Origin of the sequence: Flavobacterium sp., assembly GCF_036515215.1 — a bacterium.
Lineage (GTDB): Bacteria > Bacteroidota > Bacteroidia > Flavobacteriales > Flavobacteriaceae > Flavobacterium.
In genome coordinates, this window is sequence record NZ_DATBVQ010000027.1 from 1 (window position 1) to 43,083 (window position 43,083).

The following is a 43,083-nucleotide window of genomic DNA, read 5'->3' on the forward strand; positions in this document are numbered from 1 at the left end:
GTCGTTAACAAAAACTTTATACATTTGTATTATGATTTTTAATAAAGATACAGCCGAAAAAACAGCCGAATTGCTTTTGCAAATAAATGCAATTAAATTGAATCCAGGAAATCCTTTTACATGGGCTTCCGGATGGAAATCACCTATTTACTGTGATAACCGTTTAATCCTCTCATTTCCAACCATAAGAAATTATGTTCGGGATGAGTTTTCTAAAAACATTGAAAAGCAATTTGGAAAGCCAGATGTTATTGCCGGTGTTGCCACAGGAGCGATAGGAATTGGAATGTTAGTTGCCGAGAGTTTGGGGTTGCCATTTGTATATGTGCGTCCGGAAGCTAAAAAACACGGCCGACTAAACCAAGTGGAAGGTTTTTTGCAAAAAGGACAAAATGTGATTGTTGTAGAAGATTTGATAAGCACAGGAAACAGTAGTTTGCTTGCCGTGGAGGCTTTGCGCGAAGCCGGTGCAAACGTAAAAGGGATGGCTGCTATATTTACCTATGGCTTTGATGTCGCCGAACAAAACTTTAAAGAGGCGAAAATCGATTTATTTACATTGAGTAATTACCAAAACTTACTGAATTTGGCTGTAGCCAAAAGTTATATCTCTGAAAAAGAGGAAAAAACTTTAAGGGAATGGAGCGTTAGCCCTTCCACTTGGGATATGGTGTAGCGCATTTCGTTTTTTTATATAACACAGATTGAGATAAAAAAAATAAATTTATATGAACTTAGAAAGTCCAAGAGTTACAGTTGGTAAACCAGCGCAAGAATTATTCAATCTATTGACCGATGTAAAAAGTTTTGAAAGGCTGATGCCCGAAAACATTGCCAAATTTGAAGTTATCGGTGACGATGCTTTTATTTTTGGTTTGAAAGGGATGCCAGAAATAAAACTGAAAATGAAGGAAAAAGTAGCGCCAAACAAAGTGGTTTTGGGTGCTGCCAGCGATAAGCTTCCTTTTACTCTGACGGCAAACATTGATTCTATTTCTGACAATTCAAGCACAGTAAAACTAGATTTTGAAGGCGATTTTAATCCGATGATGGCAATGATGATAAAAGGGCCTATTGGTAAATTTATCGAAACATTAGCTACCAATATGGGAAAATTATAAATCCCGAATTGCTATAATATAAGTGTTTAAGACTTGAATCCATTTCAGTCTTAAACACTTTTTTATATTTAATAAAGCATCTGAATTTCCTTGATGTTGAATTCGGGAATACTATCATCTTCCAACAGAATTTGTAGCTTTCCATAGGAAGAAACACCCTGAATAATTCCCATGAAATTTTGGTTTGAACTGTCTTTAAAAGGCATTGGAATCCCTTTTTTGAAAAGTCTATCGGTATATTCCAGCCATAAAGAAACGGGATCCTCATTCATAATGGCAATATTCTGTTTCATCTTGCCGATAATCTCAAAAAGTATTTTTTCCTTATCAAATTGCCTATCGCAAATAACGGCCAATGAAGACGCTTTAGGCAAATTTTCAAAATTTACTTGATTGACATTTATACCAAGACCCACAATAGAATGGACCGTTCCGTCACTTTTGATGCTGTTTTCGATTAAAATGCCTCCAATTTTAAAATTATATGACATAATGTCGTTTGGCCATTTTACCATTAAATTGGGGATATTAAAAGTTTCCAACGCCTGAACAACTGCAAGTACAACGCCGACATTAAGCTTAAAAATCTGGTTTACATCGGACAATGAATCCTTAATAAAAACACTCATTGTTAGATTCTTACCCACCTCAGAGTCCCATACGGACCCCATTTGCCCCTTCCCCTTGGTTTGATTCTCCGCAGTGACAACCGTGAAATTTTCCAATAGCTGTCCGTTTGATAACCCTTTGAGAAATTCATTTGTCGAATCTATGGCATCGAGTTTGATTACTTTCATGCGTAATTATTTATGTAACGGAATTTAATATTATGTTAAGGTTCAAAAATAATGACAAAAAATGGTAACTTTACAAACTTATATAAAATAATTCATGGCAAAAAAGACTATAAATAATGATGCATTATTGGCAAACATTATTAAAGGAATCGAAGAAGTAAAAGGAAATGACATAGATATTCTCGACCTAAGAGAAATTGATACCGCAGTTTGCGACTATTTTATTATCTGCAATGGAAATTCAAATACACAGGTTAACGCAATTGTTAACTCCATTCAAAAAACAGTTTCAAAAGAATTAAAAGACAAGCCTTGGCATGTTGAGGGTTCCGACAATGCGGAATGGGTTCTTATGGATTATGTTAATATCGTAGTTCATGTTTTCCAGAAACAAATCAGAGAATATTACAATATTGAGAGTTTGTGGGGAGATGCAAAAATCACTACAATAGAAAACAAATACTAAAGAAAAAAACCAGAATGGCTAAAGATAATAATCCAACTCCTAATAAATTTAAGGTTAGTCCATGGTTAGTTTACACTGCCATACTGCTTATATTTTTATTTATCAGTTTCATAACTGGAAGTTCCAGTTTACAAGAACCAGCACAATTAACTTCTTCTAAATTCAATGTCTTTTTGGAGAAAGGCCAAATTGAAAGAGTCGTTGTATATAACAAAACCGAAGCGGAGGTTTTTCTGAAACCGGAAGCTTTAAAAGAGAAAGAACATCAAAAGGTCGCAAAAGATATTTTTGACAGACCCAACAAAGGACCTCAATATACTTTTGAGATCGGGAATGATGAGCTATTTCAAAGCAAATTGGAAAAAGCGGTTGCTGAAGGGAAATTAAAAGATTTTAATTTTTCCCAAAAAAGCAACTGGACCGATATCCTAATCAGTTTACTTCCTATCATCATTATTATTGGTGTTTGGATTTTCATAATGAGAAAAATGTCAGGTGGCGCCGGTGGTGGTGGTGGCGGACAAATTTTCAACATCGGAAAATCTAAAGCAAAACTTTTTGATGAAAAGACTGATGTCAAAACAACTTTTAAAGATGTTGCAGGCTTAGAAGGCGCTAAAGAAGAGATACAAGAGATTGTAGAATTTTTAAAGAATCCAGAAAAATACACCAACCTTGGCGGTAAAATTCCAAAAGGCGCATTACTTGTGGGGCCTCCTGGAACAGGAAAAACCCTTTTGGCAAAAGCGGTGGCAGGAGAAGCGCAAGTACCCTTTTTCTCATTGTCAGGATCTGATTTCGTTGAAATGTTCGTAGGCGTTGGTGCCTCTCGTGTCCGCGACTTGTTTAAGCAAGCCAAAGAAAAATCACCTGCAATCATCTTCATTGATGAAATTGATGCTGTGGGTAGAGCCAGAGGAAAAAGCAATATATCAGGCGGTAATGATGAAAGAGAAAATACTTTGAATCAGCTGCTTACAGAAATGGATGGTTTTGGTACCAACTCTAATGTAATCGTATTGGCCGCAACAAACAGAGCTGACGTTCTGGATAAAGCCTTGATGCGTGCAGGTCGTTTTGACAGACAGATATTTGTGGACTTACCCGATATTCGCGAGCGTTCCGAAATATTCAAGGTGCATCTGGCTCCATTGAAAAAAGTGGAAGGTCTAGACACTGAATTCTTGGCAAAGCAAACTCCAGGTTTTTCTGGGGCAGACATTGCCAATGTTTGTAATGAAGCCGCTTTAATTGCCGCCAGATACAACAAGACCGCAGTTGACAAACAAGATTTCTTGGATGCTGTTGATAGAATTGTGGGCGGACTGGAAAAGAAAAATAAAATTGTAACTCCTGAGGAAAAGAAAGCAATTGCTATCCATGAAGCGGGACACGCAACAGTAAGTTGGATGCTCGAACATGCAGCGCCATTAATCAAAGTGACTATTGTTCCTAGAGGTCAAAGTCTTGGGGCGGCATGGTATTTACCGGAGGAGCGCTTAATTGTCCGTACTGACCAAATGCTCGATGAAATGTGTGCCACTATGGGAGGTAGAGCTGCTGAAAAAGTTACTTTTAACAGAATTTCCACTGGAGCCTTAAGCGATTTGGAAAAAGTAACTAAACAAGCACGTGCAATGGTAACTGTTTATGGTTTGAACGACAAAATAGGAAATGTTACCTATTATGATTCAACGGGGCAAAGCGAATACAATTTTTCTAAACCCTATTCAGAGGAGACCGCTAAAGTTATCGATAAAGAAATTTCCTTACTTATTGAAAGTCAATACGAAAGAGCAGTCAAAATTTTAGAAGAAAACAAAGACAAACTGAATCAGCTTGCTGATATACTAATTGAAAAAGAAGTTATTTTTAAAGACGACCTCGAGGCGATTTTCGGAAAAAGAACTTTTGACAAAAATCTTGAAGAAGTGGTGTCTTAATAATACATCAAATTTAAATATTTTTAAAATCTTAATTCAAAACCACCTTTTGAATTAAGATTTTTTTATCTTTGACCGTTTCCTATTTAACATATAAAGCACCTTAACAAAATATGAGTCTTTTCAGAAAAATTTTTGGTTCTAGTATTTCGGCTTCAGATGTTGATAAAGAGAAAGAAAATAGTAAATTTTTCCCTGACGCTAATATGATGTCTATAGATGAACAGTTCATCTATAATTTCAAAAAAAATGGCGGCAAATTTTTATATTGCGAAAACCTTGATGAAGTAAAAGAACAGTTCGAAAATATTCTGGAAGAGAACGACTGGTATGAAAGCGAAGTATTATGTCATGAACCTAAACTTTTCAACATATTAGACGAAAACAAACTCAGCTACGAAAAGTCAGCAAATCCAAAATTCCTTTTTTCATATTGTGAAAATCTAATTGCAGATGAAGGTTCCATTTTATTTTCGTCAAACCAAATAAAGCAACTCAAACCAAGCGAATTACCCACTGACATAGTCGTTGTCGCAACCACGAGCCAGATTCTGGCTATAAAAAGCGATGGTCTGACTTCGATAAGAAAGAAATACGAAAGGGATTATCCAACAAACATTACCGCAATAAAATATTTCGAAAAAGCAAAGGAAGAGGACTTTACCCAATATGGTAGTTCGGCCAAAAACCTTTATTTGCTGCTGTTAGAAGATCTTTAACATGAATGAAACCCTAAAGAGATCTATATCTGGTGCCGTTTATATTATTTTATTAATATTTTCTATCCTATTTTCTACCGAAAGTTTTTTTATACTATTTGGTGTATTTCTCCTCATTGCCACAATTGAGTTTTGTAATTTAATCCAAATTCATAAAATCATTCCTTTCATTATGGCAAGCGCCACTTACGCGCTTTTCTACCGGATATCTATTGCGACGGAAGGATACTTATTCATCTTGCGGTTTAATAAAACGTTTGACCTGATTGTTCTTTTTTCGACACTTATTGTCTTTGCAAAGTGCATCCATTTTCTTTTTGACAATAAAATAGTCAAAATTGATTCCTTCTCCAAGTACATATACCTGGTCGGTTATATCATACTTCCCTTTGCCATAATGACAAAGATTCCTTTTGGAAAGGACGGATACAACCCAAAAATCCTCATCAGTATCTTTATCCTGATATGGACAAATGACACCTTTGCCTACATCGTGGGGAAATCTATAGGAAAAACAAAATTATTTGAGCGAATATCTCCCAAGAAAACCGTCGAGGGTTTTGTGGGCGGAGTTCTGTTCGCTGTTATGGCCAGCTATCTGGTTTCAAAATATTATATTGAAATTGCCGAAGGAAAAATCTTCATTTGGATCATAATCGCCGTTATTGTTGGTGTTTTTGGAACTATCGGGGATTTAATCGAATCCAAATTCAAACGTATTGCTGGGGTAAAAGACAGCGGAAAAATAATGCCCGGTCACGGAGGCATTCTAGATCGACTAGATAGTGTTATATTTGTAGCACCAATTGTATTTTTATTTTATCAAATTTTAAATTATGTTTCATAAAGAAGGAGCCAAAACTATTTTACTGGGCGTAGCTTTTACAGCCATTGTACTTTTACTGTCTGACAATTTTGTTGATACTATTTGGCTTAGAAAGGCTATCCAAATTAGTGCATTTTTAATATTGATTATTATTTTGCAGTTTTTCAGAAACCCAAAAAGAACAGTTCTAGTCAATGACAATCACATATTGGCTCCGGTTGACGGTAAGGTCGTGGTTATTGAAGAGGTATTCGAGGGTGAATATTTTAAAGAAAAAAGGCTGCAAATATCTATTTTCATGTCACCTGTAAACGTACATGTTACCCGTTATCCGCTTAGCGGTCTCGTTAAATTCAGTAAATACCACCCTGGGAAATTTTTGGTGGCATGGCATCCAAAAGCAAGTGAAGAAAATGAAAGAACGACCATAGTGGTTGAAAACGAAGTTTTCGGAGCGGTTTTATACCGACAAATTGCCGGTGCCTTGGCAAGAAGAATCGTAAATTACGCTGAGGAAGGTATGCAAGTAGTTCAAGGGACGGATGCCGGTTTCATTAAATTCGGATCTAGAGTGGACCTGTTTTTGCCATTAGGAACTGCAATTAATGTAGTTCTGAATCAAAAAGCAGTTGGAGGAAAAACAATAATTGCAAGCAAAGAATAATGGATGAAAAAGATTTGGACATTAGGTTTGAGGAAGCGGTGAAAATAGCCTCCGATATGACCCAAGCATCTTTACCACAAGATGTTCAATTACGTCTTTATGCCTACTTCAAACAAGCAACATTTGGGACTTTAGAACCAAGACAAACTTTAACTTATCACTTAAGGGATGCATTTAAAACCAATGCTTGGATGCAAATCAGCCACCTTTCCGCTGCAGAAGCAAAGGAACAGTATATAGAAATCATCAATTCCCTGAAGAAAAAATAATACCAATAATGAAAAGAACTAATTTGCTACTATCGAGCATTCTAATGATTGCTATTTTAGTTTCTTGTAACAACAAAAAACTCACAGAAGTCGTAGAAGTACCTTTACCGACCGCACAAGAAAAAGTATCGATTGGGTTTCCTGACGATGTAAAGGCAAGTCAAGGTTCGTTTCAATTGGAAAAATTGCCTTACCCCTACGATGCATTGGCACCAACGGTTTCGCCATTGACCTTGCAAATGCATTATTCAAAGCATTATCTCACATATACCAACAACTTAAATAGCGCTATTGCCGGAACAGAATATGAGAATCAATCTATAGAAGATATTTTATCCCATTTAGACCCCAATAACGCTGATTTGAGAAACAATGCGGGTGGTTACTATAATCATTCTTTATATTGGAAATCAATGGCTCCAAATGCCGGTGGTGTTCCCACAGATACGCTGGCTACGGCCATAAAAAGGGATTTTGGATCTTATGAAAATTTTATGGCCGCTTTTAAAGGCGAAGCCACGAAACAATTTGGTTCTGCTTGGGTATTTTTAGTCGTAGATAAATCCAAAAAATTACAAGTGACCAGTAGCCAAAATCAAGACAATCCCTTGATGAAAAACGCACCTATTCTGGGAACCCCAATATTGGCTTTGGACATTTGGGAGCATGCCTATTACCTCGGATACCAGTACAGACGTAGAACCTATATTGATTCTTTCTTTAATGTAATTAATTGGGAAAAGGTAGGCGAAAATTACGAAGCTGCCTTGAGGCGAAAATATTAATTCGGTTTTAAAACATAAAAATGCTGATGCAGCCTATCATGGCTTTACATCAGCATTTCCGTTTGAAAATTATTTTTAAATTAAACTCTCGTCAAGAGACCTCATCAATTCATTTCCTATTCTTTAGTGAATAGCGTTACTCAGCACGGCAATACCCATCGGTTTTATCGTTAAGCTCTTGATTACTTTTTTGGTAAAAACATCTTTGTATTTCCCCTTCTCAAGGATTGGGGTGGTAAAATTGATATTTTTATCACCTCGGTTAATAATCACGATCACTTCTTCGCTGCCAAGTTTGCGGCTAAAGGCATATGTCCTTTCAGCATCATTTATTTCAATCGTTTTATAATCACCCAATTTAATAGCTTTGTACTGATTGCGCAATCCAATGATTTTTTTATACCAATTAAATAAATCAGCATCGAAATTTACCTCATCTGCCTCGTGTTTACTTTGGTCAGGATTGGACAACTCCGAATCATATTTTTTGTCTGCCCACACCATCGGTTTACGACAATCAGGGTCATTCCCTCCCCACATACCACATTCATCACCATAATAAATCATTGGTGAGCCCAAATATAAAATTTGAAAAGCCGCAATAAGCTTTTGCTTTTTCAATTGGTTGACAGTTGGTTTCCGAGCGTTATAATTGGCATTGTTACTTTTCTGGCTCCAATTAAAGTAGTCACCCCAATCGCCAAATTTTTTGCCGTCAGGATTTGCTACCGCACTAGCTATTCGGGTGGCATCATGGCTTCCAACAAGGTTTTGCATATTCATTGCGACGCCTTCACCAAAGCCTTCTCGCAATTCCTTTAATTGGGCATCAAACTGACTAACGGAAACCCCTTTTGTATCCTGCACAAAAAAATCATGCACTAGGAAAGAAAAATTGTAATTCATCGTCGCGTCAAATTCGTCTCCGCTTAAATAAGGTCTAGTTTTTTCAATAGGGTCGACCAGTTCAGCAGTTAAATAGGCTTCGCTATTAATTGATTTTACCAATTTTCGCCAATCTTTCCAAAAAGGGTGAGCTATGCAATACGCCACATCCAATCGCCAACCGTCAATTCCATATTCAATTCCCTTATTCATTGGATTCATCCAACGCTTGGTCGCATCAAAAATATATTCTTTTGGACCAGATACGATTCCGTTCTCGTCCTCTTTGAACTCGGGTAAAGTTTTCACTCCAAACCAGCCTTGGTATTCAAACTGTGTACCTTTGGCAGTATTTCTCCAACTATCAACCATAAACCAATCCTTGTACGCCGATTTTTCCTGTTTTTCCTCTAGATCGCGAAAGGCAAAACTGTTTACTCCCAAATGGTTGAAAACGCCATCAAAGATGATAAACATTTTTCGCTTATGTACTTCGTCGATAAGTTTTAGAGCGAGTAAATCCGCTTTTGTCCATACCCATTTTTCAGGATTTAAAGGGTCTTCGCCTGCAATTAATTTTTTGTCCCCCTCAGGATCCGGGCCAAATGTCGGATCAATATGGTGATAGCACAAGGCATCATATTTATGAGATGAAGGTGCCCAAAAAACAGGATTCATATAAATGGCATTAATGCCTAATGATTGCAAATAATCCAGCTTGTCGATAACTCCTTGCAAATCACCGCCATAGCGTCGGCGTTGAATATTATGCCAAATGTCTTTACCATTCTTCTGTTCGTATGGCTGTAATTCGTACCAGTCGCTGGTCCATGGATGAATTTGAAAATCTGAAGCAATATCAAAAGGATAAGCGCCATCTTGATCATTCACTTTTGGGTCGTTTGATGGGTCCCCATTATTAAACCGATCCGGAAATATTTGATACCAAACTACTCCTTTACTCCAATTAGGTGTGAAATCATTTTGCGCAAAGGATGGCAGGGATACTAATAATAATAAACATATCGTGATTGTTTTTTTCATTAAAGGAAGTTTAAAAGTTAGAAAGTTAGTTCTTGAAAAAATCTTATAATTGATAAATAAACGATTCTGATGGTGCAATGGTGATTTGCAGCTTTCCTTCCCCGTTTACAACCTCTAATTGCGCTTCAGATGTCTTATACAATTGGTCCGTAATCGTATAGTTCCCGTCTTTCAAATTCCATTTCTTAATAATATCCGAAGGAATTTTAAGTTCGAAAGAACTGCTGTTAAACCATGAAAAATTGGTTACGATAATTAGTTTTTGAGTGGCTGACCAGCGCGTGTACGCATAAATTCCCGGGTCAAAACCTGCGGTCGATTGACGGTTAAGCGTTTGAATTTCTTCAAATTCCCCCATTAATGCAGAACTGTTGATGGAGAAATTAAGCAGTCTTTTATAGAAGTCACGCAGTTCCTTTTCCTTTTGTGTCAGTAACCCTCCGTCAAACTTACCGTTATTCATCCAGCGTTGATGATTTGGAACACCCACGTAGTCAAAAATTGACGTTCTGGAACGCGTACCGAATCCCGCATTTTCATTACCGCTCTCCCCTACTTCCTGACCAAAATAGACCATGGTGGGAGCTGAACTGATTGTCGCGGAAACCACCATCAATGGTTTCCCTTGCTCTGGAGTTCCTGCAAATTCGGGACTGGCCAATCGTTGCTCATCGTGATTATCCAAGAAATGCAACATATGGTGCTCAATATCCTCCATTCCATTTTGAATGTCCGAAAGGCCGTCAGGCAAAGACTTCCCTTGGATTATCGCTTTCAACTTATCATAGGTTTCCACCTTGTCATACAAATAATCCATTTTTCCCAATCGAATGTAGTTGCGGTATTCAGCAGGATTATATACCTCGGCCAATAAAAAGGCATCGGGGTTCTTCATTTTTATGGCTGAATTCATGTAACTCCAGAACTCATAAGGAACCATCTCGGCCATGTCATATCGGAATCCGTCTACGCCTTTGGCCGTCCAATACAAAGCGATATCTCTGAATTTTATCCAAGAATTAGGAACGCTTTTGCCTTTCCAAAATTCAAAATGTTCCTTGTACGATTTTGCTTCAAAACCTGCCGGAAGTTCTGCGAAATCCTTGTAACCGTCTGGACGAATTCCATAATTCACTTTTACGGTTTCATACCAATCATTTTTGTCCGGTTTTGCCATTTTGGAACCATTTCCTGTCCATTTTGCTGGAATTTCCACAAATTTACCGTCACTAAGCGGATTCGGTTCTCCGTTTAACGGCTTTACCGCATCGGGAACCTCAAATTGGGAATTGGGAATGTAGTAGAAATTATTGTCTCTTTTGTATTCAACAGTAACATCATCATCCGCGCCAAAATCTCTCACTCCCTCAGGATTGCTTCTCCCCTCATATTTGCGCGCAATGTGATTGGGAACAATATCAATGAGCAGCTTCAATCCAGCCTTATGCGTTCTGGCAACCAAGGCATCAAATTCTTGCAGGCGATTTGCCGGATTGACTGCCAAATCCGGGTTTACGTTATAATAATCTTTTACGGCATAAGGTGAACCAGCTCTTCCTTTAACGATATCAGGATCATCATTTGACACTCCGATAGCCGTATAATCCCGAATCAAAGCATGATGCGGAACCCCAGTATACCATATATAACTAACTCCCAAATCCTTAATTTCCTGCAACGCCTTATCCGTAAAGTCATTGAACTTCCCTACTCCATTTTCTTCAATGGTTCCCCAGGGTTTATTATTTGCATTTTTATTCCCAAACAAACGGGTAAACACCTGATAAACCACTATTTTCTTTTCGGTGGCAATTTCCTTCTTTTCTGCATTCATTTTTAAATCTTTCGTTTTACAAGCTGTAGACAGAAGTACTACGCTTATCCCCAGCACAAGAGTTTTCTTTTTTATCATTCCATTAAATATTAACAACTATTTGAATTCATTTCAGTCAAATTGAGTCACTTGAATAACCAGTTTTTAAATTTACTGTAATTTTTAAAACTACACCAAATTCATTTTTCCTTTACCCAAAAATTGAAATTAAAATCGTCACTACAACGAAAGAGTGGCTCTATTTGTTGATAACTTAAGGATTGAAAAAACAGCTTATTTCTACATTTTACATGAACTTATAAATAAATGCTAATATGGATTAGGATTGTTTCCTTTTTCCTAAATTTGACAAAAAATAAATCCATTGAAGAAATTCCTGTTTTTCATCTGTTGTTATCTGGCAATATTAAGTTCAAATTCCGTTTTGGCCCAAACAGCAAAAAAGATTATTATCGAGAATTCAGATTATTTTGATGTTAATCAAGTCGAAATTCCCGATGCAGTATTGTTAACAGGAAATGTACGTGCCAACCATGATGGGATAGTTCTTACCTGCAATAAGGCCTATTATTTCCAAAAGGAAAACTATATCAAAGCTTTTGGAAACGTTCAAATGGTGCAGGGGGACACTTTATTCCTAAATAGCAAATATGCCGAATATAACGGAAATGTAAAAAAAGCATTTGCCTCTGGCGAGGCTTTCATGAGTTCACCAGACGCAACGCTGGCGACGGATACGATCAACTTTGACCGAAACACACAAGAGGTATATTACAACTCTCAAGGAACCATAAACAATAAAGACAATACTTTGCGATCTAAATCGGGAAGATATTATGTAGCTCAAAAAAAGTTTCAATTCCTCACGGCGGTTACCATTACAAATCCAACTTATGTAATAAAATCCAACCACTTGGATTACTATAGCAATTCTGGGCATAGCTATCTTTTCGGCCCTTCGACAATCACAAGCAAGGCGAATTATATCTATACTGAAAAAGGGTTTTATGACACTAAAAAGAACCTGGCGCACTTTCTTAGGAAATCGTACATAAAGTACGAAGACCGCTTGATTGAAGGGGACAGCTTATATTATGATCGGAATCGAGAATTCGCTTCAGCCACACGAAACGTGAAAATAACAGATTCCGTCAATCGTGCAATCGTTAAGGGGCATTATGCCGAAGTTTACAAAAAACAAGACTCCATGTTTGTCACAAAAAGAGCCGTGGCGGTCAACTTTGTCGAAAACGATTCGGTTTACATTCATGGTAAAAGACTGATGGTTACCGGCAAAGAAAATAATAGGATTATACGCGCCTACAACAATGTGCGATTCTACAAAACGGACATGAGTGGCAAATGTGATTCCTTACATTCAAGCGCAAAAACAGCAATAACAAAACTCATCGGCAATCCAATAATATGGAATGGAGAAAGTCAGATTACAGGTGATGTGATGCATCTTATAGGGAATAACAGTACCCAAAAACTCGATTCGCTAAAGGTCCTGAACAACACCTTTCTGGTCTCAAGAGACACCTTGGGCACCGGATACAATCAGGTGAAAGGACAAAATCTATACGGCAAATTTGAGGAGGGAAAACTCCATGAGGTGGATATCGTCAAAAATGCGGAAGTCGTTTATTTTATGCGAAATGAAGCGAATGAACTTATCGGAATCAACAAAAACGTAAGCAGTAAAATCAACCTTATTTTAGAAAACAGCGCCGTAGAAACCATAACCTTTTACAAGCAAGTAGACGGGGATATCTATCCTGATAAAGATTTGCCCGAAAATGCTAGGAAACTCAGAGGACTTGTGTGGCGAGGGGACGAGAGGATAAAATCGAAAGACGATATCTTTTCGGATGAGGAAAACGAACTCAATGACAAAATGATTGAAGCGGGTAAAAAAGAGGATGAAAAAGAAAATGTCCCGATGAAAATCAGGAAAGAAACATTGGATTACGATAAGAAAAAGTGATCCGTGGTCAGTCTTCGGCCTTCAATATTTATTAGTGATCAGTCTCGGTTTACAGATAGTTAGAAGTATTGTTTATTCCTCATAACAATTTTAAATGCGGGGGAATTAAGAAGCAATAAAAATGAGCCTCGGAAAACAATACAATTAAAAACTTAGCGCACTTTGCGAAAGACATAGCGCACTTTGCGGTTAAATACATAAAAAAGTGAATTCAGATTTCCTAAAATACCAAGCGCAAACCTCGCCCCATCCATTGGGAATGGAAGTTTCCCATGCTGTGGGTTCTTACGTATACGACACCAATAATAAAAAATATTTAGATTTTGTTGCGGGCGTTTCCGCTTGTACACTGGGGCATCAGCCTGCACGAGTGAACCAAGCCATAAAGGACCAGCTGGACAAATATTCTCATGTCATGGTTTACGGAGAATATTCCCAAAGCCCTGCCGTGGAATATTGTAAACTCTTGGCCACTCTCCTTCCTGAGCCTTTAGACAAAACCTATCTGGTAAACTCGGGAACTGAAGCGATTGAAGGCGCCTTAAAGTTGGCGCGCCGTGTTACGGGCCGCAGCCAATTGATTTCTTGTCACAATGCCTATCACGGAAACACTATGGGCTCCATGAGTGTAATGGGATTCGAGGAACGCAAACAAGCTTTCCGTCCACTTATCCCTGACGTGGAATTTATCACTTTCAATAATGAGGCCGACTTGGATAAAATAACAACCAAAACGGCGGGTATCGTATTGGAAACTATTCAAGGAGGGGCCGGATTTATACAGCCGCAAAACGATTTCCTCCAAAAAGTTCGCGCACGCTGCACTGAAGTTGGCGCCTTAATGATTCTGGATGAAATTCAACCTGGTTTTGGACGCACGGGAAAACTCTTTGGTTTCCAAAATTATGATGTAGTGCCTGACGTGTTGGTGATGGGAAAAGGAATGGGAAGCGGCATGCCAGTTGGCGCTTTTACGGCTTCATCAGCCATGATGGATTTGTTGAGCGACAACCCCAAATTGGGGCATATCACTACTTTCGGCGGCCATCCTGTCATTGCGGCAGCATGTTTGGCTACTTTGCAGGAAATTACCGAAACAGACCTGATGTCCAGCGCTTTGAAAAAAGAAATACTAATTAAATCGCTTTTGGTACACCCTTTGATACAAGAAATTCGTGGAAAAGGGTTAATGCTGGCAGCGATGACAAAAAGCGCAGCAATAACGAATGAAGTGATATTGAAATGTCAAGACAAAGGGCTCATTTTATTTTGGTTACTTTTTGAAGGATGTGCGATAAGAATTACGCCACCGCTTACGATTTCTGAAGAGGAAATACGCGAAGGTTGCGCGATAATGTTGGAAGTAATGGATGAAATCCTAATGTCGATTGAAAACTGATTGGCTTTAAATAACTGCTATAAAACAATACTCCCTTTTTGTTAATTAAATTGTTCACAACAATTCTAATTTTTCTCCACAACAACAGTAAGGTTGCCTAATTTTAAATAGGCCAAATTCAAAACAAAAAAGTATGCAATTAAGCAACGAAGAAGAAGACTATAACTTATCTCTTTCAAAATTTGAGTCTATGTTGAAAACCAACAAAGTTCTCTTTTTTGATTCCGAAGAATTTGAAGAAATTATTCTTCATTATCTCGACATGGGTAAGGCCGCTTTGGCAAAAAAAGCACTCAAACTAGCTTTGGATCAGCACCCTAAATCAACAGGTTTGAAGCTGGTTCAGGTTGAAATGCTTGTTTATGACGACAAATTGGATATAGCTGAGAAATTACTCAACGAGCTGTATGCGATAGAACCAACGAATGAGGAAATTTTCATTCAAAAAGCAAATATCTATTCTAAAAGAGACCAGCACGAGAAGTCAGTTGAGCTTCTGAAAACCGCTTTGGAATATACCGATGACTATGCCGATGTGTATAATTTAATTGGTATGGAATATCTCTTTATGGATAATCTGGAAATGGCAAAAGAGAGTTTTATCAAATGCTTGGAAGAAGATTATGACGACCAGTCCGCACTATACAATGTGGTGTATTGTTTCGAATTTTTAGATCAAAATTTGGATGCAATCGCCTATTTGAACAAATACATCGACAAAAACCCGTACAGCGAAATCGCTTGGCACCAAATGGGTCGCTTGTACTATGGGGTAAAAGATTATGAGAATGCCATCCGTGCCTTTGATTACGCCACCCTGATCGACGATGAATTCCTTGGTGCTTTTATGGAAAGAGCCAAAGCGTTTGAAAGATTGAATAAGTACGAGGAAGCGATTGAAAGCTACAAGAGAACCATCGAACTAGACGATGCAACAAGCTACGCTTTACTTCGAATAGGTAAATGCTACGAAAAGCTTGGAAATAAAGTTCTGGCGCTAAAATATTATAACGATACCGTGCATGAAGACCCACTTTTAGATAAAGGTTGGATTGCCATTACCGATTTTTATGTGCGTCAAAAAAACTTCCAGAAAGCATTGTTTTATGTGAACAAGGCGTTGGCGATAGACAATCAAAACCGTTTGTACTGGAAACGTTATGCCAGCATAAACAAACAAATGAACTTCTTTGAAGAAGCCGAATTCGGTTACAGAAAAGCGGTGGAATTTGGCGACCACGGATTGGACACCTGGTTATTCTGGGTAGACATCCTACAGTTTTTAGGAGAGTTCGAAAGCGCCATACAAACTTTGTTGCAGGCCTCAGAGTATTTCCCAGAAGAAAACGAGGTAGAGTACCGTTTGGCAGGATTGTATTTTATGATTCAGGACAACACCAAAGCAAAATTTCATTTGAGCAATGCCATGCGTTTAAACTTTGACAATTATATTCTTATCGAGGATTTGTTTCCAGTGGTTTGGGCAAAAAAAATGGTGCAAAACTACATAGCAAAACACAAGAAATTGTAATGACTGAAATCGTAAAAAAACGCTACGGTTTATTGGGCAAGAATATCGGCTATTCATTCTCGAAAGGGTATTTTACAGATAAATTCAGTAATGAAAACCTAGATGACTGTAGCTATGACAATTTCGACATCCAAGAAATAACGGAATTCAACCAAATCATAAAAAAAAGCCCTGACCTCAAAGGGCTTAACGTTACGATTCCTTATAAAGAAGCGGTAATTCCATTTTTGGACAGGCTGTCGAAAAAAGCGGCAAAAATTGGCGCGGTTAACACCATTAAAGTTACCAAAAAAGGAAAACTGAAAGGCTACAACACGGATTACTACGGATTTAAAAAAGCATTAGAACCCATGTTACAAGTTCAGCACAAAAAAGCGTTGGTTCTGGGAACGGGAGGTGCTTCTAAAGGAGTCGCTTTTGCACTAGAGGAACTTGGTATATTGTACACTTTCGTTTCGAGAGAAGCCAAGGAAAACGCGATAGATTACAGTCAAATTAACGCGACGACTTTTGCCAATTACCAAATAATAATCAACTCCTCTCCTGTAGGGACAAGCCCAAACGTTGATGCATTTCCATTGCTGCCCTACGAATATTTTACGGACCAGCATATTGCTTTTGACTTGATTTACAATCCCGCAGAAACGCAGTTTTTGAAGAAAGCCAAAGAAAAAGGAGCCCAAATCAAAAATGGTTTGGATATGCTTATTTTCCAAGCGGAGAAAGCATGGGAAATATGGAATAAATAGAAAAAATAAAAGTTATAATAAATCAAAGCTTCCAGCCTTTTTAAAGTTGGAAGCTTTGTCCTTTTGTTTCAGGAAATTGGGCAATCACACTTTATAAAAAAAGATAATTCCGCGATAAATTTTAACAAAATCTAACTTACATCAAATTTCAACTTCCTTATTTACAGCAATATAAACGATAAATCTTACTTAAAATTCTTATAATTGAAAGCCACTTGTTTTAGCCCTGATAGTAGCGGCATCCTTTTATGTCTAGACTTTATAGACATAAAAGATATAGCGAATAGCAGGAAATTGCTTCAAAAAAAACATATTTTTAACATAAATCGGCCATAAACAATCGTTTTATTTTGTAATTTCATACTGCTTCACTATCTTTCGGATTCGATCAAAGTAGAAACCTTAAACATTTAAATAATGTTAGAAGAAAAGAATGATAACCTGCAACAAGCAGATGGAAATTTAACGACTGATTCAATCGAATCAATTCAAGACGATTCAACAATTGTAGAAACGACGCCAGTTACTGAGACTTCAGAGCCAGAAATAACTGATTCCGAAGCAGATATTGCCGCCGTTACGACAGAAGAGAAAGTCGCTGACACAACTCCGCTAATTGAAAATCAAAATCAAAAAGCATTAAACTCAATTAATGATTCCAATGCCGAAGAAAGTGAAGACGAAACCTTGAAAGAGCGTCATCAAATTCCGATGCAAGATTACGACACCTTATCAATGGAAGCACTTGTGGACGAGCTGGACACTTTAGTTTCCACAGAAAAAGTAATGTCTATCAAAGAACATGTCGAGGAAATCAAAAAAGCGTTTTTAGCAAAATACAATCACTTTATCGAAGAAAAAAAAGAGGAATACCATACTGAAAATCCCGACACAACGGAAGATTTTCAATATCACTCCCCTTTGAAAACAAAATTTGACCAAATTTACTCTCACTTTAGAGATAATAGAAATACCCATTTCAAGAGTTTACAAACTAACTTGAAAACGAATTTAGAAAACCGATTAGCAATTGTTGAGGAATTGAAAGAGCTGATCAATCCGCAGGAAAACATTAAGGACACCTTAAAACATTTTAATGAGTTAAGAGAAAGATGGAAAAATGCGGGACCAATCCCAAAAGACAAATACAATCATGTTTGGAACAATTATCATTTCCATGTAGAGAACTTCTACGATTATTTGCACCTTGACAGGGAAGCGAGAGACTTGGACTTCAAACACAATCTGGAGCAAAAGCAAAAAATTGTCGCCCGTGTTCAAGAATTGATTAACGAGGCTGACGTAAATAAGGCTTTCCGTGAACTCCAAGACTTGCATAGAATCTGGAAAGAAGACATCGGACCTGTTTCTAGAGAAAATCGTGACCTGATCTGGAATCAATTCAGTGAATTAACAAAACAAATGCACGACAAACGCGAAGTTTTGTTTGAGAAACTAAGAGGTACCGAACTTGAAAACTTAGAAACTAAAAAGGGGATTATTGCCGATATCGAAGTTTTGGCAACTGTAAAAGTAAATGCCCATTCCCAATGGCTTCAACAAATCGAAAAAGTGGAAACACTCCGAACCGCGTTCTTCTCTGCGGGTAAAGTACCTTCAGAAGTAAACGAGCAAACTTGGGCGGCTTTTAAATTGGCGGTTAGGAATTTTAATTCATTTAAAAATTCTTTCTATAAAGACATCAAAAAGGAGCAAAACGAAAATCTAAGCAAGAAAAATGCCCTTGTTGCGAAAGCTCAAGAACTACAGGAAAGCACTGATTTTGCCGTGACCACTCCTATCATGAAGCGAATCCAGGACGAATGGAAACAGATAGGTCACGTTCCAAGAAAATACTCGGACAAAATCTGGAAAGAATTCAAAGATGCTTGTAATCATTATTTCGACAAACTAAAAGAGCATAAAGACGAGGACAGTGCAGAGGAAATTGCAGCCTTTGACAACAAGAAATTATACCTTGAAACCTTGCGTGCATACGAATTGACAGGGGACCACAAAACAGACTTGGATGCCATAAAACTGCATATCGAAACTTGGAAAAACTTTGGAAAAGTTCCTTTTCCAAGAAGACATATCGAAGGGAAGTTCAATAAAATTCTTGATGCCCTTTTTGACAAATTGAGTTTGAGCAAAAAAGATACCGATATGATCCGATTTGCCAATAGAATGGATAGTCTGTCCGAAAACAATGACTCCAGAAAATTGGAAAATGAAAAGATTTTTATCATGCGCAAAATTGAAGAGGTTCGAAACGAAATTATTCAATTGGAAAACAATATTCAGTTTTTCACCAATACCCGTAATGCAAAAAAAGAAAATTCAATTGTTTTAGAGGTTAGAAAAAACATTGCTATTCATAAAGAAAGCCTTGAAACTTGGCAAGAAAAACTAAAACAGCTAAGGAACCTGAAATAAGAATAAAAAAATTAACTGACAAATCACAAGCCTCATTCCATTTCTGGAATGAGGCTTTTTTATGCAGAAAAACATAAGAGTATGATAATTATCATTTTAAGTTTTCATCAATACAACTACTTTTGAGTAATGAAAATCATATGTCATGAAAAATTCGTTGATTCAAAAATACAATGTTCCTGGGCCTAGATATACCAGCTATCCAACTGTTCCTTACTGGAATGAAGCTGATTTTTTATATCAAAATTGGATAGACACCTTAAAAAAAACCTTTGCGGAAAGCAATTCAAAGGAAGGAATCAGCCTATACATACACCTGCCTTTTTGTGAAAGCATGTGCACTTTTTGCGGTTGCAACAAACGCATCACGAAAAACCACGGCGTAGAAAACCCTTATATTGAAGCCGTCTTAAAAGAATGGATTCTATATTGTAAAATTCTAGGCGAAAAACCACAAATAAAAGAAATTCATCTGGGTGGAGGAACCCCCACTTTTTTTTCTCCAAAAAATTTGGAGGATTTAATCAACGGGATCTTTTGTCATGCCACCAAAGCCAAAGATTATGAATTCAGCTTCGAAGGTCATCCCAATAATACGACACACGAGCATTTAAGAAAATTGTATGATTTAGGTTTCAGAAGGGTCAGTTTTGGCGTACAGGATTATTCAGAAAAAGTGCAAAAAGCAATCCATCGGGAACAACCTTTTCATAATGTGGCAAAGGTGACATTTTGGGCCAGAGAAATTGGCTACACATCTATTGGGCACGATATTATTTTTGGTCTACCATTTCAACAATTAGCGGACGTTATTGATACCGTAGAAAAAACGAAATCATTGCAACCCGATCGATTGGCGTTTTACAGTTATGCTCATGTTCCATGGATTAAAGGAAATGGTCAACGTGGTTTCAAGGACGAAGACCTGCCAAAAGACCAGGAAAAAAGGATGTTATACCAAACAGGAAAGGAACTATTACTTGAAAATGGCTATCATGAAGTGGGAATGGATCATTTTGCATTAGAAACCGACAGTCTTTTTGAGGCCTTCAAAAATGGCCAATTGCACCGTAATTTTATGGGGTATAGTTCATCAAAAACCCAATTGATGATCGGCTTGGGGGTTTCCTCCATTAGCGACAGCTGGTACAGTTTTGCGCAAAACGAAAAAAAATTAGAAGACTATTATCAAATACTGCAATGGGATAAATTACCCATTTTTAGGGGGCACTTGCTAAATAATGAAGATCTGATCATTAGAAAACACATCCTGAATTTAATGTGCCGGTTTGAGACTTCATGGGAAAATGAATGCGATTATTTTGACGAAATTCCCGAAGTATTAATTCAGTTGCAAGAAATGCAAAAAGACGGTCTGCTTCTGATTGGCGAAAGTTTCATTCAGGTCACAGGAAATGGAAAACCATACATTCGCAACATTTGTATGGCATTTGACTTGCATTTAAGACGTAAAGCGCCAGAAACTGAATTGTTTTCGATGACCATATAGCTTAATAATTTATGATTAGAAATCAATAGATTCACAAAAAACACTAAACCGCAAATTCACAAATTATCGACACTTGCATTGTGTAATCATTTGTGAATTTGCGGTAATTTTTTTTAAAACTAAAAATATAAAGTTCAATTAGTACTGCTGCTGTTTATTGATTCTTCGATAAGATACTGTATAATTCATCTTTCATAAACAGCAATTTTGCTTTCAATTCGTGGGCATGTTCATCGGTTACTACCTCAATACCGCTATTTATGCGATGAATTTCGTGTTCCAGTTCGTGATATTCGTCAAAGAGTTTTCTAAAATAGGGATACTCAACTTTCAATTTATGAATTTTTTCCTCGTATTCAGGAAACTCGTGTATTAAATCGTGTCTTTCCATGTTGATTGATTTTATATTAAAAATAATGACAATTAATGGCAATTTGGATTCTCCTGTACAAACAAACTCATATTGGATGGTGAAACATATGGAATTCCCAAGCCCAACCCTCTTAATATAAATAGTATTCCGATCAAAATGGCTACATAAGGAATAATCTTTTGAATCCTATTTCGAATGGGAACAGTCAAAAAAGAATTGATATAAATCACGCTGCTCATCATTGGAACGGTTCCCAATCCGAATAAAACCATATACAATACTCCCAGACTTTCGCTTTGCATGGCAATCGCTCCAAACAAAGCTACATAAACCATCCCACATGGCAAAATCCCATTGAGTAAACCTATGGTAAACAATGATTTATAACTTTTATTCCTAAACTGACTTCCTAATGTCGATTTGATTTTGGAAATCAATTTAAATATCGGTTTTGAAAAATTGTATTTTGAAAATATTTTCTCGGGAATCAAGATAACGGCAATAATTGCCACGCCAATAAATATGGATAGATTTTGCTGTATTCCGGCCATAAAAAAACCTTTACCAACTAACCCAAAAATGAGACCGATGGTTCCATATGCAGTTAACCTTCCTAGGTGGTACGTTAAAATTTGGCTTGCTTTTTTCGCGGGGTTATGTCTGTCCACGGGTAACATCATGGCGATTGGACCACACATTCCTATGCAATGAAAACTGCTTATTAAACCGAAAATAAACGCTGTATATAACATTTTTTAAAATCTGAAAGTCGAAGTTCATAAAGTGTTCTTTACCACTATTGACACTATCGTTTGAGTATTATTTAATATAAAAAGTGTCCTTGGTCAAATATTGCTTACCATCGTATTGCCACTCCATATTAATGTCCCAGCGACCGCCTACCAAATCTGATTTAGGTATGAGCAAAGATGGATTAGATATCGAAATAGGAATTTCGAAGTCCAATTTTTTGTTAGACGGTCTGTAAAGGGACACCATTCCTTTTATTTTATTTGGCGTAAACACAGCAGGAAAAACAATTGTAATTCCGGCAGCAGTCTGTATTATAATTGGTTTTTGATCTAAATCCGCAGCGTTTTGAACCCTTTGCATTTCCTCGCCAAAACGAGCGTCATGCTTGTAATATTCCTCCACCACTAATTCGTTGTCATATTTTGAATTCATTTGCACTTTGACAACGAAATACAAAATGAAACTCATAAATAATGCAATTGCTATGACGATTCCGGTTCCCCAACTAATTTTCATATCTATATTTTAAATTTTGAAGTTACACCTTCAATGGATTATTATGCTAATCAAAACTACGCGGACTTAAAAAACTCGTCGTACTGGTCTCAATTTTTTTGTCCCCGTCGTACACTTCGATTTTTAATTTTGTTTTATCACTTTCCAACAAAAATTGATTGATTTCAACAAATAGTGTCCCTTCATTCATTCCTTGTTTTTTTACTTTAAAACGCTGTTTTCCAACTACATTCAAAGTCCCTTTTATTCCCTCGAGTTTGAAATGAATATCATTAAAATCATTGTTGGTCTTATTTATAATCTTGTAGGTAAACACATTACTTATGTTATCCCCTTTATGCTGGAACAACTGTCCGGGCAATCTTAAAATTGTAGCTTCGACTTCCGTTCTCAAAAACAGCAATCCAATCAAAATTCCGACTAAAATTACCAATATCGAAGTATAGCCTTTCATTCTCGGAGTGAATTTGAAAGGAAGTTTTTGCTCTATCTCATCTTCAGATGCATAGCGGATTAAACCTTTCGGCAAACCTACGTTCTCCATTATAACATCGCATTCATCAATACATGCGGTGCAATTGACGCACTCCATTTGAGTACCGTTACGGATATCAATTCCTGTTGGACAGACATTCACACATTGTTTACAGTCGATGCAGTCTCCCTTTCCGGTGGTTTCCCTATCCTCCTGCTTATTAAACTTAGCTCTGCCCGTTTCCTTTTCGCCACGAACAAAATCATAAGCGACATTGATTGATTTGTTGTCCAAAAGAACACCTTGCAGTCTTCCGTAAGGGCAGGCGATAATACAAACCTGCTCTCTAAACCAAACAAATACAAAATAGAAAACTCCCGTGAAAATAGACAAGGCAATCAACGTGCTCAGGTGGTTTGCAGGTCCCTCTTCAATCATCTGTATCAACTTATCGCTACCGATGAGATAAGCAAGAAAGACGTTCGCTATACCGAAAGAAATGATTAGAAAAATAAACCATTTAATCCCTTTCTTTCTTATTTTCTCGGCATTCCATTCTTGTTTTGACAACCTGATTTGTGCGCCTCTGTCTCCTTCTATCCAATACTCTATTCTGCGAAAAACCATTTCTAAAAAAATGGTTTGCGGACAAATCCAGCCGCAAAATATCCTCCCAAAAATCACCGTAAACAATATGACAAAGACAACTCCAACTAGCATAAACAATACAAACAGGTAAAAGTCTTGCGGCCAAAAAGGAAATCCAAAAATATTAAATCGGCGTTCCAGGATATTGAACATCATGAACTGATTGCCGTTAATCTTTATGAATGGATTTGCAATCAAAATGATCAACAAAAAGTAACTGACCCACTTTCTATAATCGTAGAATTTACCTGAAGGTTTCTTAGGAAAGATAAATTTTCTATTTCCTTCCCCGTCGATTGTACCAATGGTGTCTCTAAATGCTTCGTCCGGTAATTTTGACATTATGTTTTGTATTAATTTAAAACTTATAAGTCATATAAGAGTTTGTTTTCTAAACCAAATAAGACCAATAAGAACATATAATATTGGCAAAGCAATAAAACAATACTTAACCGTGTTACTAATTTACTGACAGGCAGACCTGGGCATAAAAACGTATGTGGCTTATATGTTAAATTCATTCCATGATTATTTTGCTGTAACCGCTACGGCTGCATCATCAACCCAAACCTCACCATCGGGTGCTTTTGGATCGGCTGGGTTACTGCCTTTCAGAGACAAAATATAACTTGCCACTGCCTGTATTTCTTTAGGCTTAAGTGTTCCTTTCCAGGCAATCATTCCTTTTCCGTCACGGCCACCATTAGTAATCGTATGAAATATATCTTTTATTCCACCACCTAGAATCCAATTCTCATCCGTTAAGTTTGGTCCAATTTGCCCTCCGGCGTCTGCTCTATGGCATGCCGCACAATTAGTTGTGTAAATTGCTTTTCCGGTCTCTAAGTCTACTGGTTCCGTAAGTAAGGTTACCGTTTTTTCGTCCATTAAATCCGGAGCCGTTTTCATATACTCGGCAACATCAATTTTGGCTTGAGCCAATTCTTTTTTCAGCTCCATTTCCTGGTCATCGCCTCCCATAATCTCAAAACGAACCATATATACTAGAGCGAAAACGATACAGCCGTAGAATAAATAGACCCACCATGGCGGCAAATTGTTGTCCAGTTCCCTGATACCGTCATAGTCATGATTTAGCAAAAGGTTCCCTTCGTTTTCAATAGGCTCCGTCTTGGTCAACTTTTGCATTAGCGTTTGATACCATTCGCTATCCTTGAAACTCACATTACTTTCTTCTTCTAATTTTAGCTTTTGCTCCTTGGTCAGCATTTGAAAGGTGATGCTGTCAATCGCTTTTATTGTGATTTCTATCGCTATCAAAAGAAAAAGAAAAAAGAACAAAAACAACAAAACCATAGGGTATTTTATAAATGCGGCACGATCACCCGAATCAATAAAATATTCCATTGCACCAAAAATGATGAAGAAAATTGCCGGTACTCTAACGTAGGCTGGAATTAATTTTTTCATTTTAAATATTTTGAAATTATATATTATTATCGTTAAAAGGAATTTGACTCAATTCCTTGATCTTCTCTTTTTTATAAAATGCAACCCATATTCCAAGGCCTACGAAGAAGAAAAAGAAAATCAATAACGATAGTATTGGATAAATCGCAACTCCCGCGATAGTTTCCATGTTGTGTTTTATTTGTTCGAACATGACTATAATTTTTTACTTAGTTTCTTTTACCTTAATATCGGTTCCTAACCTTTGTATATAAGCGATTAGAGCTACAATCTCTCTCTGATGCATTGGTACGAATTTCTCCCCTTTGGCCTGAGCCTTTTTCTTGCTGTTTTCATAACTTTTCACGAAGTCAGGATCAGCATGCAGATTATCTTCAATTTTTTGAGATTGTTCTTTAATTGCATTTTTAGCATTTGCAACCTCTGCGTCAGTATAAGGAACGCCCAATGTTTGCATCACTTTCATTTTACCTTCAATATCCGAAATATCCAAAGCGCTATTGTCAAACAACCATTTGTAACCGGGCATTATAGAACCTGAAGACGTACTTTGAGGACTCCACATATGATTGAAATGCCAATTGTCATTGTACTTACCTCCCACTCTCAACAAATCCGGTCCTGTACGTTTTGATCCCCAAAGAAATGGATGATCGTAAACAAATTCTCCCGCTTTAGATTGTGGTCCGTAACGTTCCACCTCACTTCTGAAAGGACGTACCATTTGTGAGTGACAACCCACACAACCTTCACGGATGTATAAATCGCGACCTTCCAATTCCAAAGGCGAATATGGTTTTACGCTGGCAATGGTTGGAATATTAGATTTCACCATTATTGTTGGAACAATTTGAATAACTCCACCAATTAATATCGCTACAGTTGCCAGAATTGTCAGCTGAATCGGTTTTCTCTCTAACCAAGGGTGAAACTTTTCTCCTTTAGTTCTACCGCTGCTGATTTTTTGTAATTCAGGTGCTTCTGCTAATTCATCTTCAATGGATGCATTTGCTCTGATTGTTTTAGTGATGTTATAAACCAAAACAAACATTCCGATAATATATAAGGTACCTCCCGCAGCACGCATCCAATACATTGGCATAATTTGCGTCACGGTTTCAAGGAAGTTACCGTAGGTTAAAGTTCCGTCCGGATTAAATTGTTTCCACATTGAGGCTTGTAAAAAGCCCGCCACATACATAGGTAATGTATAAAGTATAATTCCCAGTGTCCCAATCCAAAAATGGAAATTGGCCAGTTTGGCTGAAAACAAAGGCCCTTTTGACATTCTTGGAACCAACCAATAGATCATCCCGAACGCCATAAACCCATTCCAAGCTAATGCTCCCACGTGAACGTGCGCTATGATCCAATCCGTGAAATGCGCAATGGCATTTACGTTTTTAAGAGATAGCATAGGCCCTTCAAAAGTAGCCATACCATATCCTGTAATCGCCACTACGAAAAATTTCAAAACAGGGTCAACGCGCACTTTATCCCAAGCACCACGCAATGTCAATAGTCCGTTAATCATACCTCCCCACGATGGAGCCAACAACATGATTGAAAATGCAACACCTAAATTCTGAGCCCAGTTAGGCAATGCAGAATACAAGAGGTGATGAGGACCTGCCCATATATATAAAAATATCAGTGACCAAAAGTGAACGATTGACAATCGATAAGAATATACCGGACGGTTTGCCGCTTTTGGCACAAAATAATACATCAATCCTAAAAACGGCGTGGTCAAGAAAAAAGCCACCGCATTATGTCCATACCACCACTGTACTAGGGCATCTTGAACACCTGCATAAACAGAGTAGCTTTTCATTGCAGAAACAGGCAATGCCAGACTATTAAAAATATGTAAAACGGCTACCGTCACAAAAGTGGCCAAGTAAAACCAAATCGCCACATATAAATGACGTTCTCTTCTTTTTAGTATTGTACCTATCATATTAATCCCAAATACAACCCAAATCAATGCAATTGCGATATCTATGGGCCATTCCAGTTCGGCATATTCTTTTGAAGAGGAATATCCTAGCGGCAAGGAAATGGCTGCGGCAACAATAATTAATTGCCAACCCCAAAAATTAAGGTTACTTAAAAAATCACTGTACATTCTCGCTTTCAGCAGTCGTTGCAACGAATAATAAATACCTGCAAACATTGCGTTTCCTACGAAGGCAAAAATAACCGCATTGGTATGCAATGGTCTTAACCTACCAAAACTCAACCACGAAATTCCGTCAGTAAGGTTGGGGAATAAAAATAATGTCGCCAATAAAAGTCCGACAGCCATTCCGACCACTCCAAAAACAATGGTCGCGTAAATGAACTTCTTAACAATTTTGTTGTCATAGTAAAACTGCTGCATTTCCATAATTAATTTTGTTTTTCTTCTGTTTGTATTTCTTTTTGGGGCTTGATCTCGTCATCAAAAAGCATTCTGACGGATGGGGTATAATCGTCGTCATATTGGCCGCTTCTTACCGCTACTATAAAAGCGATAAAAAAGGCAACAGCTACGAATATACTGATGGAGATTAATAAATAAATGACACTCATACCTCTATTTTGTGTACGCAAAGTTAACTTGCATCTTTTCCGAAAAATATGACATTTATCATACTTCCTTTTATTTGTTAAATTTTTTATAAATTTTACCTCAGCCTTTTTGCATAGTAATTACTCATTACAGTCACAAAGCTCACAATAGTAATGGTGCTTAGAGGCATGATTATCGCTGCAACCAATGGCCTTAAATTCCCCGTTATCGCGAATGACAATCCAACCACATTGTATAGCAACGACAACGCAAAACTCATCTTAATGGTTGTCATCGCTTTTTTCGAAAGCTTTAAAAAATAATGCAGCTTTTGGAATTCGTTGGCTTGTAGAATGGCGTCACAGGCAGGCGAGAAAACATTTACGTTTTCCGAAATTGAAATTCCGATATTGCTTTGCGCCAATGCGCCCGCATCATTCAGACCATCCCCCACCATCATTACGTTCTTTCCTTCTTCCTGCAGTTTCTTGATAAACTCGAGTTTCTGTTCCGGTTTTTGATTAAATACCAATTCGGTTCCCTCGGGCAAAATATTCTTCAAAGTCGTCTTCTCCCCATCATTATCGCCAGACAATACTTTGATTTGGTAATTTCCTTTCAGACTCTTAAAAAGAACGTCTAAGCCCTCTCTGTATTGATTGTTGAATACATATTTCCCGTAATAAACTCCATCAATCTTAATATGAACCGATGTTTGCATCGTGGCGCTTTCTTCCGGTTTCCCGACGAAAAAAGCGGAACCGATCTTAATATGATTTTCATCGATTGTTCCCTGAATCCCTTTGCCCGTGATTTCTTCAAAATCGGTAATTTTCATTTTGTCCCCGTCTGGCAAAAAATCATAGAGCATCCTGCTCAAAGGATGATTAGAAGCGCGGAGCACATTTTTGACAAGCACAGTACTCTCCTTAGAAAGTGTCGTTCCTTCATAGGAAATGCTTGATTTCTTATTTGTTGTGATGGTTCCTGTTTTATCGAAAACTATCGTGTCCACTTTCGATAATTGTTCGATTACTAAAGCATTTTTTAGGTAAAATTTTTGTTTTCCCAAAATCCGCAATACATTACCCATCGTGAATGGTGCGGTCAAAGCCAAGGCACAAGGACAGGCTACAATTAACACCGATGTGAAGACGTTGAACGCGGTAACTGTGTCAATAAAAATCCAATATCCAAAGGAGCTGAAAGCAATCAACAATAAAATCGGAGTGAAATAACGGCTGATGGTATCGGTGATATTTTTGTGCTTTTGTTCCACATCTTTTTGGAAAACATCATTACTCCATAACTGCGTTAAGTAACTTTGTGAAACGGAATGCAAGACTTCCATGTCGATAACTCTGCCTATTTGTTTTCCTCCTGCAAATATTTTATCTCCCGAATTCTTGGTTATAGGAATCGCTTCACCCGTCACGAAACTGTAATCAATTGAGGCGCTTTCACTAATTAAGATTCCGTCAACAGGTATCAATTCTTGATTCCTGATCAGCAATCGGTCTCCTTTTTGGATATCGTAAACGGGAACGCTCTCTTCCGAGGCATCGCTATTAATTCGGGTGATGGCTATAGGGAAATAGGACTTAAAGTCCCTTTCAAAACTCAAGAAACTGTAGGTCTTGATTTGAAACATTTTGCCCAATAACATAAAGAAAATCAAACCCGTTAAACTATCAAAGAATCCCGATCCATAATCAAAACTGATGTCGATCGTACTTCTAACAAACATTACAATAATTCCCAATGCGATTGGAATATCAATATTCAACATTCCCGATTTGATACTTTTATAAGCGGAAACATAGTAACCATTAGCCGAATAAAAGAAGGCCGGCAATGAGATAGCAAAAATCAACCATCTAAAGAAAGGCTTGTAGGTGTCAAGCCAATATTCATTTACTTCAAAATATTCAGGAAAGGAAAGCAACATGATATTTCCAAAACAAAAGAAAGCCACGCCTAATTTATACGTCAGACTTCGATCGATATTCTTCGTTCCCGTTTCGTAATTCTCCAGACTTATATAAGGTTCGTATCCAATAGAGCTTAACCGATAAACTATCGTTTTAAGGGAAACCAATTCGGGATTGTATGTTATTCTGACTTTTTTATCCGGAAAATTTACCTGAGAAACGCTGATTCCTTTTTGAAGACGCTGTAAATTTTCCAGAATCCAAATACACGAACTACAATGAATATGAGGAATGTTAAGTGAAACAATAGCAGTTGTATCTTCTTGAAATTCCAATAGTTTTGAAATGATGCTTTCATTATCTAAAAAATCATATTTACCGTTGATGTCTTGTGGGGTCGCTCCAGGGGATTTTTCGAAATCATAATAGCAGGCCATATCATTCAGGCTAAAGATTTCGTAAACGGTTTTACAGCCGTTGCAACAAAAATTCTTTTCGTCAAAAACAATCTCTTCTACTTTAATTATATCTAAACCACAATGGAAACAATTTTGTGTGTCCATAATTTTGCTCATTTTACCTGGCACAAAGGTGCTCAACGAATGTTAATTAAAATATGATATATGTCATATAAAAGCGTAATTTTACAAAAACAAACCCTTTCAAGATGAGTAAATGTGAACAATGTATCGTTAGAGAATTCAGTTCCCTAAAAGCGCTCAACAAAGATGAGTTGCTGCAACTTGCCGATTGTAAAACATCGCACACCATTAAAAAAGGGGAAGTGATTTTTGAAGAAGGGGAAAATGTAAACGGGATATTCTGCGTTAAAAAAGGAGTATGCAAACTCACGAAATTAAGCCCGAACGGAAAGGATCACATCGTTAAACTCGTTTCAAAAGGAGAATTGCTAGGTCAACGTTCGCTAATAAGTGACGAACCCGTAAACTTAAGCGCCGTCGCTCTAGAAGACATGGAAGTTTGTTTCATTCCCAAAACCGAGGTAATGGGCTTCTTTGACAAAAACAATCAGTTTTCTATGAATGTGATGAAAACCATTTGCGGTGATCTGAAAGAGGCCGACAGTCATATGGTGGATATGGCCCAAAAATCCGTCAAAGAAAGATTAGCGGAAACACTACTTCATTTGCAAGATAGTTTTGGTGTAAATGAGGATGGTTCATTAAAAGTTCAACTCTCAAGGGATGAATTGGCAAGCATGATCGGGACAGCTACTGAAAGCTGCATTCGTTTGTTGTCTGATTTTAAAAAATTAGGATTGATAGAATTAACGGGCAAAAAAATTACTCTAAAAGATATCGGCAAGTTAAAAAGAATAGCTGAATAATTATTTTACTATAATTTTTTTGGCTTCCTCCCAAAATTCTCAGAGATTTTCCAATTCCTATTTGTTCGCAAGACGCTTCGCTTCCTCCCAAAATTGGGGTATTTGAAAATCAGAGATTTTCCAATTCCTATTTATTTGGAAGTCGCTTTGCTTCCTCCCAAAAAACATCCATTTCAGCAAGGGTCATATCCATTAGTGGTTTTCCTAGTTCAGCTGCTTTACTCTCTAAATATTGAAAACGCTTGATGAATTTTTTATTGGTTCGTTCTAGAGCATCTTCAGGATTTACATTCAAAAAACGGGCATAATTAATCATGGAAAACAGAACATCCCCAAACTCAGCTTCGATTTTATCCTGATCACCGGCGGTAACCTCAACTTGTAACTCCTCCAACTCCTCCTGCACTTTATCCCAAACTTGGTGAGATTCTTCCCAATCAAATCCCACTCCCTTCACTTTATCTTGAATCCTGCTGGCTTTCACCAATGCCGGTAAACTTTTGGGCACTCCTTCAAGAACCGATTTCTTACCTTCCTTGAGTTTTAATTTTTCCCAATTCTGCTTGACTTCCTCTTCGTCTTTCACTACCGTATCTGAATAGATGTGCGGATGACGGTGTATCAATTTATCGCAAATTTCATTGCATACATCGGCAATATCAAAGGCTTCCGTTTCACTCCCTATCTTGGAATAAAAAACGATATGCAACAACAAATCACCTAATTCTTTCTTAACTTCATTCAAATCATTATCCAAGATGGCGTCACCCAATTCGTAGGTTTCCTCGATCGTGAGATGCCTTAACGTCTGTATCGTTTGCTTTTTATCCCAAGGACACTTCTCCCGAAGATCATCCATAATATCCAGTAGTCGTTCGAAAGCCTTAAGCTGGGTCTGTCTTGTATTCATTGAAAATGGTTTTGTGTAAAAATAAGAAATCCTGCAATCTAAAAAAGTAGATTACAGGATTTTATTTATAAATGGAGAGAATGAGTTACTCTACAATTTTCTTTGCTTTTTTTGGTTTTTCAACAACAACTTCCGCTTCGGTTTCAAGGGGAGTTTCAGCTTCAACGGTTTCAGCCGCAACCTCATCAACAACAAGACCCTTCGCCTGGATCATATTGTACCAGTTTAAAATTTTCTTGATATCTGAAGGATATACTCTTTCTTCGTCGTAATCAGCTAAAACCTCTTTGAAATAAGCCGCTAATGTAGCGTTATCTGATTTATGCGAAATTGCTGGACCATTATTTTCTTTTGCAGCGATTTTTTTCATTATTTCCGCCAATGGTTGTTCACCCTCATAGGTATAAACTGAAATCTCAGACAACAAACTCACATTGCTTTTTAAATTCACGGTGATTTTTTTTCCATCTGCCAATGATTCTGCAACGAAACCACTACGCGTTTGTACTTTTAATACGTATAAACCCGGTTTCCCGGAAATCGCTAATATTTTTTCTAAATTCATGCTTTTTTACTTATAATTAAGAATTCAATTTGTAATATATTTTTTGCTAAAGCCCAAAAACCATACCAAGATAAGCCCTCTGGATTCTATTTATCTTCCTTTTTTGGCAACAAATCGCATTCTATAATCTTGAAATGTTTTGCCTTCGGTTATGTTTTTTAATTTCTTCTGGATCAATCGTTTTTTAAGTGATGAAATCTTATCGGTAAACAAGATTCCTTCGATGTGATCGTACTCATGTTGGATCACTCGAGCTATCAAGCCCTCGAAGACTTCGGTTTTCATTACAAAATCCTCTTCACAATACTCAATGGTGATTTTTGGATTTCTGTAAACGTCCTCACGAACGTCAGGAATACTTAAACAACCTTCATTAAAACACCATTCCTCACCCTCTTCCTTTACCATCTTCGCGTTGATAAAAGTTCTTTTAAAACCTTTTAATTCTTGTTGCTTACTGGCATCCAAATCCTCGTCATCACTAAAAGGCGTCGTGTCGATCACAAACAAACGTAGAGCCTTTCCTACTTGCGGAGCGGCAAGACCTACTCCATAAGCATTATACATCGTTTCATACATATCCGCGATAGTTTGTTTCAAGTCTGGGAACTCTTCAGTTATATTCTCCCCAACCTTTCTCAAAACGGGATGGCCATATCCTACAATTGGTAAAATCATTATTCTTGTATTAAATATTATCAACAGCAAATTCAGAATTCTCATTCCTCAAGTGCATTTTGCAAAAATAGTAAAAAATAGGACAATGAATAATTCCTTACAGATAAATAGCATTTTTTTATAATTTAAACTCAAATCAATGCCGTTTCTGAGCGGTAAGGATAGTACAATTCTTATCTTTGCTTGCAATCCATTCCATATGATTTCTAAGATCAAGCAATTTGCAGACAGCACGTATTTCACTAACGCATTAAAGGTAACTATAGCAGCAGTCGCTCCCGTTTTGTTGTTTTCTTATTTGGGCTATTTCCGCATTGGTTTTACGATAGCCCTTGGTACCTTTTTTGCATACCCCAGCGATATCCCCAGTAACTTAAAACACAAAATCTATGGAATACTGGTTGCTGTCCTTATCGTTTCTGGTGTCAATCTTGTCATCAATATAATCAACCCGTACCCTTTCGTTTTGTATCCTATATTGGCACTATTGATTTTTTTCTTGTCGATGATTTCGGTTTATGGACAACGGGCAACGATGGTTTCATTCTCGGCACTGCTTTCCATTTCATTGGCTTTTGCCCATTTACAAACGGGATGGCAAATCGTGCAATATTCCGGACTAATCCTTTCTGGAGGTTTGTTTTATCTGTTTGTTTCACTTATTTTCTATTATATCAGACCCCATCGATATGTCGAGTTACAAATCGCGGAATGCATCCAGTTAACCGCTAAGTACCTAAAATTAAGAGGAGATTTATGGGAAATCAATTCAGACAGGAAAGAAATCACAAAAAAACAACTGGACTTGCAAGTACAACTGAATACTATACATGAAAACATAAGGGAAATTCTTATCCGAAATCGAACCGTTTCAGGATCCTCCAATCAAAATAGAAAAATGCTAATGACCTTTATTTCATTAGTGGAAATAATGGAACTGGCCGTTTCCACCTCATTCGATCACAATAAATTACATCAGAAATTCGACAATTACCCCAGGGTTTTAAGCACCTATCAAAATTTAGCCTATCATCTTGCAGCCGAATTAAAACGATTGTCTAAAAGCATTCAAAACAGAATCAAATATGGTTCGAAAAATAATTTAAATGCCGATTTGCAGGAATTGGAAGCCGCCATTAATGATTATGAAAAGGACTTGGGTACTAATCGTTCCTCTGAAGGGGTTTTTATGCTAAAAACCATGTTCCGCTATGCAGAGAAACAAGTCGATAAAATCAAAATTCTGCAGCGTGCTTTTACCTCGTCCGTAATTACAGCTGATTTTAAAGAAAGGGATAAGGATTTAGAAAAATTCATTTCCCCGCAATACTACCCTTTAAGTACAATGATTGAAAATCTAAGCTTTTCTTCCATTGTTTTCAGGCACTCGCTCCGCATGACCATTACGATTTTAATCGGCTTTATTATTGGTAAAGTGTTTCCGTTCGAAAACGCTTATTGGATTGTGCTGACTATTGTCGTTATTATGCGTCAGGGATATGGTTTGACCAAACAACGTACCTATCAAAGAATTTTCGGAACTATTTTGGGTGGATTTATTGCTTTTGGTATTCTTTCAGTAGTACACGATTCCACCATCATTGGAGGCTTAGCTATCATTGCCATGCTTTTTGGCTTTTCCTTTACGCCCTCCAATTATAAAATCGGCGCCACTTTTGTGACTATTTTTGTCATTTTTATCTACGGTATATTGACTCCTAATATAGAGAATGTGATCCAGTATCGAGTCTTGGACACACTTGTTGGCGCCAGCTTAGCGTTTTTGGCAAATCAGTTCATTTGGCCTTCTTGGGAATTTTTGAACATTCCCGTTTATTTAGAAAAATCGATTGAGGCAAATCGGAACTACTTGAAGCAGATATCTATTCTTTACAATGAAAAAGGAGAGGTTTCCACATCGTATCGTTTGTCCAGAAAACAGGCCTTCGTGGAAATTGGTAATTTGATGGCCTCTTTTCAAAGAATGATACAAGAACCCAAATCGAAGCAAAACAAACTGCCTCAGGTTTATAAGTTAACCGTGCTTAATCATACATTACTTTCATCGGCTGCCTCCCTGGGAACTTACATTCAGTCCAACAAAACAACTAAAGCTTCTGAAGCGTTTAATGTTGTGGTCGACAATGTCATTCAAAATTTAGATAATGCTATACTGATTTTAAAAGGGCTTGAAACCGGGCCACAAGATAAAAACACAGAAGAATTAGGCAAGCGATTTACCGAATTAAAAAATATTCGTGCTCGAGAATTGCAGAAAGGGGAAGGTTTAGACGAAGAGGCTTTTCAGCTCAAAATGCAAGAGGCGCAACTGGTGATAGAACAATTGATTTGGTTGACAAACCTGTCTGAAAACATTGTGAAAACCACTAAACTATTGATGAAATAGTAAACATAAATCCCAGTCTCAAACCGGGATTTATGTCGGAAATATTTAATTTTTTAATTTCAAAACTGTTGCCGTATGTCTTCTTATTTCATCTGAAAGTACGGCATTATCATTTAGCTTTTGGCTATAAGAAGGGATCATTTCTTTAATTTTACCCTGCCATTCCGGTGTGGCTAATTTTTCTTTAAAACATCTACCCACTAAATCGATCATAATAGAGACTGCGGTCGAGGCTCCTGGTGAGGCACCAAGTAAAACAGATAATGAACCGTCAGCGGTAGTGATTACTTCGGTACCAAATTCCAGTATCCCGCCTTCTTTTTCGTCTTTTTTGATTACCTGAACCCTTTGTCCCGCTCTTTCAATTATCCAATCTTTAGACCTGGCTTTTGGAACGTATTCCCTAAGTGCGTTGATCCTATCTTTTGGAGATTGTCTTACTTGCTCAATTAAATATTTGGTTAGCGATATATTTTTAATCCCGGCAGAAATCATGGGAATTATATTATCTGTTTTTATTGACAAAGGCAAATCTGAATAAGAACCGTTTTTCAAAAATCGGGTTGAAAATCCTGCAAATGGACCAAACAGCAATGCTTTTTCGCCATTTATCATCCTTGAATCTATGTGTGGAACTGACATTGGTGGTGCGCCAACACTTGCCTTGCCATATACTTTGGCTTGATGTTTTGCAATCACTTCAGGATTAGTGCACTTAAGCCATTGTCCGCTCACCGGAAAACCTCCAAATCCCTTTCCCTCAGCAACATCCGCTTTTTCCAGTAATGGCAATGAACCTCCGCCCGCGCCTATAAAAACGAATTTAGTATATACTTTTCTTTTTTGGCCTGAAGCCAAATCAGTGATTTTTATTCTCCAAGTCTTATCTTCTCTTTGTTTCAGTTTTTTGACCTCATGATGGAAATGCATGGTTACGCCATCTAATTGTGTCAAATATTTAAACATGTTTCTCGTTAATTCTCCAAAATTCACATCTGTACCGATAGCCATAGATGTAGCCGCCACTTTTACAGACTCGTCTCTACCTTCCATAACTAAAGGCATCCATTCTTTCAGTTGAGAGAAATCAGTGCTGTAGACCATATCTTTAAAAAGTTGATTCGGCTTCAATGCGTCAAATCGTTTCTTAAGGTATTCCACATTTTTCTCTCCCCAAACAAAACTCATATGAGGAATACTTTTTATAAAATTTTCAGGGGATGAAACCTTATTTTGCTCCACCAAATACGCCCAAAATTGGCGAGATACTTCGAATGATTCGGCAATACTGATTGCCTTTTTGGGATCAATGGTACCATCAGCACTTTCAGGCGTATAATTGAGCTCACAAAAAGCAGAATGCCCCGTTCCTGCATTATTCCACGCATCGGAACTTTCGGCGGCTGCGATATCTAATCTCTCGAAAATTTCAATCTTTAAATCGGGCTGCAGCTCTTTTAGGATCAGGCCAAGGGTGGCGCTCATGATTCCGGCTCCAATAAGCACTACTTCAGTATTTGAACGAATGGTTGTGTCAGGCATAGCAAAAATTTTAAAGTGCAAAGATACTTTATAAAATCACAAAAAAAACAATAAATAGGCCCCGAAAAGTTAGATTTTACGAAAACGTTTTATGCTTTTACCCAGTTAAAAATCACTGTCTAAAATATTTTTCGATTCAAATAATCCTGAAGCATTATTGTCGCCGAAATTTCATCAATAAGCGCCTTGTTTTGACGTTGTTTCTTTTTAAGCCCGCTATCGATCATGGATTGAAAAGCCATTTTGGAGGTAAAACGCTCGTCGACTCTAATCACCTTCATATCCGGGAAGTGATTCGTAAAATGGGTTACAAATCCTTTAATGATCGAGGCGCTTTCTGAGGGCTGCCCGTTCATCTGTTTGGGCTCACCAATAATTACCGCTTCCACCTTTTCTTTCGAAAAATAATCTTTCAAAAAAGCAATGGCGGTAGCACTTGGCACGGTGGTTAGGCCTGAAGCAATGATTTGCATTTCATCTGTCACGGCAATACCGGTACGTTTTTGTCCGTAATCTATGGAGAGAATTCGAGGCATGATTTACTATTTATTTTGCAAAGATACGCAAAGAATTAACTTAGGGGAGCAATTTAAGATTATAGAGAATTCCAAAAATCTACGGTGATATTTTTAGCACAAAAAAAACAAATATGTTAGTATTGCATAAACGCTTCCCTTTTCTAAAAAATCGAATTATATTTGTCTAAAAATTATTATACATGAATCCATTACAAACTATAATAGAACAGGCTTGGGAAAACAGAGCACTGTTACAAGAAAAAACGACAACCGATGCTATCAGAGAAGTTATAGAGTTGCTTGATACAGGAAAATTACGTGTTGCTGAACCTAAGGGAGATGCTTGGCAAGTAAACGAATGGGTAAAGAAAGCAGTTGTTATGTATTTTCCAATTCAAAAAATGGAAACGTGGGAATCCGGAATTTTCGAATATCATGACAAGATGTTGCTGAAAAGAGGCTACGCCGAAAAAGGAATTCGAGTGGTTCCTAATGCGGTTGCCCGTTACGGAGCTTACATTTCAAGCGGTGTTATATTGATGCCAAGTTATGTAAACATAGGCGCATATGTAGACGAAGGAACTATGGTGGACACGTGGGCAACAGTGGGAAGCTGTGCTCAAATTGGTAAAAATGTGCATTTAAGCGGTGGTGTTGGAATTGGTGGTGTTCTTGAGCCTTTGCAAGCGGCTCCGGTAATTATTGAAGACGGTGCTTTTATTGGTTCCCGTTGTATCGTGGTTGAAGGCGTTCATGTTGGCAAGGAAGCAGTGCTTGGCGCCAATGTTTGTTTGACGGCGTCCACAAAAATCATTGATGTTACTGGTGAATCTCCAGTTGAAATTAAGGGATTTGTTCCTGCACGTTCCGTAGTGATTCCTGGAAGTTACACTAAAAAATTCCCAGCAGGTGAATTTCAAGTTCCTTGTGCTTTAATCATTGGTCAAAGAAAAGCTTCTACTGATTTAAAAACATCATTGAATAATGCTTTACGCGAATATGATGTGGCTGTTTAAATTTATTTTACTTTAAAATATTTTTGTATATTCCTCCCTTAAACAGGGAGGTTTTTTATGTTATGAAAATACTGGTAATACAACAAAAAATGATTGGTGATGTCTTGGTAAGCAGCATTATATGCAATAACCTTAGGCGCGCCTACCCCGATGCCCAAATCGACTATTTGGTCTACGAATCGACGACTCCTGTATTGGAAGGAAATACAAGCATTGATAACATCGTTTTATTCCAGGAAAAACACAGAAACAGCAAAAAGGAATTCCTCAAATTGGCACTCGAAATAAGATCTAAAAAATATGACCTATTAATCGATGCCTATTCTAAACTGGAAAGTTGGCTTATTGTTTTGTTAAGCGGCGCCAAAAGAAAAATATCTTACAAAAAAAAGGGCCGTTCTTTTTTATACACTGACACCGTTCCATTTGAAACTTTTCCAAAAACTAATTTAGGTCTTGCCATAGAAAGACGAATTTCGCTACTGGAGCCCCTTGGTTTAGATATCGAAATTGACCCACTGCCTAAACTATTTGTTACCGATAAAGAAAACCAGTATGCCCTTGCTGTTTTTGAAAAACATCAATTAAAGAAAGACAGGAAAACCATAATGATCAGCCTATTGGGCAGCGAAAAGCTAAAAACATACCCATTGGAATACATGGCAAAAGTAGTGGACACTATTGCCGATAATAAGGATATGAATATTCTTTTTAATTATTTTCCAAAGCAACTAGAAGAAGCAAGAACCGTTTTTAATTATTGTAAACCTTCAACACAGGAGAAAATATATTTTGATTTGTTAGGCAGCGATTTGAGATTCTTTATTGCCATCATGAACCAGTGCGATTTGATTGTTGGCAATGATGGTGGGGCCATAAACATGGCCAAAGCACTAGGCAAACCAACATTCACTGTTTTTTCGCCTTGGATCGAAAAGAAAATATGGGCCACTTTTGAAGATGGAGTCAAAAATCAATCGGTGCATCTAAATGATTTCAAACCTGCATTGTTATCCAGCCGAACGGTAAAAGAGCTAAAAAAAGATGCGCTTCTATTGTATAAAGAATTTGAACCCAATTTATTTGAAGATAAGTTACAGGCTTTTTTAATTGAAAACATTTCCAATGGAAAAGGCTAAAAACACCGAATCAATTGCCGAAAAAACCATCCTTCTAAGTGCGTTAATCATTACCTACAATGAGGAGCACAATATAAAACAGGTTTTGGAAGATTTGGATTTCGCAGATGAAATCCTGGTTATCGACTCTTTTAGCACTGACAAAACCGCTGAAATAGCAAAAACATTTAACAATGTAAAAGTAACCCAACATACATTTGAAAATTATGCTATTCAAAGAAATAAGGCGATTAGTTTAGCCAAAGGCAATTGGATTTTGTTTTTGGACGCTGATGAAAGACTTAGCCCTTCGTTAAAAAATGAAATCATTCAGACTATCCAAAATAAACCACGATTTAACGCCTATTATTTTAATCGCACATTTATGTTCGCCAACAGGCAATTGAGATATAGCGGCTGGCAAACCGATAAAATTATCCGCCTTTTCAGAAGGGAAAATGCGCATTATTCATTACAAAAAACGGTTCATGAGAAGTTACAGACTACTGGAGAAATTGGAAAATTAAAGAACAAACTACTCCATTTTTCCTATAAAGACTATTCCAGTTATAAAGAAAAAATGATCCTTTATGGCAAATTGAAAGCCAATGAGGAATTTACAAAAGGAACGAATCCCAATTATTTCCATTTTTACCTTCGCCCCTCCTACCAGTTCATAAATCAATACATATTAAGATTAGGAATCCTGGACGGAAAAAAAGGAATTATCGTTTGCTATTTAAACGCCTTAAGTGTGTATGTCCGTTTTCGGGAATTAAAGAGAATGAAGGCGAAAAATTAAGCTTTCCAAAATTTCAATTTCTTTTTCATTTTGCGCTTTTTGGCAAAAGCAGCTTGAAATTGACTGGTTGCTTCCCACATTTTATCAAAAATTTGCGAGCTGCTTTTTGAATACTGTTTAGCATACTCATCACTCATAATTGCGATCATTTCCTTTTTGGGCGTAAGCCTACTTAAATTTTTCATTCGCATATCAAAATCCATTGACTCATGAAAATTCATTCTGTTTAGATCAACCAGAAAAAATTCATACTGATTTTCGGCTACTTTTTTGATCAGTGTGTTCCCTGGAGAATGGTCCATAAACTCAATCCCCTTTTCATGTAAATCAAAAGAAAAACGGGTGAATTGCCTTAGAATATTCTCGTGATCAGGATAATTGGGAATCTCCACTAGTTCCCTAAAAGTCAGTTGCGCCTGAAGATGTTCACTGATGTAAAAACTTTTTTCTAATCCTAGTAATTTGAAATTTTCAGCATAAGCAATAGGTTGAGGAGTTCCAATCCCGTTTTCCAACAACTTGTTGGCATATTCATAAGAACGCCTTGCTTTAGACTTTCGGAAATATTTATAAGCAACCTGATTAATTAGATTAGGAATTTTAAACGATTTGATATTAACCAGATTATTGTCAATTTCAAATAATTTGATTGCATTACGAACTCCTCCATAAAGTAATTCACCTTTCTTCTCAAATGAATTTATAAATGATATAATATCCTCTTTTTTAAAAACGACATCTTTACAAAAAATATTAAGCATTATATTATTTTAAAGTTACAACAGTTGCATATTGTACATTTCTAATGTCCATATGAGTAAACAACAAAGGAATATTATAAAGTATTGGTTTAATAGATCTTGTTACATTTATTCCTTCATGAACTAAAATGGTATACCCTAAATCAGTATACATTTTTTTAATACTCTTACCTGTAAAAAACCTCAAATGGGTTTTATCCATAACTCCATATTCTTCATATCTCCAATCTTTAGAAAATAAAACTCTAAAAAAGGTTCTAAAAAATCTAACATTAGGAATTGAACTTATAATAATTCCTTTAGCCGATAATTTAGATTTCAACAACTCTAATACAGAATACGGATCTACCAAATGCTCCAAAACATCATTAAAATAAATGACATCAAAATAATTTTCAGGAAGGCCTTCTAGGTGTACTTCACAATTACCTATAAAAACTTTGTCTAAAACAGTTTCGGCTAAAATTGCTTCTTGCTCCATCAATTCTATCCCCCAAACTTCGGCATCATTTTTTTGTTTAACCAATGAAGCAAAAGCTCCATTGCCACAGCCTATATCTATAATTTTTTCTGCATCTGGAGGGAGGTATTTCAGCATTTCTTTTCGGACATTATCATAATAACCGTCCGGCTTATTTTGGTAGTATTTCATTTTTTAAATTATTTATTTACTTTAAAACACTTCTAAAACAGCTATATTTTTTACAAATATAAAAAATAATCTTAACTTGCGGGACTAATTACCGTGTATGAAAAAACTTCCTTCATGTTCTCTTGTTACTCCTACCTATAATTGGCCACAAGCACTAGAATTATTATTATTGAGTATCATGAATCAAAGCATTTTACCTAATGAAGTAATTATTGCCGATGATGGTTCTAAAGAAAACACAAAACAATTAATCGCCGATTTCCAAAAAAAATTTCCGGTTCCGCTAATTCATATTTGGCAAGAAGATGTCAAAAATAGAAAACCACGAATCATGAATAAAGCAATTGCGGCGGCTAATTATGAATACATCGTTGAAATTGACGGAGATATTATTATGAACAACCATTTTGTAGAAGATCATCTTACTTTTGCAGAAAAAGGGCATTATTTATTTGGTTCAAGAGTAAACATTCAAAAGCCACTCTTGCCTGAGTTATTTTCAAAAAAGATAATCCATTTTAATTTATTTTCTAAAGGAATCAAAAAAAGAGGCAGAACTATTCGGTTTCCATTTTTAATGAATTTTGCAAAAAGTCTAACCAAACGCTCTTCAAAACTTAGAGGTTGCAACATGTCGTTTTGGAGAGCTGATTTTATCAAAGTCAATGGTTTCAATGAAGATTTAGTAGGTTGGGGAATTGATGATTCAGAAATGATTCAGAGACTTCACAATATTGGCATCAAAGGAAAAAGATTAAAATATGCAGGAATTGCAAACCATATTTACCATCAAGAACAATCCAAAAGTCAACTTGAAATCAATAATGAAATCGAAAGACTAACTACTGAAAACAAATTAACTTTTATTGAGAAAGGAATAAATCAATATTTATAATGTTTGATATAGCCATAATCTTAATCAATTATAATTCAAGCGAGCACAGTATAAATTGCATTCGTTCCATTATTGATAAGACTTCAAAAGAAACTCACTATCAAATTATTATAACTGACAATTGTTCTCAAGAAGAGGATTATTTAAACCTGAAAAAATTTTGTGTCCAAGCTAATTATCCTAATCTTGAATTTCATAGAAACACTATAAATTCTGGTTTTGGAG

Annotated in this window: 41 protein-coding genes; 22 read left to right on the top strand and 19 right to left on the bottom strand. The window is 36.9% G+C overall.

Annotated elements, in window-relative coordinates:
* The first annotated feature begins 31 nt into the window (after positions 1-31).
* Both pyrE and VIH09_RS01790 read left to right on the top strand, forming a co-directional pair.
* Complete coding sequence (pyrE, locus tag VIH09_RS01785; RefSeq protein ID WP_331577341.1) at positions 32-676, top strand: orotate phosphoribosyltransferase; 645 nt, start codon at positions 32-34, stop codon at positions 674-676.
* Positions 677-728: 52 nt separating this feature from the next.
* On the top strand, positions 729-1,121 hold the full coding sequence (locus VIH09_RS01790; protein WP_331577260.1) for an SRPBCC family protein: 393 nt from the start codon (positions 729-731) through the stop codon (positions 1,119-1,121).
* A 68-nt stretch (positions 1,122-1,189) separates the two neighbouring features.
* On the opposite strand, the gene VIH09_RS01795 is transcribed toward VIH09_RS01790, so the two are convergent.
* Complete coding sequence (locus tag VIH09_RS01795) at positions 1,190-1,918, bottom strand: biotin--[acetyl-CoA-carboxylase] ligase (RefSeq protein WP_331577262.1); 729 nt, start codon at positions 1,916-1,918, stop codon at positions 1,190-1,192.
* Between the two features lie 94 nt (positions 1,919-2,012).
* Here VIH09_RS01795 and rsfS point away from each other — a divergent pair, with 94 nt between their 5' ends.
* From rsfS to VIH09_RS01830, 7 genes are all read left to right on the top strand, one after another.
* Positions 2,013-2,384: a ribosome silencing factor gene (gene rsfS, locus VIH09_RS01800; RefSeq protein WP_331577264.1), complete on the top strand. Its 372-nt coding sequence runs from the start codon at positions 2,013-2,015 to the stop codon at positions 2,382-2,384.
* Positions 2,385-2,398: 14 nt separating this feature from the next.
* Positions 2,399-4,327, top strand: coding sequence for an ATP-dependent zinc metalloprotease FtsH (ftsH, locus tag VIH09_RS01805; protein ID WP_331577266.1), 1,929 nt, complete (start codon positions 2,399-2,401; stop codon positions 4,325-4,327).
* Between the two features lie 113 nt (positions 4,328-4,440).
* Complete coding sequence (locus tag VIH09_RS01810) at positions 4,441-5,046, top strand: lactate utilization protein B/C (RefSeq protein ID WP_331577268.1); 606 nt, start codon at positions 4,441-4,443, stop codon at positions 5,044-5,046.
* Position 5,047: 1 nt separating this feature from the next.
* Positions 5,048-5,893 (top strand): phosphatidate cytidylyltransferase, encoded by an 846-nt coding sequence (locus VIH09_RS01815; protein ID WP_331577270.1) that lies wholly within the window; start codon positions 5,048-5,050, stop codon positions 5,891-5,893.
* Positions 5,883-6,536, top strand: a complete 654-nt coding sequence (locus VIH09_RS01820; RefSeq protein WP_331577272.1) for a phosphatidylserine decarboxylase family protein — start codon at positions 5,883-5,885, stop codon at positions 6,534-6,536. Before VIH09_RS01815 ends, VIH09_RS01820 begins: the two co-directional genes overlap by 11 nt.
* Complete coding sequence (locus VIH09_RS01825) at positions 6,536-6,805, top strand: acyl-CoA-binding protein (protein WP_331577274.1); 270 nt, start codon at positions 6,536-6,538, stop codon at positions 6,803-6,805. The genes VIH09_RS01820 and VIH09_RS01825 overlap by 1 nt, the downstream gene beginning before the upstream one ends.
* Before the next feature lie 8 nt (positions 6,806-6,813).
* Positions 6,814-7,590: a superoxide dismutase gene (locus VIH09_RS01830; RefSeq protein ID WP_331577276.1), complete on the top strand. Its 777-nt coding sequence runs from the start codon at positions 6,814-6,816 to the stop codon at positions 7,588-7,590.
* A 123-nt stretch (positions 7,591-7,713) separates the two neighbouring features.
* Here VIH09_RS01830 and VIH09_RS01835 read toward each other — a convergent pair whose 3' ends face one another.
* Together VIH09_RS01835 and VIH09_RS01840 are read right to left on the bottom strand one after the other, a co-directional pair.
* A complete protein-coding gene (locus VIH09_RS01835; protein ID WP_331577278.1) occupies positions 7,714-9,519 on the bottom strand; it encodes an alpha-amylase family glycosyl hydrolase in 1,806 nt (601 codons plus the stop codon).
* Between the two features lie 43 nt (positions 9,520-9,562).
* The gene (locus VIH09_RS01840) at positions 9,563-11,431 is read right to left on the bottom strand and encodes an alpha-amylase family protein (protein WP_331577280.1); all 1,869 of its coding nucleotides are present in this window, start codon (positions 11,429-11,431) and stop codon (positions 9,563-9,565) included.
* Between the two features lie 286 nt (positions 11,432-11,717).
* Between VIH09_RS01840 and VIH09_RS01845 the strand changes: the two genes are divergently transcribed.
* From VIH09_RS01845 to hemN, 6 genes are all read left to right on the top strand, one after another.
* Positions 11,718-13,340 carry an OstA-like protein gene (locus VIH09_RS01845; protein WP_331577282.1) on the top strand — a complete coding sequence of 541 codons (1,623 nt, stop codon included), beginning with the start codon at positions 11,718-11,720 and terminating at the stop codon, positions 13,338-13,340.
* Positions 13,341-13,545: 205 nt separating this feature from the next.
* Positions 13,546-14,739, top strand: coding sequence for an aspartate aminotransferase family protein (locus VIH09_RS01850; protein ID WP_331577284.1), 1,194 nt, complete (start codon positions 13,546-13,548; stop codon positions 14,737-14,739).
* 133 nt (positions 14,740-14,872) lie between these two features.
* On the top strand, positions 14,873-16,270 hold the full coding sequence (locus VIH09_RS01855; RefSeq protein WP_331577286.1) for a tetratricopeptide repeat protein: 1,398 nt from the start codon (positions 14,873-14,875) through the stop codon (positions 16,268-16,270).
* The gene (gene aroE / locus VIH09_RS01860) at positions 16,270-17,019 is read left to right on the top strand and encodes a shikimate dehydrogenase (protein WP_331577288.1); all 750 of its coding nucleotides are present in this window, start codon (positions 16,270-16,272) and stop codon (positions 17,017-17,019) included. The genes VIH09_RS01855 and aroE overlap by 1 nt, the downstream gene beginning before the upstream one ends.
* 417 nt (positions 17,020-17,436) lie before the next feature.
* The gene (locus tag VIH09_RS01865; RefSeq protein WP_331577290.1) at positions 17,437-19,455 is read left to right on the top strand and encodes a DUF349 domain-containing protein; all 2,019 of its coding nucleotides are present in this window, start codon (positions 17,437-17,439) and stop codon (positions 19,453-19,455) included.
* Positions 19,456-19,600: 145 nt separating this feature from the next.
* Complete coding sequence (gene hemN / locus VIH09_RS01870) at positions 19,601-20,965, top strand: oxygen-independent coproporphyrinogen III oxidase (RefSeq protein WP_331577292.1); 1,365 nt, start codon at positions 19,601-19,603, stop codon at positions 20,963-20,965.
* A gap of 154 nt (positions 20,966-21,119) precedes the next feature.
* On the opposite strand, the gene VIH09_RS01875 is transcribed toward hemN, so the two are convergent.
* From VIH09_RS01875 to VIH09_RS01915, 9 genes are all read right to left on the bottom strand, one after another.
* Entirely contained in the window at positions 21,120-21,356 is a 237-nt protein-coding gene (locus tag VIH09_RS01875) for a YdcH family protein (RefSeq protein WP_331577294.1), read from the bottom strand.
* A gap of 32 nt (positions 21,357-21,388) precedes the next feature.
* The gene (locus VIH09_RS01880) at positions 21,389-22,090 is read right to left on the bottom strand and encodes a sulfite exporter TauE/SafE family protein (protein ID WP_331577296.1); all 702 of its coding nucleotides are present in this window, start codon (positions 22,088-22,090) and stop codon (positions 21,389-21,391) included.
* A gap of 67 nt (positions 22,091-22,157) precedes the next feature.
* Positions 22,158-22,607 carry a FixH family protein gene (locus VIH09_RS01885; RefSeq protein WP_331577298.1) on the bottom strand — a complete coding sequence of 150 codons (450 nt, stop codon included), beginning with the start codon at positions 22,605-22,607 and terminating at the stop codon, positions 22,158-22,160.
* A 46-nt stretch (positions 22,608-22,653) separates the two neighbouring features.
* Positions 22,654-24,072 carry a cytochrome c oxidase accessory protein CcoG gene (gene ccoG, locus VIH09_RS01890; protein ID WP_331577300.1) on the bottom strand — a complete coding sequence of 473 codons (1,419 nt, stop codon included), beginning with the start codon at positions 24,070-24,072 and terminating at the stop codon, positions 22,654-22,656.
* 186 nt (positions 24,073-24,258) lie between these two features.
* A complete protein-coding gene (locus VIH09_RS01895) occupies positions 24,259-25,161 on the bottom strand; it encodes a cbb3-type cytochrome c oxidase N-terminal domain-containing protein (RefSeq protein ID WP_331577302.1) in 903 nt (300 codons plus the stop codon).
* Between the two features lie 16 nt (positions 25,162-25,177).
* The gene (locus VIH09_RS01900) at positions 25,178-25,354 is read right to left on the bottom strand and encodes a CcoQ/FixQ family Cbb3-type cytochrome c oxidase assembly chaperone (protein ID WP_331577304.1); all 177 of its coding nucleotides are present in this window, start codon (positions 25,352-25,354) and stop codon (positions 25,178-25,180) included.
* 12 nt (positions 25,355-25,366) lie between these two features.
* On the bottom strand, positions 25,367-27,550 hold the full coding sequence (gene ccoN, locus VIH09_RS01905; RefSeq protein WP_331577306.1) for a cytochrome-c oxidase, cbb3-type subunit I: 2,184 nt from the start codon (positions 27,548-27,550) through the stop codon (positions 25,367-25,369).
* A 2-nt stretch (positions 27,551-27,552) separates the two neighbouring features.
* Complete coding sequence (gene ccoS, locus VIH09_RS01910) at positions 27,553-27,735, bottom strand: cbb3-type cytochrome oxidase assembly protein CcoS (protein WP_331577308.1); 183 nt, start codon at positions 27,733-27,735, stop codon at positions 27,553-27,555.
* A 95-nt stretch (positions 27,736-27,830) separates the two neighbouring features.
* The gene (locus tag VIH09_RS01915) at positions 27,831-30,209 is read right to left on the bottom strand and encodes a heavy metal translocating P-type ATPase (RefSeq protein ID WP_331577310.1); all 2,379 of its coding nucleotides are present in this window, start codon (positions 30,207-30,209) and stop codon (positions 27,831-27,833) included.
* A 104-nt stretch (positions 30,210-30,313) separates the two neighbouring features.
* Between VIH09_RS01915 and VIH09_RS01920 the strand changes: the two genes are divergently transcribed.
* On the top strand, positions 30,314-30,994 hold the full coding sequence (locus VIH09_RS01920) for a Crp/Fnr family transcriptional regulator (protein ID WP_331577312.1): 681 nt from the start codon (positions 30,314-30,316) through the stop codon (positions 30,992-30,994).
* Between the two features lie 127 nt (positions 30,995-31,121).
* Here the strand turns inward: VIH09_RS01920 and mazG are convergent, their stop codons facing one another.
* The 3 genes from mazG to def form a co-directional block, all read right to left on the bottom strand.
* The gene (mazG, locus tag VIH09_RS01925) at positions 31,122-31,904 is read right to left on the bottom strand and encodes a nucleoside triphosphate pyrophosphohydrolase (RefSeq protein WP_331577314.1); all 783 of its coding nucleotides are present in this window, start codon (positions 31,902-31,904) and stop codon (positions 31,122-31,124) included.
* Positions 31,905-31,989: 85 nt separating this feature from the next.
* Positions 31,990-32,469 carry a DUF5606 domain-containing protein gene (locus VIH09_RS01930; RefSeq protein WP_331577316.1) on the bottom strand — a complete coding sequence of 160 codons (480 nt, stop codon included), beginning with the start codon at positions 32,467-32,469 and terminating at the stop codon, positions 31,990-31,992.
* A 90-nt stretch (positions 32,470-32,559) separates the two neighbouring features.
* Positions 32,560-33,147, bottom strand: coding sequence for a peptide deformylase (def, locus tag VIH09_RS01935; protein WP_331577318.1), 588 nt, complete (start codon positions 33,145-33,147; stop codon positions 32,560-32,562).
* A gap of 199 nt (positions 33,148-33,346) precedes the next feature.
* Here def and VIH09_RS01940 point away from each other — a divergent pair, with 199 nt between their 5' ends.
* The gene (locus VIH09_RS01940) at positions 33,347-35,554 is read left to right on the top strand and encodes an FUSC family protein (RefSeq protein ID WP_331577320.1); all 2,208 of its coding nucleotides are present in this window, start codon (positions 33,347-33,349) and stop codon (positions 35,552-35,554) included.
* 45 nt (positions 35,555-35,599) lie between these two features.
* On the opposite strand, the gene VIH09_RS01945 is transcribed toward VIH09_RS01940, so the two are convergent.
* Both VIH09_RS01945 and ruvX read right to left on the bottom strand, forming a co-directional pair.
* Positions 35,600-37,096: a malate:quinone oxidoreductase gene (locus VIH09_RS01945; protein ID WP_331577322.1), complete on the bottom strand. Its 1,497-nt coding sequence runs from the start codon at positions 37,094-37,096 to the stop codon at positions 35,600-35,602.
* Between the two features lie 119 nt (positions 37,097-37,215).
* Entirely contained in the window at positions 37,216-37,632 is a 417-nt protein-coding gene (ruvX, locus tag VIH09_RS01950) for a Holliday junction resolvase RuvX (RefSeq protein WP_331577324.1), read from the bottom strand.
* 182 nt (positions 37,633-37,814) lie between these two features.
* Between ruvX and VIH09_RS01955 the strand changes: the two genes are divergently transcribed.
* From VIH09_RS01955 to VIH09_RS01965, 3 genes are all read left to right on the top strand, one after another.
* The gene (locus VIH09_RS01955; protein ID WP_331577326.1) at positions 37,815-38,630 is read left to right on the top strand and encodes a 2,3,4,5-tetrahydropyridine-2,6-dicarboxylate N-succinyltransferase; all 816 of its coding nucleotides are present in this window, start codon (positions 37,815-37,817) and stop codon (positions 38,628-38,630) included.
* Positions 38,631-38,719: 89 nt separating this feature from the next.
* The gene (locus VIH09_RS01960) at positions 38,720-39,769 is read left to right on the top strand and encodes a glycosyltransferase family 9 protein (RefSeq protein ID WP_331577328.1); all 1,050 of its coding nucleotides are present in this window, start codon (positions 38,720-38,722) and stop codon (positions 39,767-39,769) included.
* On the top strand, positions 39,756-40,550 hold the full coding sequence (locus VIH09_RS01965) for a glycosyltransferase family 2 protein (protein WP_331577330.1): 795 nt from the start codon (positions 39,756-39,758) through the stop codon (positions 40,548-40,550). Before VIH09_RS01960 ends, VIH09_RS01965 begins: the two co-directional genes overlap by 14 nt.
* Here the strand turns inward: VIH09_RS01965 and VIH09_RS01970 are convergent.
* Together VIH09_RS01970 and VIH09_RS01975 are read right to left on the bottom strand one after the other, a co-directional pair.
* Positions 40,547-41,311, bottom strand: a complete 765-nt coding sequence (locus tag VIH09_RS01970) for a lipopolysaccharide kinase InaA family protein (protein WP_331577332.1) — start codon at positions 41,309-41,311, stop codon at positions 40,547-40,549. The two genes, VIH09_RS01965 and VIH09_RS01970, sit on opposite strands and share 4 nt — an antisense overlap.
* Positions 41,312-41,315: 4 nt before the next feature.
* Positions 41,316-41,963, bottom strand: a complete 648-nt coding sequence (locus VIH09_RS01975; RefSeq protein ID WP_331577334.1) for a class I SAM-dependent methyltransferase — start codon at positions 41,961-41,963, stop codon at positions 41,316-41,318.
* Between the two features lie 97 nt (positions 41,964-42,060).
* Here VIH09_RS01975 and VIH09_RS01980 point away from each other — a divergent pair, with 97 nt between their 5' ends.
* Complete coding sequence (locus VIH09_RS01980) at positions 42,061-42,858, top strand: glycosyltransferase family 2 protein (protein WP_331577336.1); 798 nt, start codon at positions 42,061-42,063, stop codon at positions 42,856-42,858.
* The coding region (locus VIH09_RS01985) for a glycosyltransferase family 2 protein (RefSeq protein WP_331577339.1) at positions 42,858-43,083 on the top strand (226 nt) is incomplete at its 3' end. The genes VIH09_RS01980 and VIH09_RS01985, both read left to right, overlap by 1 nt.

What these genes read in the sequence shown, in the direction of transcription:
- pyrE (WP_331577341.1), top strand. Translation starts at nt 32, where the DNA reads ATGATTTTTAATAAAGATACAGCCGAAAAAACAGCCGAATTGCTTTTG.
- VIH09_RS01790 (WP_331577260.1), top strand. Translation starts at nt 729, where the DNA reads ATGAACTTAGAAAGTCCAAGAGTTACAGTTGGTAAACCAGCGCAAGAA.
- VIH09_RS01795 (WP_331577262.1), bottom strand. Translation starts at nt 1,918, where the DNA reads ATGAAAGTAATCAAACTCGATGCCATAGATTCGACAAATGAATTTCTC.
- rsfS (WP_331577264.1), top strand. Translation starts at nt 2,013, where the DNA reads ATGGCAAAAAAGACTATAAATAATGATGCATTATTGGCAAACATTATT.
- ftsH (WP_331577266.1), top strand. Translation starts at nt 2,399, where the DNA reads ATGGCTAAAGATAATAATCCAACTCCTAATAAATTTAAGGTTAGTCCA.
- VIH09_RS01810 (WP_331577268.1), top strand. Translation starts at nt 4,441, where the DNA reads ATGAGTCTTTTCAGAAAAATTTTTGGTTCTAGTATTTCGGCTTCAGAT.
- VIH09_RS01815 (WP_331577270.1), top strand. Translation starts at nt 5,048, where the DNA reads ATGAATGAAACCCTAAAGAGATCTATATCTGGTGCCGTTTATATTATT.
- VIH09_RS01820 (WP_331577272.1), top strand. Translation starts at nt 5,883, where the DNA reads ATGTTTCATAAAGAAGGAGCCAAAACTATTTTACTGGGCGTAGCTTTT.
- VIH09_RS01825 (WP_331577274.1), top strand. Translation starts at nt 6,536, where the DNA reads ATGGATGAAAAAGATTTGGACATTAGGTTTGAGGAAGCGGTGAAAATA.
- VIH09_RS01830 (WP_331577276.1), top strand. Translation starts at nt 6,814, where the DNA reads ATGAAAAGAACTAATTTGCTACTATCGAGCATTCTAATGATTGCTATT.
- VIH09_RS01835 (WP_331577278.1), bottom strand. Translation starts at nt 9,519, where the DNA reads ATGAAAAAAACAATCACGATATGTTTATTATTATTAGTATCCCTGCCA.
- VIH09_RS01840 (WP_331577280.1), bottom strand. Translation starts at nt 11,431, where the DNA reads ATGATAAAAAAGAAAACTCTTGTGCTGGGGATAAGCGTAGTACTTCTG.
- VIH09_RS01855 (WP_331577286.1), top strand. Translation starts at nt 14,873, where the DNA reads ATGCAATTAAGCAACGAAGAAGAAGACTATAACTTATCTCTTTCAAAA.
- aroE (WP_331577288.1), top strand. Translation starts at nt 16,270, where the DNA reads ATGACTGAAATCGTAAAAAAACGCTACGGTTTATTGGGCAAGAATATC.
- VIH09_RS01865 (WP_331577290.1), top strand. Translation starts at nt 17,437, where the DNA reads ATGTTAGAAGAAAAGAATGATAACCTGCAACAAGCAGATGGAAATTTA.
- hemN (WP_331577292.1), top strand. Translation starts at nt 19,601, where the DNA reads ATGAAAAATTCGTTGATTCAAAAATACAATGTTCCTGGGCCTAGATAT.
- VIH09_RS01875 (WP_331577294.1), bottom strand. Translation starts at nt 21,356, where the DNA reads ATGGAAAGACACGATTTAATACACGAGTTTCCTGAATACGAGGAAAAA.
- VIH09_RS01880 (WP_331577296.1), bottom strand. Translation starts at nt 22,090, where the DNA reads ATGTTATATACAGCGTTTATTTTCGGTTTAATAAGCAGTTTTCATTGC.
- VIH09_RS01885 (WP_331577298.1), bottom strand. Translation starts at nt 22,607, where the DNA reads ATGAAAATTAGTTGGGGAACCGGAATCGTCATAGCAATTGCATTATTT.
- ccoG (WP_331577300.1), bottom strand. Translation starts at nt 24,072, where the DNA reads ATGTCAAAATTACCGGACGAAGCATTTAGAGACACCATTGGTACAATC.
- VIH09_RS01895 (WP_331577302.1), bottom strand. Translation starts at nt 25,161, where the DNA reads ATGAAAAAATTAATTCCAGCCTACGTTAGAGTACCGGCAATTTTCTTC.
- VIH09_RS01900 (WP_331577304.1), bottom strand. Translation starts at nt 25,354, where the DNA reads ATGTTCGAACAAATAAAACACAACATGGAAACTATCGCGGGAGTTGCG.
- ccoN (WP_331577306.1), bottom strand. Translation starts at nt 27,550, where the DNA reads ATGGAAATGCAGCAGTTTTACTATGACAACAAAATTGTTAAGAAGTTC.
- ccoS (WP_331577308.1), bottom strand. Translation starts at nt 27,735, where the DNA reads ATGAGTGTCATTTATTTATTAATCTCCATCAGTATATTCGTAGCTGTT.
- VIH09_RS01915 (WP_331577310.1), bottom strand. Translation starts at nt 30,209, where the DNA reads ATGGACACACAAAATTGTTTCCATTGTGGTTTAGATATAATTAAAGTA.
- VIH09_RS01920 (WP_331577312.1), top strand. Translation starts at nt 30,314, where the DNA reads ATGAGTAAATGTGAACAATGTATCGTTAGAGAATTCAGTTCCCTAAAA.
- mazG (WP_331577314.1), bottom strand. Translation starts at nt 31,904, where the DNA reads ATGAATACAAGACAGACCCAGCTTAAGGCTTTCGAACGACTACTGGAT.
- VIH09_RS01930 (WP_331577316.1), bottom strand. Translation starts at nt 32,469, where the DNA reads ATGAATTTAGAAAAAATATTAGCGATTTCCGGGAAACCGGGTTTATAC.
- def (WP_331577318.1), bottom strand. Translation starts at nt 33,147, where the DNA reads ATGATTTTACCAATTGTAGGATATGGCCATCCCGTTTTGAGAAAGGTT.
- VIH09_RS01940 (WP_331577320.1), top strand. Translation starts at nt 33,347, where the DNA reads ATGATTTCTAAGATCAAGCAATTTGCAGACAGCACGTATTTCACTAAC.
- VIH09_RS01945 (WP_331577322.1), bottom strand. Translation starts at nt 37,096, where the DNA reads ATGCCTGACACAACCATTCGTTCAAATACTGAAGTAGTGCTTATTGGA.
- ruvX (WP_331577324.1), bottom strand. Translation starts at nt 37,632, where the DNA reads ATGCCTCGAATTCTCTCCATAGATTACGGACAAAAACGTACCGGTATT.
- VIH09_RS01955 (WP_331577326.1), top strand. Translation starts at nt 37,815, where the DNA reads ATGAATCCATTACAAACTATAATAGAACAGGCTTGGGAAAACAGAGCA.
- VIH09_RS01960 (WP_331577328.1), top strand. Translation starts at nt 38,720, where the DNA reads ATGATTGGTGATGTCTTGGTAAGCAGCATTATATGCAATAACCTTAGG.
- VIH09_RS01965 (WP_331577330.1), top strand. Translation starts at nt 39,756, where the DNA reads ATGGAAAAGGCTAAAAACACCGAATCAATTGCCGAAAAAACCATCCTT.
- VIH09_RS01970 (WP_331577332.1), bottom strand. Translation starts at nt 41,311, where the DNA reads ATGCTTAATATTTTTTGTAAAGATGTCGTTTTTAAAAAAGAGGATATT.
- VIH09_RS01975 (WP_331577334.1), bottom strand. Translation starts at nt 41,963, where the DNA reads ATGAAATACTACCAAAATAAGCCGGACGGTTATTATGATAATGTCCGA.
- VIH09_RS01980 (WP_331577336.1), top strand. Translation starts at nt 42,061, where the DNA reads ATGAAAAAACTTCCTTCATGTTCTCTTGTTACTCCTACCTATAATTGG.